Origin of the sequence: Mesorhizobium sp. M1027 (assembly GCF_040318745.1) — a bacterium.
In the GTDB taxonomy this organism is placed as follows: domain Bacteria; phylum Pseudomonadota; class Alphaproteobacteria; order Rhizobiales; family Rhizobiaceae; genus Mesorhizobium.
In genome coordinates, this window is the sequence record NZ_JAMYMW010000007.1 from 280,355 (window position 1) to 337,202 (window position 56,848).

Sequence of the window (56,848 nt, forward strand, 5' to 3'; positions counted from 1 at the left end):
GTGGCGGGCGAGACTTATGACGGCTTTCTCAACGACATCAACGGCCATCATCTGAGCTTCGAGCACGTGTTTTCCGCGCTCGATACGGCTGAAAGCGGGCCGATCGAAGAGGGCAGCGTCGGCGGCGGCACAGGCATGATCACCTTCGGCTTCAAGGCAGGGTCCGGCACATCGTCGCGCAGCGTCGACTGGAACGGAGAGCGTTTCACGATCGGCTGCTTCGTCCAGTCGAATTTCGGTGCAAGGCGAAACCTCGTCATCGGTGGCATCAGGGCCGGAGCGGAACTCGCCGAACCGGCGATCCGGGACAACACGCCGCGAGCCGAAAAGAGCTCGATCATCGCGATCGTCGCCACCGATGCGCCATTCATGCCGCACCAGTTGAAACGGCTGGCGAAACGCGTGCCCCTCGGCGTCGCGCTGACCGGCGGCTATGGATACAATTCGTCCGGCGATATTTTTCTGGCGTTCAGCACGGCCAATGCCGACGCGGCGCGCGGCGCGGCCGGCAAATTGGCCAGCGCCGGTTACATACCGGATGCCGACATCAACCCGTTCTTCGACGCCGTCATCCAGAGCGTGGAGGAAGCAATCCTCAATGCTTTGGTCGCCAGGGCGCGACGGCAATTTCGTGCCGGCATTGCCGAAAGGGTGGCTCGAAGGTAGATTCGGGGCGCATCACACTGCAGATCTTGGTTAAGCTTTCGCGGTCTTCGCCGTCTTCGGCACGGAATGGCCCTGGAAGCCGCGAAGAATTAACCCAAAGCAGCTCAACGACGAATAAACGACCCCAAAAAATATCAATTGGAAGACTCATCGCCCAATCGGAGCCATAGTATGAGCAACCCAGATGGTCCCGCACCCGTGCACAAGGCGGTGATGAGACATAGCTCGGCTGAAGTCATCCAGGCCATCTCAGAGGGGAAAGATGTCGATGCGTTAGATCGCGAAGGCCGGACGCCGTTGTTTTATGCGTCAAAAGATGGCGAGACCGCAATCGTCGCTGCACTGATCGAGCGTGGAGCGAAGGTGAATGTGCAGGACAAGAATCTGGAAACACCGCTGCACTTTGCTGCTCGCGAATATCGGCTCGAGGTGGCGGAACTTCTAGTCAAGGGCGGCGCAGATGTTTCTTCCCAAGACATTCATGGAAACACGCCCCTGTGGCGTGCCGTGTTTGAATCACGGGGCCGTGGCGAGTTGATCAAGCTCCTTCTCTCAGCTGGCTCAGATAAGACACTGAAAAACAAGCTTGGCTGTTCGCCGCAAGACCTCGCAAAGACCATTGGAAATTACGACATTAACGCGTTCCTGGGCTGAAAACCCGCTAGCTTCACCCAGCAAGCAATTAATGGTGTATGCTGTGCTTCAAATAGCTGGCGCCAGGAACTTCGATCTCGACAAGCCACTGTCGCATCCTGTTCCTAAGCATATTACTCGGCGGGCTTGTTCGAATTCTTTTCGTCCTGCTCGGCCTCGGCCGCCTCTTCGAGCCTCGAAGCAATGAGCTCCTGAATGTCGCCGACCTCTTCCTGAATATCCTCCAGGGGTATGCCGGCTTCGGCAGCCTTGGCCGCGCATTCCCTGGCGAGGGTCTCGGCCTGCTTCTCGATTCTGGCTGGCGAGGGCTGGCAGTGGACTTTTTCGCCAATCCACCCGCGCAAGAACTCGATCGCGTGTTCACTCATACTGCTGTTTCCCTAGCGGCTATGCCGATTGGTAATCATAAACGTCGGCATCTTCGAAAAGATGCGTGCTGCCATTCGAGCCGAGTCTGCTTCGCCCGGCAAGCCGAACTTGTCCGAGGTCCACAGAGCCGAAGGGAATGGAGGGTTCAAGGAGCACGTTCTGGTTTTTGAGGACTGATTCTCTCGAGGAAACTCGTTCGACCCGCGCTATTGATTCTATTTGCTTTTTTTCGGTTTTCAAGCCGTTTTAGATCACAATAGATGTCACAATAGCTAGCACATTTACCGCGCTCTCGCTGGCACGACGTAAAAGGCGAGCCGTCAAAGCCGCCGCTATATAGTGACAACCATTTGCAATGTCGACTCCGCTCGCGGTCCTGCTTCTTTCCGCCGCGCTTGCTGGGAGAGATGTGGTGTGACCGGCCTTGCAGTGCAAGCTGCCGAGCGCCTCATGCAAGGCATGCAATAGCGTCTTGTGGAACCCTGAAGTGCTTGTCTCAGGGTGGCTCTCTATCGCTGGCGGTAAAGGATCATGCCGGCATGATTGAGGACGCCTTCGACGAACTCACCATCCGCGGTGAAGCCCGTATCGTCCCAGTATTCTATGTGGTTGCCCTGCACTTCGTAGCGTCCCTGATAGGCGCTCTCGCGGTCACCGCGCGCTTCGTCATAACGGCCGTTCGGCAGGAGTTCGTGCCTGATATGGCGATCCTCGGTGACCCAAAGTCCGACGTAAGGATGATTGTGGTGCGTCATTGGTTCCTCTGCAATTGGAGTTGAAGGAAGGGTCAGGCCGGTTGGAGCTACAGCAAGGGCAATACCCGTAAGCACCGCGGTCAAAGTGGATGGCATCAATGCGCCGCCTTCGCCGGACGAACGACGATCTCGTTGACGTCGACATCGTCGGGCTGTTCGATTGCGTAGCGCACTGCCCTGGCGATGGCATCGGGTTGCAGGGCAATAGCACGCCAGGTTTTCATGGCGGCGGCAGCGGCTTCGTCGGAGATCGTGTTCGCCAGCTCGCTTTCCACCACGCCGGGATGAATGCAGGTTACCCGGATATCGTCACTCTCCTGGCGGAGCCCATCGGAAATCGCGCGGACAGCGTATTTCGTTGCGCAATAGACGGCAGCCATCGGCGAGACGGCCAGTGCGCCAATGGAACCGATATTGATGATATGCCCGGAGCCACGTGCCGTCATCTCAGGGAGCACCGCCGCGATGCCGTACAGAACACCCTTGACGTTGACGTCCACCATCAGCTCCCACTCGTCGACCTTCATGGCTGCCATGGCCGACAGCGGCATGACGCCGGCATTGTTGACGATGACATCGACCTGGCCCCATTCGGCCCGCGCGGCATCGGCGAATGCCGCGACGTCCGCCCTCTTGGTGACGTCGAGCGCTCGCACGCGAACCGTCCCACCAGCCGCCTCGATTTCTGCCGCAAGCGCTTCAAGGCGGTCGGTGCGCCGCGCGCCGAGCATCAGCTTTGCACCTGCCGCGCCAAGTTCGCGGGCGATGCCAGCACCGATGCCGCTGGAGGCACCGGTGATCAGAACAACTTTGTTCATGGTCATCGTAGACGATCCTTTTGGTTTTGTGATTATTTCACGATGTGAAGGGATGGCGTGCGGATGAGCTCCCGCGGCGCGCCGGCTTTATAGGGGATCACTGGGCGGTGTAGCCGCCATCGACCAGAAGCAACGCCCCGGTGATGAAGCTGGATGCCGGCGAGGCAAGAAAGGCGATGGCCTCGGCAACTTCTTGCGGCTGGCCGATCCGGCCGATTGGATGCGCGTTGCCGAAGCTGCGCAGCATCTCCCGGCCATTGTCCACCACACCTTCCATGATGTCGGTTTCGATCACGCCAGGGGCAACGGCGTTGCAGCGAATGCCCATTCGCCCATATTCGATCGCGATTACCTTGGTCAGCTGTGCGACAGCCGCCTTGGAGGAGGCATAGGCCGCCTGCGTCTCGAAGGCCGCGACGGCCGAGATCGATGAGACATTGACGATCGCGCCGCCACCACCGGCGGCCATCAGTTCCACAGCGGCACGGGCGGTGACGAAGCTGCCGCGCGCGTTGATCTGCAGAATGCGGTCGTAGTCGTCGACCGAGGTCTCCGTCAGACGTTTGTTGAGCGTGCGACCGGCATTGTTCACGACGATGTCAAGGCGTCCGAAGCGCTTCGCCGCGAGCTCGACCGAGCGTCGGGCCAGATCCTCGTCGGCGACGTCGCCGACCAGGGTTGCCACGTCCTCGGCTTCCAATTCGCGTACGGTGTCGCTGAGATCGCTTGCCACGATCCGGGCACCGCGCGCACGCAGCAGCTCCGCCGTGCAGCGACCGATGCCGCGTGCCGCGCCGGTCACGAGGGCGACTTTTCCATCCAGGTCCCAGGAGGAAGGGAGTGATGTCATCGGATATCTCCTTATCGGTCGGCTTCGGCTTGGATCGGGAGGATCAAGCCTTCTTGCCGTTGCGACAGAGATAGAGCCAGGGCATTGTCGCGATAAGCCGCCCATTGTTAACCTCTAAGATAAGTCTTGCTAACCAATGGACATCGATCTCAATGCAATTGCCGTCTTCGTCACGGTGGCCGAGGAACGCAATTTTCGCGCTGCGGCGGACCGGTTGGGCGTGACGCGCTCAGCGGTCAGCCAGAGCATCCTCAGGCTTGAACAGCGTCTGGGCATCGCATTGCTGCAGCGCACGACACGCAGCGTCAACCTGACCGAAGCGGGCGAGCGCCTGTTGGCGAGCGTCGCACCGGCGATCGCCGACGTGAACGCGGCAGTCGAAGCCACCACGGAGTTTCTGGACCGCCCGCGCGGCCGCCTGCGGATCGCGGTTTCGTCTATCGCAGAGACCTTTCTGTCAGGACCGTTGCTGGCGTCCTTTGCAGAAACGTTTCCCGAGGTGCATCTGGACATCGTGGTGACAGACGAGGAATTCGACATCGTTGCCGAAGGCTATGATGCCGGAGTCAGGCTCGGCGAAGTGATTGAGCAGGACATGATCGCCGTGCCGGTATCGGGCGATCAGCGGCAGATGGCCGTCTGCGCCCCGCGCTATCTCGAAAAGTTCGGAGCACCCGCCCATCCGCGCGAGCTTGTGGCTCATCGCTGTATCGGCTGGCGGCCGGCGCCGGGAGTTTCGCCCTATCGGTGGGAGTTTGGCGAGGACGGGCGCGAATTCGACGTGGCGGTTGCGCCCGAGATCACGACCAACGACATGTGGCTGATGATCCGGCTGGCCGTTGCAGGCGCCGGGATCACGTTCGGCATGGCGGATACATTCCGCCCCTGGATCGACCGCGGCGAGCTTGTACCAATCCTCGACGGCTATTTCCCGCCGTTTGCTGGTTTCTATCTCTATTTCCCCAGCCGACGGAATGTCGCGCCGAAGCTGAGAGCCCTCGTGGACCACCTGCGCGGCGCGCGTCAGGCGCGGGCCCGTCGGTGAGGCGACCGGTCATAAGACCGCTTTGGCAGTATTTTGCCGGTCAGAAGTGTAGCTGAAAGGTGATGGTACCGTTGGCTGGGATCGAACCAGCGACCTCCGGATCCACAATCCGGCGCTCTAACCATCTGAGCTACAACGGCACGTTTGCCAGAGCGGGATCGAGATGAAACGTTCGGGACCCGCTCTGTCGTTCGGCGATGCGTCCATACGGGCTATCGGAGTTTAATTCAAGGCTTTTGGCAAGGCAAAAGCTCGCTCCGGCATCGCGTCATTTTCCGCCGGACAAAGAAAAGGCCGGCGGGAGGAGGTGCCGGCCTTTTCCTGTTACGAGCCAGCGGGAGGAGGTGCTGGCTGGTTACCCCGGTGAGCAGAGGGAGGAGGTTCCACTCGCCGGGTATTCACTTAAACCACTATATCGCACATCTATTTGTCTGACGAAATGCGACCTTTTGATGCATCGTTAGACTATGTGCAAATATTAGGCGATCTTGATTTCTTTCACGGCCTTCTCGAAGGCGGTCTTGATCGGCTTGGATACGTCCTCGGCCGCCTTGGCAGCAACCGCCTGGAAGTCCTTGGCCTGCTCGACGGTCATTTCGACGCGCTTGCGCAGGAAAGCGGTCTGCAACTCGACGACTTCCGACAGCGACTTGGCGCCGATCAGCGCTTCGAAATGCGAGAAGCCGGCTTCGGCATTGGCGCGCAGGGCGGCGATGGTCTTGAGCGACAGGTCGCTGGAAACGGACTTGGCGGTCTCGTAGGTCGACTCCAGAGCCTTCTGGGTCTCCTCGGCCCCGGTCTTCAGCTTGGCATAGGCCTCTTTCGACTGCTCGACGCCCTTTTCGGCGAAAGCGCGGATCTGGTCAGTGGCCTTGGAAGCGTCGAAGCTCGGGAATTCAACGTTTTCGATCGTTTCAGCGGTCTTGGTCCTGGACATTTTCCATCCTTTTCAGCGGCAGCGGCTTTGACGAAAAGCCGTCTCGTTCATGTATCATGGCAATATAAAGGCAATTTTTGTGCATTGCAACATGTTTGTTGCATCGCACCATATATTATTTGTTCGTGGCGTTAACCACGCGCCTAGAGATTCCATTGGTTGCACGCTATGACTTGTGGACCTTCGCGCCGTCGGCTTTTATTAACAAAGCGTTAACCGCAAATTGCCCGCTCTGTGAGGGTCGCCAAACGCATGCCGGCTGAAAACTACTCCTTCCTCGATGTCGCCGTGCTCGACGCGGTCCGCCTGCGCTTCGCCGCAGGCGACGCGATCGCTATTCTGTCGGCAGATCTCGAGCAGGTGATCTGGGCCAACGGCCCCGGCGCAGCGGTATTCGGCTATCCCGACATCGGCGCGATCATCGGCGCCTCGGCAGGTTTGCCGCTGATCGCCAGGCGCCAGATCATGGCAACCAGCGGTTTTCCGCAGATCGGCCGCGACCGTGCCATCACGGTTCGGCTGGCGACCGGCCTGACCAGCCGCGCGGTCGGCTTCCTGGCCAGCGCAGTGACCATGCCCGATGGAGAGGAAGCAATCATGCTGGCGCTGCCGGCGGCGCAGACCGGCTCGCGCAGTGCGGCCGAGATCGCCGATCGCGCCATCGGTGGTTTTACGGAAGACGGCCACTACATCGCCTTTGTCGACGCCAAGGGCAATATCGACGCCGCATCGGACGGCTTTTCGGCACTCGGCATCCGGCCTGAGACGCTGGCCGCGCTTGTCGCCGACGTGGCGAACGAGAGCGACCGCATCGTCAAGCGCCTGGTCCCGGGTGGATCCAGCTCCTATCCGGCGGGCCTTGCCCGGCTGACGGACGAGCGGCATCTGCTGGTGGTGATCGACGAGGACCGGCTCGACGGCGGGGCCCCTGATGGCGAGCGCGCCGGGGGGGAAACCGGCAGCGAAGCAGCAGCGGCACCGAGCGGTGGCGATCTTCCCCAGCCGACGGGCCAAGACAACGAGCCGCCAATCGCCAGGATGGGCGCGGCGGAGATCAACCTTGCAGCGATGGAAGGCACCTCAGCATCGGCGGAGCACGAAGCTGTCGACGCGGCTGACAATCAACACACGGTTGGCGAAACGCCGACGCAGCATGATCATTGGTACTTCAATGCCGGCGACGACGCGCAGGTCCCGCCCGGGGCAGCTGCGTCCGGCAAAGCCGAGAACAGCCCGGACGCTTCGCAGGCCGGCGCGGATACTTCGCCGGAAAGCGCCGCAAAAGCCACCAAAGCCGCCTCCCCGGCCGAACGCCGCGCTTCGGCGATCGATCGCACCGCCGCGCCCATGCGTTTCGTCTGGCGTACCGACGCGGAGGGCCGGTTCAGCGCCCTGTCGCCGGAATTTGCCGAGCTTGTCGGCAGGCCTGCCGCCGACGTGATCGGCCGCCGCTTCGAGGATGTTTCGGCCGCCTATGGCCTTGATGCTTCTGGCGAGATTGCCGGCCTGCTCGAACGGCGCGACACCTGGTCCGGGCGCTCCGTGCTGTGGCCGGTCGCCGGCACCGATCTGAAGATACCCGTCGATCTGGCGGCGCTCCCGGTTTACAGCCGCAGCCGGGTTTTCGAAGGTTTTCGCGGTTTCGGTGTCGCCAGGAGCGGCGATGCGGTGGTCGATCCGGATGCCGTCGGCATGGCCCTTGTCGCCGAGGAAAAGCCCGCCGCGAGCGTCGGGCCGGAAGCCGTCGAACCTGCCCCGGCGACACCGAAACCCGCCGATCCGTTCAGGGGCGAAGTGCCGGCGTTGACCATCGTGCCAAAGCCCGAGCGGCGCTTTGCCGACAAGGTGATCCGGCTGGCCGAGCACCGGCAGCCGGCCAACGACAAGGGCCTGTCGACGCTGGAACGCAGCGCGTTTCGCGAGATTGGCGAGCGTCTCAAGAAGGACAGCACCCCGGCCGAAGAACAGCCCAGCGCCGGAAAGCAGAAGCCGGCTGAGAAAGTCGAGGCTGCCGGCAATGCCGACGAGCCAAAGCTGAAAGAAGCCGGCCCGACGGACAAGGGTGAGATGCCGGAACCAGGTCCGGAAAGCGGGGCGGCTGCCGCCGAACCGCCCGAGGCCGATGCCGAGGACCAGAAGGACCTCGCCCGGCTCGACGGCGAGCAGCCATATGAGGCTGTAGCAGAGGCGCAAGCCGGCGAACCCGTCACTCGCCCTGTTTCCGGATCGCTGCTCGACTATGCCAACCGCGAACCCAGCGATGAAGCGCAGGAAGGCGACGAGCCCAGCACGGACGGTCGAACGATCGTCGCCGAAGCGCCGCGGGATGGCGACGACGATAGCATGACGGCCGAAGATTTCCGTGACGCCGAGGACAGCGAGGATTGGTCCGAGGACAGCGCAGCCGACGCTGCCGGCCAGGTGCCGCCCGTCGAGCGGCCGCAGGCACCACCGCTCAAACTCGGCGGCTTCGTGCCGTCGGCGTTTGCCGGAGCGGACAACAAGGGGCCGGATACCTCGATCCTCGGCAAGCTGCCGGTGCCGGTGCTTATCCATTCCGGCGATCAACTGCACTACGCGAACGACGAATTCCTCGGCTTGACAGGCTATGCGACGCTCAACGCCCTGGACGAGGCCGGCGGGCTCGGCGCGCTGTTTGCCGACCCTTATGCCGACGACGGCAGTTCGGAGGGCGGCGACCGCGCATTGCGGCTGAAGACGCGCGACGGTCAGGAGTTTCCGATCGACGCAATTTTGCGTTCCGTCCCGTGGGGGAACGGCAAGGCGCTGATGCTGGTCGTACGCCGTTCCGGCGACGACGAAGCAGCAGCCATTCCGCATGGCGCTGCCGACGACCAAACGCAGCCGGATGTTTCCGAGCTCAAGGCGCGCATTGCCGAAATGCGCACCATCATCGACACCGCCACCGACGGCGTCGTGCTGATCGGCCGTAACGGAACGATCCGTTCAATTAGCCGTCCGGCGGAAGCGCTATTCGGCTTCGACAGCGACGAGGTGACCGGCAAGCCGTTCGTCTCGCTGTTTGCGATCGAAAGCCAGCGCGCGGCGCGTGACTATCTCGAGGGGTTGTCGGAGCCCGGCGTTGCAAGCGTGATGAACGATGGCCGCGAGGTGATCGGGCGCGAGGCGCAGGGGCGTTTCATTCCGCTGTTCATGACCATCGGCAGGCTGCCCAACGACAGCGGCTTCTGCGCGGTGGTGCGCGATATCACCCAGTGGAAGCGGGCCGAAGAGGACTTGACCCAGGCGCGCGCGGTCGCCGAGCGCGCCTCGTCGCAGAAGACCGATTTTCTGGCCCGCATCAGCCACGAGATCCGCACGCCGCTCAACGCTATCATCGGCTTTTCCGAGCTGATGGTGGACGAGAAATTCGGGCCGGTGGCCAATGACCGCTATCGCGACTATCTGCGCGACATCAACCGTTCGGGCAACCACGTGCTCGATCTGGTCAACGACCTGCTCGACATTTCGAAAATCGAGGCAGGCCAGCAGGAGATGGCCTACGAGGCGGTGTCGCTTAACGACACGCTGGCCGAAACCGTGGCGATGATGCAGCCGCAAGCCAACCGGGAACGCGTCATCATCCGCTCCAGCTTCGCCTCCCGGCTGCCGGAAGTGGTGGCCGATCTGCGCAGCGTTCGGCAGATCGCGCTCAACATCCTGTCGAACGCCGTCCGCTACACGCAGGCCGGCGGCCAGGTGATCGTGTCGACGGCCTACGAGCTCTCCGGCGATGTCGTCATGCGCGTGCGCGATACCGGCATCGGCATGAGCCCGTCCGAGATCGAGCAGGCGCTGAAGCCGTTCAAGCAGATCAATGCGCTGAAGCGCGGCCGCGGCGACGGCACCGGTCTTGGGTTGCCGCTGACCAAGGCGATGGTCGAAGCGAACCGGGCCCGGTTCACCATCAACTCGACGCCCGGCGAGGGAACCCTGGTCGAAGTCGCCTTTCCCTCGACCCGTGTGCTCGCCGGTTAGCTATGGTTGCGCAAAGAAAAAGGCGTCCAACAGGACGCCTTGAGAAATTGGAATTGCTGTCACAACGGGGCTTGAGCGAATCAGATCCTCTGGGGCTAAGAGGAACGGGATTTCTCCCTCAAGTTACGCACGACTATCGATGCCGGGCCTTAACAAATCCTTACCGCCACGCCGGAAAATTTACCAATGTGTACCACTCATGAAATCTAGGTAAATTCCGAAGAGATAATTTGTTAACGATACCGGAGACCTCAAAACGGCTCCCGCCTTGCATCCCGGTCAGTCGGCAAGCTGCGGCAGGTCGCGGAACAGCTCGAGCGCTTCGGGATTGGCGAGCGCTTCCTTGTTCTTGATGGCGCGGCCATGCACCATGTCGCGTACCGCGAGCTCGGTGATCTTGCCCGATTTGGTGTGCGGAATATCGCTGACGGCGACGATCTTGGCCGGCACGTGGCGCGGGCTCGCCCCGATGCGGATTTTCGCGCGGATGCGTTTTTCCAGCTCGGCATCGAGCTCGACGCCTGCCGTCAGCCGCACGAACAGTACGACGCGAACGTCATTGTCGAAATCCTGGCCGATGCATAGTGCTTCGAGGATTTCCGGCATCTGCTCGACCTGATTGTAGATCTCCGCCGTGCCGATCCTGACACCGCCCGGATTGAGCGTGGCGTCGGAACGGCCATGAATGATCAGGCCGCCATGGGCGGTCCATTCGGCGAAATCGCCGTGGCACCAGACATTGTCGAAACGTTCGAAATAGGCGGCTCGGTATTTCCTTCCGTCAGGGTCGTTCCAGAAGCCGAGCGGCATCGCGGGAAACGCCTTGGTGCAGACGAGCTCGCCCTTCTCCTGGCGGAGCGGCCGGCCGTCATCGTCCCAGACATCGACGGCAAGACCGAGCCCGGGCCCCTGGATCTCGCCGGTCCATACCGGTTCGATCGGCACGCCGAGCACGAAGCAGGAGACGATATCGGTGCCGCCGGAAATCGAAGCCAGATGCACGTCCTTCTTGATGCCTTCGTAGACGAAGCGGAAATCTTCCGGCGATAGCGGCGAGCCGGTCGAGGAAATGGTGCGCACGCTGGAAAGATCATGCGTGCGGATCGGCTTGAGGCCGGCCTTGCGCACGGAATCTATGAATTTGGCCGAGGTGCCGAAATACGTCATCTTCTCGGCATCGGCGAAATCGAACAGCGTATTGCCGTCCCGGTAGAAGGGCGAGCCGTCGTAGAGCAGCAAGGTGGCACCCGACGCCAAGCCCGACACCAGCCAGTTCCACATCATCCAGCCGCAGGTGGTGAAGTAGAAGAAGCGGTCGCCGTCGAGCAGGCCGGCATGCAGCCGTTCTTCCTTGACGTGCTGGATCAGCGTTCCGCCGGCCGAATGGACAATGCATTTGGGGATGCCAGTCGTGCCGGACGAAAACAGGATGTACAGTGGATGCGAAAAGGGCAGCCTTTCGTAGGCGACAGACCTGGCGGCAAAGCGTGACAGCGCCTCTTCCAGCGCGGCCGCCTTGCCGATGGTCGCGGCGACGTCGAGCGAGGTGCCGAGATAGTCGACAATGAGGATCTTGCGGACGGTGGCGAGCTTGCCCGCCACGGCCGCGACCTTGTCGGCGACTTCGATCGCCTTGCCATTGTACCAGTAGCCGTCCGGCGCGATGAATATGACCGGCTCGATCTGGCCGAACCGGTCGAGAACGCCCTGCTCACCAAAATCTGGGGAGCAGGACGACCAGACGGCGCCGATCGAGGCGGCCGCCAGCATCGCAGCAACGGTCTCCGGCATGTTCGGCATCATCGCGGCGATGCGGTCGCCCTTCTTCACCTTGAGCGACAGGAAAAGCTGCTGCAGGCGCGAGGTCAGCGCATGCAGCTCGTTCCAGGACAGCCGCCGCTCGGCCTTGTCCTCGCCGCGAAAAACGATTGCGTCGCCAAGCCCGGTTTTCTTGAGGAGATTCTCGGCGAAGTTCAGCTTCGCATCAGGGAAGAAGGTCGCGCCGGGCATCTTGTCGCCATCGATGAGCACGCGTTCGCCCTTGTCGCCGACGATGCCACAAAAGTCCCAGACCAGGCTCCAGAAGGTCTCGCGGTCATCGATCGACCAGCGATGCAGGTCGGCATAGGAGGAGAAAGACTCGCCGGCCATGCTGGCCGCGGCGTTCATGAAGGCGGTCATCGGCGCCGCGTCGATCTGCTCTTGCGTCGGGATCCAGAGCGGTGCGTCGTCAGCCATCATTGTTCCTCCGCAGGCTGCATCGCTTATGCAATATCGCGATGCAGCAGAGCAAGATTTTGTTGGACCGCGCCGGTCAGGGTGTGCGCAAATGCCATCGCCGGGCCATAAAGACTTGAAATGCGTCAGCCGTCGGTTACACCCGTCGGGCGATTTTGTCGGAATGGAAGCATACAGGGCGATATGCCATCACCTTTGATCCGACGCGGAATATGGGCGATCGGCGCAGCCGTCATCGTCATCGCGCTGGTCGTCGCAGCCTTGCCGCTGATCGCCTCGACCCGTATCGTGCGCGACCGCATCGCATGGGAAATGAGCGCCTGGAGCGGTTTCCGGGTCACCATCGACGGTGCGCCGCGCATCGAGGTCTGGCCGAATTTCCGGGCGATCCTGAGCGACGTGACGCTGTCGCAATGGACAGAGACGGATGCGCCGCCCGTGGTCGAAGCCGAACGGGTCGAGGTCGACCTCTCGGCGATGGCGGCGCTGCGTGGCGACGTGGTGTTTTCGACGGCGCGGATGGTACGACCGACGATCCGGGTTCAGCGTACCGCGAGCGGGTTTTTCCTGCCTGCGATTCCCAGCGGCGGGCGCATTACGCGTTCGATCGATGCTGCCCGCGCGGTGATCAACACAAATCCCGCCAAGCCGGATCTCGGCAAGCTGCCGACAGATCCGTTCGGCACAGTCGAGTTCAGGGACGGCCGCGTGGTGGCTGCCATTGGCGGCAAGGACCAGGAGATATTGAGCAGCCTGAGCGGCCAGGCGAACTGGGCCGCGATGAACAGCAATGCGACGCTGTCGGCGACCGGGATATGGCGCGGCGAAAGTGTTGCCATCGACGCCGCATCGCCGAACCCGCTTGTGTTGTTTGGTGGCGGCACAGCACCGGCCACGTTTTCCTTCAAGGCGGCGCCGGCCAGTTTTTCGTTCGACGGCCGCGCCAGCATGTCGGAAAACGGCTATTTCGACGGCCAGGCAAAATTCGCCGCACCTTCGCTCCGACGCGTGCTCGAATGGTCGCAGGCCGGCATCGCGCCCGGTGCGGCAATCGGCTCGATCTCGGTTTCAAGCAAGATCACGGCGACGGCCGGGCGCGTCAAATTCGAAAACACCGCCCTGACCCTCGACAACAACCCCGGAATGGGCGCGCTGGACTTCACCTACGGCGAGGCATTGCCGGTGATCTCCGGCACACTTGCCTTCGATACGCTCGACCTCAGATCATTTCTCTCCGCCTTTGCCCCGGTGCCATCCGCCGGCGGCACCGATCCGGGCGAAATCGATACGAGCTTCGCCGACCGGATCAATCTCGATCTCAGGCTGTCGGCGGCGCATGCCACGGCCGGCGCCATCCAGCTTGCCGACGTCGCCGCCACCGCCCAGGTCAAGAACGGCCTTGCCGTCTTCGACATATCGGATGCATCCGCCTTCGGCGGCAACGTCCAGAGCAGCGTCCGTTTCGACCGCAAGCCCGCAGGCACGGAAGTCGAGATCCGGCTGCTTGCTTCCGATATCGACGGCGGCGCTTTCGGCACCGCGGCCGGGATGAAGCGGCTGGTGCCGATCGGCACTGGAACCGTTTCGGTCATCCTCAAGGGGCCTGGCAGAACCTGGGACTCGATTTTCGAAAACGCCAATGGCTCGCTGTCCGCGACGTTCGGCGCGGGTGCGCTGAGCCGGCTTAACCTGCCGGCGTTCCTCAAGCACACCGAACAGGGCGGATTCTTCGCGCTGGACGACGTCTCGGACGGAACGCTGCCGATTGACGGGGCCGAGCTCAAGGCGAGCATTTCGAACGGCGTCGCGCGCATCGACAAGGCCGAGGTGAATTCCGCGCAATACAAGATCTGGCTTTCCGGCATTGCATCCTATGCCGGACGCGGGCTGGCACTGTCCGGCGGCATCGTCCGGCCGAGCCAGGCTGCCACGCAGACGAACGGCCAGGGACCCAATCAGTCGTCGTTCTTCGTCGGCGGCACGTGGAGCACGCCGTTCATCTCGCCGATAAGCCGCGGCGTTTCGGGAGAGTAAGCAGCAGCAGCTTCAACCGCGCTGCGCGGCCTGCTCGTCGCGCTGGCGCTGCACTTCGCGGCTCTTGTTGACAAGCGAAGCGATGATCACACCGACGGCGACAACGGCGATCAGGATGGTGCAGGCGGCGTTGATTTCCGGCGTCACGCCGAGGCGAACTTGGCTGTAGATCTTCATCGGCAGTGTCGTGGCGCCGGGACCCGAGGTGAAGCTGGCAATAACCAGGTCGTCGAGCGAGAGCGTGAAGGCCAGCATCCAGCCGGAGACGATCGCCGGCATGATGACCGGCAGCGTGATCTGGAAGAAGGTCCTTACCGGCGGTGCACCGAGGTCCATCGCGGCTTCTTCCAGTGAACGATCGAAGGTGATCAGGCGCGACTGCACCACCACCGCGACGAAGCACATGGTCAGCGTGGTGTGGGCAAGCGTCACCGTCAGAAAGCCGCGGTCGAGGCCGACGGCGACGAAGAGCAGCAGCAGCGACAGGCCGGTGATGACTTCGGGCATGACCAGCGGCGCAAACACCATGCCCGAAAACAGAAGCCGGCCGCGAAAGCGCGTGTAGCGTGTCAAGGTGAGCGCCGCCAGCGTGCCGAGCACGGTCGCCACGGTTGCCGAGATGACGCCGACCCGGGCCGTCACCCAGGTGGCGTCCATCAGGCCCCGGTTGTGGAACAGCGAGACGTACCATTTCGTCGAGAAGCCGCCCCAGACGGTGACCAGCTTCGACTCGTTGAAAGAGAACACGACGAGCAAGACGATCGGCAGGTAAAGAAAGGCAAAGCCGAGCACGATCGAAATGACGTTGAAGCGGCTCCAGGTGGCGTTCATTGGTCCTGCTCCTGAGCACGCGCCTGGGCCCGCTGGAAAATCATGATCGGCACGATCAGCAGCAGCAGCAGGATGACGGCAACGGCGGACGACACGGGCCAGTCACGGTTGGCGAAGAACTCGTTCCACAGCGTCCTGCCGATCATCAGCGTCTGCGAGCCGCCGAGCAGGTCGGGAATGACGAACTCACCGACGGCGGGAATGAACACCAGGAGGCAGCCGGCGATGACGCCGGGCAGCGACAGCGGAAAGGTGATCTTCCAGAAGGCGCTGGTCGGCGGGCACCCGAGATCCTTCGCCGCCTCGATCAGCGTATGGTCCATCTTCTCCAACGACGAATAGAGCGGCAGCACCATGAACGGCAGATAGGAGTAGACGATACCGATGAAGATAGCCGTATAGGTGTTGAGGATGATCAGCGGCTGGCTGATGATGCCGCTGGCGAGCAGCAGCTGGTTGAGCAGGCCCTCGGGCTTGAGGATGCCGATCCAGGCATAGACACGGATCAGGAACGAGGTCCAGAACGGCAGGATCACCAGCATCAGCAAGGTCGGGCGGATCGTCGCCGGAGCGCGCGCCATGCCATAGGCAATGGGATAGCCGACAAGCAATGTCAGAACCGTCGAGATGGCGGCGACGACGACGCTCGTCACATAGGCGTTGAAGTAGAGCGCATCCTTCGTCAGCCACGTGTAGTTGTCGAAATTGAGCGCGCCAACCCCCGAGATGAACCCGGAAATGCCGCCGCGGAAATCGAGCACCGGAGTATAGGGCGGCATGGCGATCGCCGTCTGCGACAGCGAAATCTTGAAGACGATGATGAAGGGGACAAGAAAGAAGAACAGCAGCCAGAGATAGGGGACGATAATGACGAGACGGTTGACGAAAGCCGCGCTCAGCCTGGCCGGGGCGGATTTGCCGGCAGCATTTGCCGGAGAGCTTGTTGCGGCAGTGACAGCGGACATGATCAATCCCTACCGTGTCAGCACGACGCCGGCGTCAGGGCGGAAGGAAATCCAGGCGCGGTCGTTCCAGCTCAGCGGATCCTCGGTGAGGCGTGCCGCGTTCATGGTGCTTGCCCGCACCACCTGACCATCGTCCAGCCTGACGTGATAGACGGTCATGTCACCGAGATAGGCGATATCGTAGACCTCGCCCTCGATGACATTGACGGCACCGGCGGGTTTCGTGGAGGACACCTTGATCTTCTCCGGTCTGATGGCGAAGGTAACGGATGTCCCGGCGGCGGCACTGCCGGCGTTTTCGGTTCGGATGGTGATGCCGTTGCCGGCATCGATGCTTGCGCTGCCGGCCTCGCCAGCCGCGATCCTCCCGCCGAACATATTCACGTTGCCGACGAAGCCGGCGACGAAGCGCGAGCCCGGCGCTTCGTAGACCTCGGCCGGTGTCGCCACCTGCATCACCTCGCCCTTGTCGATGATGGCGATGCGGTCGGCCATCGTCATCGCCTCTTCCTGGTCATGGGTGACGACGACGAAGGTGAGGCCGAGATTCTGCTGCAGGTCCATCAGCTCAAACTGGGTTTCCTCGCGCAGCTTCTTGTCCAGCGCGCCAAGCGGCTCGTCGAGCAGCAAGACTTTCGGGCGCTTTGCCACCGAGCGCGCGAGCGCGACGCGCTGGCGCTGGCCGCCCGACAATTGGTGCGGCTTGCGCTTCGCGAACTGCTCGAGCTTGACCAGCTTCAGCATCTCGGCGACGCGCTTTTCGATATCGGCCTTGACCATGCCTTCCTGCTTGAGGCCGAACGCGATGTTGTTCTCGACCGTCATATGCGGAAACAAGGCGTAGGACTGGAACATCATGTTGACCGGCCGCCGATAGGGCGGAATGCCGCGCAGATCCTGGCCATCGAGCAGGATGCGGCCGGCGGTCGGCTCCTCGAAGCCGGCAAGCATCCTGAGCAGCGTCGATTTCCCGCAGCCTGAGGCTCCAAGCAAGGCAAAGAATTCGCGTTCGAAGATGGTCAGCGACAGGTTGTTGACCGCCGTGAACTCACCGAATTTCTTGGTGACGTTGTCGAACTGGATGTATGGCTTGGCGTTCGGATCGTTCCATGGCGCGAAATCCCTGCGGATGCTGCCAAGCGATTTCATGTCCCACTCCGTCCTGCTGCTTGCCCCATGAGAAAGCGGGCCCGGCAGCCGGCGGCCGGGGCCTGGTCAGATTGTTATTGGCCAGTGACGATCTTGGTCCAGGTGCGGGTGATGATGCGCTGGGTCTTGGGATCGTAAGGCGAGACGGTGTAGAGCTTCTGCAAGGTGGCGGCGTCTGGATAGATCGCCGGATCTTCCAGGATCGCCTTGTCGATGAACTGCTGCGAAGCCTTGTTGCCGTTGGCGTAGAGCACATAGTTCGACGATTTGGCGATCACTTCGGGCTTCATCATGTAGTTCAGGAACTCATGCGCTTCGGCGACATGCTGCGCGTCGGCCGGGATCGCCATCTGGTCGAACCACATCTGCGCACCTTCCTTCGGCACGGAGTAGCCGATCTCGACGCCCTGCTTGGCTTCGTCGGCGCGGTTGCGGGCCTGGAAGACGTCACCCGACCAGCCAACCGCCAGGCAGATGTCGCCATTGGCAAGAGCGTTGATGTATTCGGACGAGTGGAACTTGCGGATATAGGGCCGGACCTTCAGCAATATTTCTTCGGCCTTGGCGATCTCATCGGGCGATGTGCTGTTCGGGTCGAGGCCCAGATATTTCAATGCCGCCGGTATGATGTCGGCCGGCGAATCCAGCACATAGACGCCGCAGTCCTTCAATTTGGCCAGGCTTTCGGGATTGAAGAACACGTCCCAGCTGTCGATCTTGTCGGTGCCGAGCGCTGCCTGCACCTTCTTGATATTGTAGCCGATGCCGACAGTACCCCACATGTAGTTGATCGAATATTCGTTGCCGGGATCATATTTGGCGGTCCGTTCCATGACCGTGTCCCACATATTGGAAATGTTCGGCAGTTTCGACTTGTCGAGCTTCTGGAACACACCCGCCTGGATCTGGCGTGCAAGGAAATTGCCGCTCGGCACGACGACATCGTAGCCGCTGCCGCCGGCGAGCAGCTTCGTTTCCAGGATCTCGTTGGAATCGAAAGTGTCGTAGACGACCTTGATGCCGGTTTCCTTGGTGAAGTCGTCGATGATCGAACTGTCGATATAGTCCGACCAGTTGAACACGTTGACGACGCGATCCTCGGCATGCGCGCCTAAGGTGAAAACTGCCAGAAACGCCGAAGTCGCCGAAAGCCAGAGCGCTTTGCGGGTCATGCTATTCTCCTTTGATGAGTGTTCCGTCGCCAGCTCGTCGCGGCGCTCGCGCGGCTGGGCATTTGCTTCAGGGTATTGGGCTTGCAGGCAGGCGACAAGCGGGAATTGCCGGCGCCATTATGGTTCGGCGACGAGGCGACAGCGAAGACTTGGCGTGGCGTTGCTGGTGTTCCGGCGCCGTCGGAAGCTTTCGCTACGGCGCGGGCAGGGAGACGACGATGTTGTCCGGCCTCGATGCGGCCGGCATGGAGACTTGGCAAGATACGCCTGTCTTGTTGTTGCCGTGATCGCAGCCTGCCCGCGCGGCCGCGACATTGTCAATGGTTCATCTCGCTTTGTCGCGTGCGCTGCATCAATTAGGCGACGGCACACCGGTGACGCCCGCTCGCGCGGGCCGCGTCTGACGCTTGAATTCGAGCCCGATATGGACGAGCAGTGCGGTGACGACGACCGCACCGCCGACGATGGTGCGCGCCGACGGCACCTCGGAATGGATGAGCCAGACCCAGATCGGGCCAAGGATCGGTTCGAACGTGCCGAGCAGCGCCGCGACGGCGGCCGGAACAAGCCGGGCGCCGGTGGCGAAGAAGGCGAGGCCGAGTCCCAGATTGATCACGCCAAAGACAAAGAGAAAGCCCATATCGTGGCTCGAGACGTCGAGGGCCGACCCTTGCGATGCCGCAAAGGCGGCCGCCAGCATCGTGCCGAGGCAAGTCGCCGGGGTCATGCGCACATGGGCAAAGCGGCGCGTGATGACGGTGGCGACCGAGAACATGACGGCGATGAGCAGCGCCAGCCCGTCGCCGATCGGCGATACCGCGCCATCGAGCGATTCCGACACCATGATGGCGACGCCGGCAATGACGGCGGCAATCGCCAACCAGGTCGCCACCGCCACGCGTTCGCGAAACAGCGCCCAGGCAAACAGCGCAGCCAGAAGCGGCACGCCGGCCTGCATCAACAGGATGTTGGCGACGGTGGTATAGGCAAGCGCGACGACGAAAGAGGTCGACGCCGTGGCGAAGCAGAACGCCACCGCAAGGCCGGCCAGGCCCATGCCACGAAACAGCTTCAGCGTGCCACGCCAGCCGTCGCGCCAGACCATGAAGCAGAGCAGGAAGGCAGCGGCCCAGACCGAGCGCCAGAACACCACCGTCCAGCTGTCAGTGTTGTCGATGAAGCGCGCAATTGTGCCGCCAAAACTCCACATCAGCGCCGACAGGAATACCAGCAGGAAACCGACGCGTTCCCCTTGCGGCGACACGATCGGCGAAGCGGCAACCGGAGATGATGCGGTATCGGTCATGGGTGCGACTGTCGGCGAATTCGGAGCAGCACGACGTGCAATGGACGACAGAGACGTGCCTCATTCGCGTAACGCAAAGCAGAAGGCCGGGCGTGATCCAGTTCAATGTTCCGTTTGGCGCACTGATGAGGGCGCCTCGCCCTCGCCCGGCGATGATCCGAGGCGACCTGTCGACGATCGCTTTACGACGTGCCCCTGTTGCCGCGGATAAAGCGCCAGAGACCGGCCAGGGGAACCAGCAGGAGCAGGCCAAACTTTTTCAGCGCGATCAGCGCCACGACCAGAAAACCTGCTTTCGCCGCCAGCTTTCCGGCAATCAGGCCACCGACGCCAATCGCCGCAACCGTATCGACGCCCGGCACGAAATCGGCGTATGTCTTGCCGGTATTGAAGTCCGCGAGGCCAAGCACTTCATCCAGGCTTTGCCTTATCTCCGGCAATTGTTCCACCGTCGCGATATAGCTCATCACGAAGACGCCCTCCCTGCCAAGGAAACGGACGTCGTAGTTGAGCGTATGGGCGGCATCGTTCCCAAATTGCAGCTCCTTGGCCCAGTGCAGGCGTTTGTGGGCCGCGTCATAAACCGGCGGCGACGCCCAGCCGATCAGCGTAATGGGCGCGTAGCCGTCCTTTACCCTCTGATCGTTGCCGGACAGAGTGTCTGACTGCATGTTGCGCAGCAGTTCATTGTAATCGATGGACGCGGCGTCACTGTCGTCGACGTAACCAATTTTTTCCCAGCGCAGCTCTATCCCCCAATTGTTATCGGCAATGGGATCATGGGAGACTGGAAAGATCATGCCGAGGGCATCGGAACCAGAGTCGGGCGGATTGCCCCAGGCTTCGGTGAGGACGGAGAGCGTGTCCTTCTTGTCCAGAAAATAGAACTTGTCCTTGAGATCGAGATGGATGCCTTCGGCAAGATTTATCGCGCCGGTCTTCGGATCGATCTTGTCCAGGAACGCCTTGCCGGCATCATTATACTGTTGATAGGACTTGAAGAAATCCGAGGACTTTTCAGCCGATGCGGGATCGGCCACCGAAAACGCGAGCGCCAAGCCAAGCCAAAAAACAGTCCTGCCCATCATTGATCCCCCGACCGTTGCGCAGTTCTTTTTTTTGATACCGTACTGTCAATGCTGAATCAATATTCGGCTGAATCAATATTTTGGCCGAACCAATATTTTGGCCGGCAGCTGCCAACCAGCTTACTGGTTGCCGCCGCAGGAACAGATGAGGTTCTTCGGTCGAAGATTCAGCCGCAATATTGCTGGAGCCGAATCACTGAAAATCGAATGCCGACAGCCCCGTCACCATCTCATCGAGGCCGAGCGGGCGTGTAACGGGTGGCTCGGCGCGGGCGAGGCAGCCGATGCGCTCGCACAGCCGGCAGGCAGGGCCGACCGGCGTCGCCGTCGCCGTGGCGCTCTGTCCGGTCTTGCCGATGGCGGCTGGCCTCGGCAACGCCGCTCCATAGACGACCTCGTCGCTAAAACCAATGTCGCAGCCGAGCAGCAGCGCGGTGCGGCGCGGCCGCTCGGCAAACGAGCCCTGCGGCCCCTCGAGCGTGCGGGCAATGCAGAGAAACGCTGCGCCGTCGGGCATTTCCACCGCCTCGACCAGGATCTGGCCGGGCTGGGCGAAGGCGGCATGGACCGGCAGCCTCGGACAGCCGCCGCCGAAGCGGCTTTGCGGAAAGCCGTGGCTGCCCGCCTTGCGGAAGCGATTGCCGGCACTGTCGACCTCGAGCATGAAGAACGGCACACCTGACGCCCCCGGCCGCTGCAGCGTGGCCAGCCGGTTCGCCGCCTGCTCGAAGGAAACGCCGAAGCGCGACCGCAACATGTCGATGTCGTAGCGGGTGCGGACCGCAGCGGCGTGGAAAGGCTGATAGGGCATCATCAGAGCGTGCGCGGCATAGCGGCCGAGCTCGAAACGCGCCAGCCGGCGGGCCTCGTCCGTGGTCAGCTTCAGCGCCTGGATCTCAGCGGCGACAGCGACGCTCATGCGGATCAGACAGGCCTCCATAGCCACCTCGCGCAGCTGATCGAATGGCGACAGGCGCTCGGACAGGAACAGGCGTTGCGAGTGACGGTCATAGCGACGGCGCCAGTTGGGCATGGTGGCGACCGGCAGTACCTTGACGACGATGCCGAATTCACGCCGCAGCCAAGCCTTCAACGCACTGAACAGATCGTCGCCGGGATCGAGCACCGACGTGAATGCCTCGGCTTCCTCTTCGAGCGCGGCAAAATGATTCGGCCGGCGTTCGAAAATCTCATGCACCTCGTCGATCGGCAGCCGGGCACCGGAGAGTGCGGTGGCCTTGCCCTCACGCGCGAGCAGCTCGTTGAGATCCGATAATCGCTTGGCCTGCTCGCGATAGGCGCGAAACAGCTTTATCACAGCGGCGGAAGCGTTGGGCGCCGCCTCGGCAAGCTCGATGAGTTCCTGGTCGCCCGGCAGTTCGCCGGCCAGCAACGGGTCTGAAAACACTTCCTTCAAATCGGCGACCGATCCCCGCGCCTCGCCTTGCAGTTCGTGCGGGTCGATCTTGTAGACGGATGCCAGCCTCAGGATCAGTTGCACCGTCAGCGGCCGCTGGTTGCGCTCGATGAGATTGAGATAGGACGGCGAGATGCCGAGCCCTTCGGCCATCGCCGTCTGGGTTAGCCCCTTGGCGTTGCGGATGCGACGAATGCGCGGCCCGGCGAAGATTTTATGGTCGGCCAATCGACTGCCCTTGACAGAAATTTACATCCGCCGATGGCATGGCGGCCTTTACAATCATGACAGATTTACAGCTCTCATTAGTCAAACACAACACAGGTTTTCCCTTATTTTCTGGCCGGTCTGGAGGTTTACCTCGCTTGCGTCGTGCCGGCGTGTAAATGATGTCACACATGGCGCACACATTTTTCCCTCTGCGACGCCATCCGAAAACCGGCATCAAACCCGCCTGGAGTGACAAATGACCGACTTTTACAACCTTGTCCCGTCGGCACCGCAAGGCCGCTTTGATGGCATCGAACGGCCCTATTCGCCGGAGGAGGTGAAGCGGCTGCGCGGCTCGGTGCAGATCCGGCAGAGCCTCGCCGAAATGGGGGCAAACCGGCTGTGGCAGCTCATCCATGAAGAGGATTTCGTCAACGCGCTGGGTGCCATGTCGGGCAACCAGGCGATGCAGCAGGTGCGGGCCGGGCTGAAGGCGATCTATCTGTCGGGATGGCAGGTCGCCGCAGATGCCAACACCGCTTCCGCCATGTACCCGGACCAGTCGCTCTATCCCGCCAATGCGGCGCCCGAACTGGTCAAGCGCATCAACCGCACCCTGCAGCGCGCCGACCAGATCGAGACTTGCGAAGACAAGGGGCTATCGGTCGACACCTGGTTCGCGCCGATCGTCGCCGATGCGGAAGCCGGCTTCGGCGGGCCGCTCAATGCCTTCGAGATCATGAAGGCATTCATCGAGGCGGGTGCGGCCGGCGTCCATTACGAGGACCAGCTGGCTTCGGAGAAGAAATGCGGCCATCTCGGCGGCAAGGTGCTGATCCCAACCGCCGCACACATCCGCAATCTCAACGCGGCGCGCCTTGCCGCCGACGTCATGGGCACGCCGACACTGGTCGTGGCGCGCACCGACGCGGAAGCGGCAAAGCTCCTGACCTCCGACATCGACGAACGCGACCGGCCCTTCGTCGATTATGGCGCCGGCCGTACGGCGGAGGGCTTCTACCATGTCAGCAACGGCATCGAGCCCTGCATCGCCCGTGCCGTCGCCTATGCGCCCTATGCGGACCTGATCTGGTGCGAGACCTCCAGGCCCGATCTGGGGCAGGCCAGGACGTTTGCCGAGGGCGTGCGCAAGCATCATCCAGGCAAGCTGCTTGCCTATAATTGCTCGCCGTCTTTCAACTGGAAGAAGAATCTCGATGACGCGACGATTGCGAAGTTCCAGAAGGAACTCGGCGCCATGGGTTACAAGTTCCAGTTCATTACGCTGGCCGGTTTCCACCAGCTCAATTTCGGCATGTTCGAGCTCGCCCGCGGCTACAAGGAGCGGCAGATGGCAGCCTATTCGGAACTGCAGGAGGCGGAATTCGCCGCGGAAGCCTATGGCTACACCGCCACCAAGCACCAGCGCGAGGTCGGCACCGGCTATTTCGACGCCGTCTCGATGGCGATCACCGGTGGCCAGTCTTCGACCACGGCCATGCATGGATCGACCGAGCACGCCCAATTCAGGCCGGCGGCGGAATAGCAGACAAACAGAGGAACGCCCAAACGGCATGGCAACACAACAGGCATGGCAACACAGGGAGAAGACCAATGGCATCGATAAGCCGCGTCAAGGAACGGGCCGAAGAGCAGGCCACCAGCATGAATGTCGACCAGCAGGCGACCATCCGAATGCTGGCGAACGATCTGCACAGGCTCAATCAGTCGGTAATGAAGGCGGTCGAGGCCGGCGTCTCGGTCGAACTGGTGCGCTCGGCACGGCACCATGGCGGCGACGGCAACTGGGGCGACCTGCTGATCCCGGTCATCGTCACGCAACGGAGCCACGACTGATGAATTCTACCGCACCGCGCCTTTTGTGAGCGCATGTTATCGCACCCCGCACGCCGCGGCTCTGCCTAGTCCGGCAGAGCCCCTAGTGCAACGATTTCAATGACAAGATCAGGCTGCGCAAGTGCTGCAACGCCGATACCTTCCGAGGGCGGCGGGTTGTTGTAGCTGCAGTGCTTCGGGCAGTGCTCGGCAAAGAATTCGTCCAGGACGTCCAGGCGAAAATTGGGAGAGCTCAGAACGCCGCCATCGGGAAATGGCCCCTTAACAAAGAAGGTCAGTCTGATGAGATGGTCGAGCGCAGTACCAAGCTCTTCCAGGTCTGATTTGATGTTGGTGAGAATTTCGCGCCACTGCGCGGCCGCACCGCCGACGGCGCCGCCGCCGCTTTTGCCGATCGGATCGTAGTCCTCGACGGTCGCGGTGTTTCCGGAAAGGTAGACAAACCCCTTTGCGCCGGTAACGACCGTACCCTTTCCCCACGGCATCAACCGGCCATTTTTGAATTTCTTGTGAGTCACGAGTTCCATTGTCATCTCCCGTCGATCAAAGAGACGTGCTTAGCCAACGAGGAAGGGTAGTCCGCCGAGACGATACGACAAGCTCGCGACAGACCTGCCTCGCCTTCATCCCAACCTTTCGTCAACCCGGCTACGGCTGCGAGTTGGTGCGTTCGCGCTGCAAAGCTAAAGTTCACTGGAGTCTGCCCCGTTGTGGTGGCAACTTCTCCTCCGGGCGGCGGCAAAGAAAGCACTTAATTTTAATTTTAATGTTTCTTGCGATATTCTCCTGATATGCCATTTGAGCTTGACATGAGCAGTGATCTCACGCCAATTAACTCTCGAGTTTCAACCCTGCATTGAAATGTTGAACAACGGCCTGCCCCGCCATGTGCCCAGCGAATCGCGATATCGAGCCTGCAAAACAGCCGCCTTTCGCTAGCCGAGACTTGGAGACAGGGATGCTCCCGGATTTCTCGCGGGTGCTGGTGGTCGGAAAATCACCGATCAACCGCGTCGTGGTTTCAAAAATCGTGGAGCGGTCCGGCCTCAAACCGATCTCGGAAACTCCCGAAACCGCGGCAAAGGCCTTGCACGCGCTGATACCCGGGACTGTCGTTCTCGACGGCGGCGCGGAGAACGGGGACTGCGACGCCTTGCTGTCGGGTATCGATGCACTGCGAAGGGCGTCAGGCAGATCGCTTCCGTCGGTGATCCTGCTTTCAGTCAAGACCGGCACTCCGGAGAGCCTGGGCCTGTCGAGCGTCGTCGATGCGGTGGTCGTCAAGCCGATCACCACCGAACGGCTGCAGCCGGTGATTGACCGGCTGGTCGGGGTCGGCCGCAACTGACCTCTACGGCGACGCGCCGACCGCAGACCTGGATCAATCAATCTCGCCGATACGCTCGATCAGGCCTGGCAGTTCACCGAGATTGGCTATCTGGCGAAAGCGCGGTGCTGAGACCGGCGGCTCGACATGCTCCAGCACCCAGGTCAGTTCATGCGGCACGTGGATGCCCCAACTGCCGGCTTCGATGGCCGGCACGACGTCCGATTTGAGCGAGTTGCCGACCATCATGCCCTTTTCCGGGCCATCGCCGTGGCGGCTGAAGATGCGGCTATAGGTGGCAGCGCTTTTGTCGCTGACGATTTCGACCGCATGGAACAGCTCTCCCAGTCCGGATTGCGCCAGCTTGCGTTCCTGGTCGAACAGGTCGCCCTTGGTGATCAGCACCAGGCGGTAGGCGCCGGCCAGCTTTTCCACGGTCTCGCGCGCATGCGGAAGCGGCTCGATCGGATGGCTGAGCATCTCGCGGCCCGCGTCGAGAATTTCGGCTATGGTTGAGGCCGGCACCTGGCCCTCGGTGACCTCGATAGCCGTCTCGATCATCGACAGCGTAAATCCCTTGATGCCGAAGCCGTAGACCGCGAGGTTGCGCTTCTCGGCCTCTAACAACCTTGCTGAAATCCGGTCCTCCTCGGCGTGATCGGCGAGCAGTGCGGCAAAGCGCTTCTCGGTCATGCGGAAGAACTGTTCATTCTGCCACAGCGTGTCATCGGCGTCGAAGCCGATCGTCGTCAGTTTGCGGCTGTGTTGCATGTGGCCCATTAATTGCAGCGTTGCGGGAGGCCGACCCTAGACCAGGAAGCTTTCATCCGGAAGTCGTTGTGTTTCCCCGATTATCGAGGCGCACGCCCGCCGGCTCCCCTTCCCTTCCGTCGTCGGCAACGGCTATACTCCACAATCTGCAACAAATCTGGTGATTGATGCCGCCTGCAAAAAAGGAAGTCCGTCCGTCGAGCCGCGGAGGACGTGCCCGCACGCCTGCCTTCGTGAAAAACCAACGTGGCGTCAAGAACTGGAAGGAAGTCAGCGCCTGGCTGGAATGGCGCGGCATCGAAGACATCGAATGCATCACGCCCGACCAGGCCGGGGTTGCGCGCGGCAAGATGATGCCATCGAAGAAATTCACCTCCAATACCTCGCTGGCACTGCCTTCGGCGGTGTTCATGACGACGATTTCCGGCGGCTATCCGGAGGACGGCAATGGCTTCCACTATCCGGAAGACGATGGCGACCTCAAGCTGATGCCTGACCTCTCGACGCTGACCGTGGTGCCGTGGGAGGAGGACCCGACGGCGGCGGTTATCTGCGACCTCGTCCACCAGGACGGCCGCTCGGTCGAGTTCACGCCGCGCAACGTGCTGAAGCGCGTGCTCGCCGCTTATGACAGACGCGGGCTGAGACCGGTCGTGGCGCCCGAGATCGAGTTCTACCTGGTGCGCAAGAACCCCGATCCGGACTACCCGCTCACCCCGCCTGTCGGGCGCTCCGGGCGGCCGATCGGCGGCGGCGCTGGCTATTCGATCGCCGGGGTCAACGAATTCGACGAACTGATCGACGACATCTATCATTTCTCCGAAAGCCAAGGGCTGGAGATCGACACGCTGATCCACGAGGAGGGCGCCGGCCAGCTCGAAATCAATCTGCGTCACGGCGATCCGATCGAGCTCGCCGACCAGGTGTTCATGTTCAAGCGCACAATCCGCGAGGCGGCGCTGAAGCACGAAATCTACGCCACCTTCATGGCCAAGCCGATCCAGGGCCAGCCCGGTTCCGCCATGCATATCCATCAGTCGATCATCGACAAGAAGACCGGCAAGAACGTCTTTTCGGCGGAGGACGGCTCGGAGACCGACGCCTTCTTCCACTTCATCGGCGGCATGCAGAAACATGTGCCGAACGCGCTGGTGATGTTTGCGCCCTACGTCAATTCCTACCGGCGGCTGACGCAGTCGGCCTCGGCGCCGGTCAACAACAAATGGGGCTACGATAACCGGACCACGGCCTTCCGCGTGCCCCGCTCCGACCCGGCGGCGCGGCGCGTCGAAAACCGCATTCCCTCCTCTGACGCCAACCCCTATCTGGCGCTGGCGGCATCGCTCGCCTGCGGGCTGATCGGCATGACCAACAAGATCCAGGCCGAGCCGCCGGTTCTGACGACCGCCAACGAGGACCAGATCGACCTGCCTCGCAGCCTGCTCGAAGCCGTCGACCTGTTCGAGGCCGACGAGGAACTCTGCGCCCTGCTCGGCAAATCCTTCGCAGCGACCTATGCGGCGATCAAGCGAGCGGAATTCGAGACCTTCATGGAAGTGATCAGCCCGTGGGAGAGGGAGTATTTACTGCTGAATGTGTGAGTAGTGAGTAGTCATTAGTGAGTAGTGAACGGGGCTGGATCGCACCAAGACCGTTACTGTCCGTTCCTATTCACCAACTACTACTCATTACTCACTATTTCTCTCCGCCTCTGCAAAAATCTCCGAGTCTTGGCTGCATCATGCCCTACCAATCCCCAATCTCCCCCGGCCGCTCCTGGTACGAAGACACCGCCGGGCCAAGGCCCGAATATCCGACGCTCGACGGCGACCGGACATGCGATGTGGTGATCGTCGGCGGCGGCTTTACCGGCCTGTCGGCCGCGGCTCACCTCGCCAAGACAGGCGCGGATGTCGTGCTTATCGAAACGCATCGTTTCGGTGATGGCGCATCGGGCCGCAATGGTGGCCAGCTCGGCACCGGACAGCGGGCCTGGGCAGAGGAGCTGGAAGCGGAATACGGCTTTTCCCGCGCCAAGGCGCTGTTCGACCTGGCCGAAGAGGCCAAGGCGCATCTGCTCGACTTCGCCGCGGTGAACCAGATCGAGATCGACTATATGCCCGGCCAAATGTCGGTGGCGCACAAGAAGCGCTATGTCGACGACTACAAGGCTCATGCCGAGATCATGGCAAACCGGTTCGGTTATCCGCACATCTCATTCATGGATGCCGCGGAGACTGCCGAGCGGCTCGGCTCGACGCATTATTTCGGCGGCACCCGCGATACCGGCACCGGCCACATCCATCCGCTGAAGCTGGTGATCGGCACCGCGAAAGTCGCGACACAGGCCGGCGCAAAGCTTTTCGAGCAGACGCCGTCGACCGGCATCACCTCCGGCGGCGGCAAGGTCAATGTTGTGACGCCGAAGGGCACGATCACCGCCGCTAAATGCCTGATCGGAGTCAACGCCTATGGCGGCACGCTCGAACCCGTGAGTGCCGCGCATATCATGCCGATCGGCTCCTTCATCGGTGCAACGGTGCCGCTGGGAGCCGATTCCAAAGTGTTGCCGGGTGGCGAGGCGGTCGACGATTCGCGCTTCGTCGTGCGCTATTTCCGCAAATCGAAGGATGGGCGGCTGCTGTTTGGCGGGCGCGAGATCTACGCGGTCAACGATCCCAAGGACATCCACATCCACATCCGCCGGCAGATCGCCGAGATCTATCCCTCATTGAAGGACGTCGAGATCACCCATGGCTGGGGCGGCTATGTCGGCATCACCGTGCCGAGAAAGCCGTTCGTGCGCGAAGTGATGCCCAATGTGATCTCGATCGGCGGTTATTCCGGCCATGGCGTCATGCTGTCGAACTTTTTCGGCAAGCTTTATGCGGAGACGGTCGCCGGCAACCGCGACCGGCTGAAGCTGATCGAGGACCTGAAAATTCCTCCCTTCCCCGGCGGCCGGCGTTTGCGCGCGCCACTGCTCTTTCTTGCGCTCAACTGGTACGCGTTGCGGGACAGGATTTAACCAGACGTTGCAGAATCCTTAACCTGGGCGCAGAATTCCCGCCAAGGGCGCAGTGATGCCACAATCGCGGGCGAAAGATGATGCTCGTGGGCAGCTGAACGGGGAATTTTGCGGGCTTGCCCGCTTTTGGTTTGGGACCGATGCCGATCGAAATGCCGGCTCTCCGGCAAGGGGTCGTAAGAACATCGGCCCGCAAATGGAGGTGGCAAGAGTGAAAGAGCCCTTCAGTTTCGGCGCGCCGGAACGACGGCGCCTTGCGATGCAATTCGGTTACGATATGCGGCCGACGTTCTGGCATGGGGTCCGGTCGAACGCGCATCTGGTAATCGCCGCGCTTGGCACGGCCGCACTGCTCGGCGTTGCCGCGGTGGCACTGTGGCTGGCATTGCCGGCAAATGAGCGACAAGCGGCCGCAAGCCCTGAGCAGATCGTTCCGACCATCCCGGTCAAGACGACGAAGATCATGCCTGCCAAGGTCGCTGCGGCGCCGCGGACGACGGGCAAGGCAGATGCGGTTTCACCGGCGGTTGCCGCTGCGGAAGCCGAGATACCAGCGCTGGCTCCCAACGATCCGCGCTGGACGGGGCCAAAGACGGCATCGGCCGCCGCCACGGCAGCATCCGACCAACTGGCAAGCCAGACCGAGCAGGCGGCCGATAAATCGTCCGCCGCGGTGGCGTTTGCTGACCCGGCAGCAAAACCCGACGCTGCGGCACTGTTTGCCAAAGTGGCGGCTCCCGGCAGCTCGACGAAAAACGCCGGGCCCGACGGCGCACAGACCGCCGCCATCCCCACGCCCAAGCCGCAACTGCCGGCGGCGCAGTCCGCGAGTGAGGACGGCGACGGCACCAAGGCAAAATCCGGAAAAGCCAATACTGCGGGTACCGGACGCATTCTGAGATCCGTCACCATGCGGATCGGCCCGAAGAAGAATGCTGCCGCCATTCTCACCGTGCCTGCCAAGACCTCGGTGCAGGTGATGAGCTGCAAGCAATGGTGCCAGATCGTCTACAACGGCAAGCGCGGCTGGGTGTACAAGAGCTACGTCAAAACCGGGGCGTAAGGTCGGCACAGCGATCGCGGGTGGCTCGCCATCAGCCAGTCCTGCGCCTGAGGACCCGGCCGTTCAAATACAACGTCCGCCGTCGACTTCCAGCGCCACGCCAGTGATGAAAGCCGCTTCGTCCGAAGCAAGCCAAAGCGCGGCATTGGCAATATCGAGCGGCGTCGAAAGCCGGCCGAGCGGGATCGATGCGCGGAACTTCTCGCGGATCTCGGGTGTGTCGGCGCCCATGAATTTCGCGAGCATGCCGGTCTCGCCGGCAACTGGGCAGAGGCAGTTGACGCGGATGTTCTTCGGCGCGAGTTCCACCGCCATCGATTTGGTCGCGGTGATCGCCCAGCCCTTCGATGCGTTGTACCAGGTGAGCCCAGGCCGCGGCCTGATACCGGCCGTGGAGGCCGTCGTCAGGATGACGCCACCGCCTTGCCGTTCCATGACCGGCACCACGGCAAGCGCTGCGTGGTAGATCGCCTTCATGTTGACAGCTGTGATCAGGTCGAAGGTCGCTTCGTCGACTTCCAGCATGTCACCGTTGCGATGAGTGTAACCGGCATTGTTGACCATGATGTCGATGTGGCCGAAGGCGCTCATTGCGGCATGGACCAACTCGTCGAATTCGGACCGCAGCGAGACGTCGGTCTGGGTCCAGATCGCCTTTTCGCCGATCTCGCCGGCAACGCGCTCCGCGCCCTTGGCGTTCAGATCGGCGACGACTACCCGCGCACCCTCCTCGGCAAAGCGCCTGGCTATGCCCTCGCCAAAGCCCGAGGCAGCGCCGGTGATGATGGCGACTTTGTTTTGCAGGCGCATGCTTTTCTCACTCATCGTTGAAGGCGATCGACGACGCCTTTGGCCAGGCCATCGAAAGATGTGCGTCCATCGACGATTTCTCCTTTGGCTTTCGCTGCCATCCGGCACTATGCTGCACCTGCGAAGGCTCCGGAAGCATCGCTTGCCGACAAGCCTCCGGCTAGCGCCCGTGTCAAGAGCACACGCGGATGTGACGCAATGGCACTGGCAAGTTTAAATCGATTAGATTATATCAGCCGCGTTATCGCGACCGGCGTCACAGCGGATAGACCATGACCAGCCAGATCATCCCCGTCGACCCCTTCGACTTCATCATTTTCGGCGGCACCGGCGACCTGTCGGAACGTAAGCTTCTGCCGTCGCTGTACCACCGGCAGCGCGACCACCAGTTTTCCGAGCCGACGCGCATCATCGGCACATCACGTTCGAAGATGACCGACGAGGAATTCCAGTCGTTCGCCAGGCAGGCGATTGCCGATCATGTGAAACCGGAGGATATCGACGCCAGGGAACTGAAGACGTTCCTCGCGCGGCTCTCCTATGTCCCGGCAGATGCAACCACAGGTGCCGGCTTCGACAGGCTGAAGAAGGCGATCGGCGATAGCGAACACATCCGCGCTTTCTATCTGGCGGTGGCGCCGGCGCTGTTCGGCGACATCTCGCACAAGCTGAAGGAGCACGGGCTGATCACGCCGAATTCGCGCATCGTGCTGGAAAAGCCGATCGGCCGCGATCTCGCTTCGGCGCGCGCGCTCAACGACCTGGTCGGCGACGATTTCCATGAAAGCCAGATTTTCCGCATCGATCACTATCTCGGCAAGGAGACGGTTCAGAATTTGATGGCGCTGCGCTTTGCCAACGCGCTCTACGAGCCGCTTTGGAATTCCGCCAATGTCGATCATGTGCAGATCACCGTGGCCGAGACGGTCGGCCTGGAAGACCGCGTCACCTATTACGACAAGGCCGGCGCATTGCGCGACATGGTGCAGAACCACATGCTGCAGCTGCTCTGCCTGGTCGCCATGGAGGCGCCGTCGTCGATGGACGCCGATGCTGTCCGTGACGAAAAGCTGAAGGTGCTGCGGGCGCTGAAGCGCATCAACGGCAACGAAGCGCCGAAGCACACGGTGCGCGGGCAATATCGTGCCGGCGCCTCGGCCGGCGGGCCGGTGAAAGGCTATGTCGAGGAACTCGGCAAGAACAGCAACACCGAGACTTTCGTTGCGCTCAAGGCCGAGATCGGCAACTGGCGCTGGGCGGGCGTGCCGTTCTACCTCCGAACCGGCAAGCGGCTGGCGACCCGCGTTTCGGAGATCGTCATCGAATTCAAGCCGATCCCGCACTCGATCTTCGGCGAGAGCGCCGGGCCGATCTCCGCCAACCAGCTGGTCATCAGGCTGCAGCCCGACGAAGGCGTCAAGCAGTTCATCATGATCAAGGATCCGGGGCCGGGCGGCATGCGGCTGCGCCAGATCCCGCTCGACATGAGTTTTGCGCAATCCTTCGACGGCCGCGCCCCCGATGCCTATGAGCGGCTGATCATGGACGTCATCCGTGGCAACCAGACGCTGTTCATGCGCCGCGACGAGGTCGAGGCGGCGTGGAAATGGATCGACCCGATCCAGGACGCCTGGGAAAGCGGCAGGCAAGAGGCGCAAGGCTACACCGCCGGCACATGGGGCCCCTCGGCCTCGATTGCGCTGATCGAACGCGACGGGCGGACATGGCACGAGAGCAATTAGGCGGCGCCTACAACTGGCACGAATTTGCCGGACGCCAGGAGCTGGCGACCGCGCTTGCCGGCCACGTCGCCGGCCGTCTGTCAAAGGCGATCGCCGAGCGCGGCACGGGACTGCTCGCGGTCTCGGGCGGCACGACGCCGGCGAAATTCTTCGCGGCGCTTTCGACCGTTCCGATCGCCTGGGAAAAGGTGACGATAACATTGGTCGACGAGCGCTTCGTGCCGCCCTCATCGCCGCGCTCCAATGCCGGCCTGGTTGCCGCCAACCTGCTGCAGAACGCGGCCGCGGCCGCGAATTTCGTGCCGCTCTACCGCGCCGCGGCAAGTATCGAGGGTGCAGCGGTCTCCGACGGTGAGGCGCTGCAAGTGCTGCCCTGGCCACTCGACGTCGTTGTGCTCGGCATGGGAACTGATGGCCACACCGCCTCGTTCTTTCCGGATGCCGACAACCTGGCAAGATTGCTCGATCCGTCGTCGCAAAGGATCGTGCTTCCGGTTCACGCGGCAAGCGCCGGCGAGCCACGGCTGACGCTGTCATTGGCGCGGATCATCAATGCCGCCTTCATCGCGCTGCATATCGAGGGCGCGGAAAAACGCACCGCATTCGAGGCCGCGCTTGGAACTGGAACACGAAAGCCCATTCGCGCCGTGCTCGATGCCACTCAAAAGCCCGTAGAGGTTTTCTGGGCACCCTGATCTCAACTTGGCTGCAGGTCCCGGCAACAGCCGGAAGGTATTTGCGGGACCTCGCCTGAAAGGACCGACCGCCATGACCGCAAGACGCGACATCGAAGCCATCACCCAGCGCATCCGTGAGCGCTCCAAGCCCGGTCGCGAGGCCTATCTCGGCCGCATCGCCGAAGCCTCGAACCGCACCGCCAACCGGGCCGTGCTGTCCTGCGGCAACCTGGCCCACGGCTTTGCCGTCTGCAGCCCTTCCGAAAAGGTGGCGCTTGGCGGCGACCGGGTGCCGAACCTCGGCATCATCACCTCCTATAACGACATGCTGTCGGCGCATCAGCCTTTCGAGACATTCCCGGCGCTGATCAAGGACGCGGCGCGCGAGGCCGGCGGCATCGCCCAGGTGGCCGGCGGCGTGCCGGCGATGTGTGACGGCGTCACCCAGGGCCAACCCGGAATGGAGCTGTCGCTGTTCTCGCGCGACGTGATCGCCATGGCCGCGGCAATCGGCCTGTCGCACAACATGTTCGATGCCGCCGTCTATCTCGGCGTCTGCGACAAAATCGTGCCGGGGCTGGTGATCGCGGCGCTGACCTTCGGCCATCTGCCGGCGGTCTTCATCCCGGCCGGGCCGATGACGACCGGCATTCCGAACGACGAAAAAGCCAAGATCCGCCAGCTCTATGCCGAGGGCAAGGCGGGGCGGGCCGAACTGCTCGAAGCGGAATCAAAATCCTATCACGGGCCGGGAACCTGCACTTTCTACGGTACCGCCAATTCCAACCAGATGCTGATGGAGATCATGGGCCTGCACACGCCTGGCGCTTCCTTCGTCAATCCCGGCACGCCGTTGCGCGACGCGCTGACCAGGGAAGCGACCAAGCGGGCGCTGGCGATCACCGCGCTCGGCAACGCCTACACGCCAGTCGGGCGGATGATCGACGAGCGCTCGATCGTCAATGGCATCGTCGGCCTGCACGCCACCGGCGGTTCGACCAACCACACCATCCACCTGATCGCCATGGCAGCGGCGGCCGGCATCGCCATTACCTGGCAGGATATTTCCGACATCTCGGAAGCCGTGCCGCTGCTGACGCGGGTCTATCCGAACGGCCTTGCCGATGTGAACCACTTCCACGCCGCCGGCGGGCTCGGCTTCCTGATCCGCGAACTGCTCGACGCAGGCATCCTGCACGAGAATGTCCAGACGGTGTGGGGCGAAGGGCTGCGCCCCTACGCGGTCGAGGCCAAGCTCGGTGCGGACGGCGGCGTCGTGCGCGAGGCTTCGCCGCGCGAGAGCGGGGACGAGAAGGTGCTGGCGCCGTTCAAGAAGGCGTTCCAGCCGAGCGGCGGTCTGAAAGTGCTTTCGGGCAATCTCGGCCACGCCGTCATCAAGACATCGGCGGTCAAGCCGGAGCGGCGCGTCATCGAGGCGCCGGCCAAGGTGTTCGACAGCCAGCAAGGCCTGAACGAGGCGTTCAAGGCGGGGTCGCTGACCGGCGACTTCATCGCCGTCATTCGGTTCCAGGGACCGAAGGCCAACGGCATGCCGGAATTGCACAGGCTGACCACCGTGCTCGGCATCCTGCAGGACCGCGGCCAGCATGTGGCGTTGGTCACCGACGGCCGCATGTCGGGCGCTTCAGGCAAGGTGCCAGCGGCGATCCACGTGACGCCGGAAGCGGCGGAGGACGGGCCTATCGCCAGGATCCATGACGGCGATATCATCAGGCTCGACGCCGAGGCCGGGACGCTGGAGGTACTGGTGCCAGCCGGCGATTTCGCACTGCGCCGCCCCGCGGACAGCGACCTCATAGGCAATGAATTCGGCTTCGGCCGCGAGCTTTTCGCCGGGTTCCGGCAGTTGGTGGGACGCGCCGACCATGGCGCCAGCGCCTTCGGTACGGCGTGACTTTTCGACCATGGAAGAGCGGCTGGTGGCCGCTCTCCCTTATATCTACTGAACGGTCAGCTCGGCTCGCGCGCCGGCCCTGACCGTTACCGTGCCTTCCCTCGAGCTGTTGTCCGATTTCTCCGAAACCACCGCGTAGTCGCCGGCCGACAGGGTGGCTTCATACTTTTGGTCGTAGGCGTAGCCGACCGACTTGCGGGTTCCGTCGATGGCCTTCCTGGCCTCGAATATCTCGATCTTCGAGGCCCCTGGCGCGGTTATCGTCAGCATGCCGGCGTTCATCGCGATCTTCAGATCCTGATGGTCGCCAACCTTGACGCTGAACGGCTGCTCGGCCACCGCAAGGTCGACCGTCGCGACCATTACATAATCGTCGGGCGGCAGATCGAACTTGCTGTCCGGACCGTAGGCATAGGTCACCTCCTGCCTGGTTCCGTCGATGTTCTTTTTCGCCTGGAGCACCTTGAAGCCGACGCCAGAACCCTCGGCCTTGTCGCCGCCGGCAGCATAATAGGCGTTGGCGACGATACGCCCGACGCCGACGATGATGTCCTTGTCGATGACCCTGCCGGCGGCAAGCGGGATCGTCTCGATAACCATGCCCTGGCCGATCGTGACCGTCACCTTCTGGTCACCGGCCGGCAGCACGACTTTCGTGTCACCGTAGTAGGTCGGCGGGGTGTCGACGCCGGGATAGCCGATTACGACAGCCGCGCCGTCATCAACGTCCGCTCCTTCGCTTGGCCGCGGGTGGATGACCAGCGTGCCGGCATTCAGGTTGAAGCGCGGTTTGGCGACCTGGCCAGGCTCTATCTTGATCTTCTGTTCGGCCCTGGCCTCGCCGGCACGCGCGACGACGATATAGTCGCCCGGCTCCAGATTGCCCTTGTAGGTGCCATATTCGGTGGTGACGGGATCGCCGCGCGTGCCGTCGGAATTCGCCTTGTAGATCTCCCAGGCATTGCCGTCGGTGACGGGATCGCCACCCTCGGCAAGCACGACGGTGGGCACGAAATTGGACTCCGCCGGCTGGGCGGGCGCCGGCTGGGGAGCAGGCTGCGGGGCGGGAGTCGGTTCAGGGGCGGGTGGCGGAGGCGCAACGGTCTCGACGAGGGCGTCCTGCAATGCCTTTTCATCCGACGCTTCGATATATTTGCCGCCGGTATTGTCGGCGAGGCAACCGACCTGCTTGCCCTCGGCCGCCGTCAGGCCGAAGCCGACGACATTGACGGTGAAGTCGACGCCAGCAGCCTCCAGTTCCTTGCCGAGCGCACAGGGATCGCCGCTACATGTCTCGATGCCATCGGTGATGAGAACGACCGTCGCCTTGTCCTCGGTGTATTTCAATGCTTCCGCCGCTTGCTTGACCGCAGCGGTCAGCGGCGTCTTGCCCTGAAATTTCAAGCTGTCGGCCGCGGCTGAGATCGCACTTGCCGAGCCTGCCTGCGGTGGCACGATGAGTTCGATGTCGTCGCAACTGGCCTTCTCGCGATGGCCATAGGCCATGAAGCCTATTTCCTCCTCGGCCGGGACCGATTGCAGCACGTTCCGCAGCGATTGACGGGCGATTTCGAGCTTGGGCTTGCCGTCGATCTGCGCCCACATCGAGCCGGAGGCATCGAGAACGACGATGACGCGATCGGCGGCGAAGCCGAACCCCGTCGTCCACAGCAACAAGGCCGCCGCAGCGACGCTCTGCACAAATCCCGCCATCAAAAATCTCCCCCGTCAGTCGCCGCCGCTCGGCGCCGGAAAGCTATTTGACGCCGGGTCGCGACACAAGCCCGGACGGAGTACGAAGCTGCGTCGCCTCTCTGCCAAACCCTCAATAGGCCGTGCGGCGTTCATCGGAAGGCGGCCGGCCGAATTGCAGCCGGTAGCTCTGGGCAAAATAGGAATGCGAGGTGAAGCCGGTGGCGATTGCCACGTCGAGGATCGGCATGTTGGTCTGGCGCAGCAATTCGCGCGCCCGCTCGAGCCTGAGCCGCATATAATAGCGCCCGGGCGTCACACTGAGATGGCGCAGGAACAGGCGCTCGACCTGGCGCACCGACAGGCCCGCCGACTTGGCGAGCTGCACCGCCGACAGCGGCTCGTCGAGATGGTCGGCCATCAGCTCGACGATGCGGCGCAGCTTCTCCGACTTGCCGGTGAGGTCGCGTTCCGGGCCGACGCGCTGGCGGTCCCCGGCCGAGCGGATGCGCTCATGCTGGAACTGGTTGGCGACGCCATTGGCGAGGCTCGAGCCGAAATCACCGCGCACGATCTCCAGCATCAGGTCGATCGATGTGGTGCCGCCGGCGCAGGTGTAGCGCTTGCGGTCGATCTCGAAGACGTTGCCGGTGCAGTTGATGTCCGGAAAGCGTTCGAGGAAGCCGGCGCGGTTTTCCCAATGGATGGTGCAGCGATAGCCATCGAGCTGGCCTGCCTCGGCAAGCAAATAGGAGCCGACCGAAAGCGCGCCGAGCGCATTGCCGCGCCGGCCCCAACTGCGCAGCGCTGCCAGCACCTTGCTCTTGCCCGGAAATTCCGTCGTCAGCCCGACCGAGACGAACAGGATATCGACCGGCGGCAGATCGGCGACGGCGTAGTCGATCTTGAGCGGCAGGCCGTTGGACGCCATGACGGCATCGCCGTCGGCCGACACCGTCGTCCAGCCATAGAAATCGCGGCCGAGCAGCCGGTTCGCCGACCGGAACGTGTCGATTGCCGCGGCCAGCGAGAACATAGAGAACTTGTCGACCAGCAGAAACCCGAACTGCCGGCCGCCCTGAACGGGATCATTGGTGACCGGCCGTTCTAAGGGAACAGTGAGGTTCGGCAAGGACGCTGCTTTCTGGTCAGAAGGAAGGCCGTTTCAACCCGGCCGCGAGATAGGCGGAAGCTAGCGTGTTGGCCATCAGCATGGCAATGGTCATCGGTCCGACGCCGCCAGGCACCGGCGTGATGGCGCCGGCCGCCGTCGCTGCTTCGGCAAAGGCGACATCGCCGACGAGGCGGGTCTTGCCTTCACCCTTCTCAGGTGCGGCGATGCGGTTGATGCCGACGTCGATGACGGTTGCGCCAGGCTTGACCCAGTCGCCGCGGACCATTTCGGGCCGGCCGACGGCTGCAACTAGAATATCGGCGGTGCGGGCAAGCGCCGGCAGGTCCCTGGTGCGGCTGTGTGCGATAGTGACGGTGCAGTTGGCGGCAAGCAGAAGATTGGCCATCGGTTTGCCGACGATGTTCGAACGCCCGACGACGACCGCATTGAGGCCGGACAGGTCCTTGCCACGCACCCGTTCGATCAGCAGCATCGAGCCGGCCGGCGTGCAAGGCACGAAGGCGGTCTCAAGCTCGCCGGTGCCGAGCTTGCCGACATTGATGAAGTGGAAGCCGTCGACATCCTTCTCCGGCGCGATGGTCTGGATGATCTTGCCGGCGTCGATATGGCCGGGAAGCGGAAGCTGCACCAGGATGCCGTTGATGGCCGGATCGGCATTGAGCTGGCCGATGATCTTCAAAAGGTCCGGCTCGGAGGTTTCGGCCGGCAGTGTGTGCTGAACCGAATGGAAGCCGCATTCCTTGGCGGTACGGGATTTGGATGCGACATAGACCTGGCTCGCCGGATCCTCGCCGACGATGACCACCGCGAGACCGGGCTGCTGCCCACCTTTTTCCGCTAGTTCGGCGGTCAGTGTCTTGACCCGCCGCACCACGTCTTCGGCGACGCTTTTTCCGTCAATCAACTCGGCCATGAACCACCCTCGACGCCTATTGCTAAGCCTGCCGCATCCATGCGGCGTGCTCCAGATATGTTTTTATGCAGGTCGTTGCCCAGAACCATGCGCGGGCGGGCGGACATGCAGCGCGGCATTTTCACGAAAATCGAGCCGGGCAATCCCGTCAATGCGCCGTCCCATGCCGTTAACTCGAAACCGGCATGTTTTATTCGACGCTCAGAAATAGCGGCGATGCGTGCGGTTTTCGGTGAGCTCGCGAACCGCCTCGCGGAATTCGCGCAGGCTGGCGCGGATTTCCTCGATCTGGCTTTGCTGATCGGCGGCTTCCGAGGCCTGAATTGCGTCCCTCGACCAGGCCTGAGTATGTGCCGAATGCGGCGGCGTGGGTTGCTGCGGATACGGTGCCCGACCGGCATAGAGCGGCTGCGGGTAGAAGGCAGGCGACATGGCTGCGCTTGAGTTTGTCGCGGTGGAAGTTTCACCCGACGTCATCTCCTCCTGCGCTCTGCCGGGCATGAGCCGGCCCAGCGCCGACAACACGGCACCGATTGGACCCGGCCGTTTGGTGCGCGCGACCTCGAGCAGAGCGAGAGGCGGCGCTGCCGGGTATGCGGCGCGATCGGCGGAACCGGAATCGGGGCCGTCAAGGGAGCCTACGGGGTCGAAAAATGCATCGGCAGCTGTAGCCTCTTCCATCAGTATGGGGCCGGCCTTTGACGCATCAGGATGGGGCTGGCCTATGCCTGCGGCTGCCAACAGGATCGGGCTGGCACGCGCTTCGCGGCGCGAGCGGGCCAGACGATGGCGTGTGGCGGCATCCTCGCGCCATGACCGGGCTGTACGGTCCTCCAGGGAAACCAGCGCTGCTTCGTCTTCGTCGCGCGCTGCCTCGACGAACGACAGCAGGGACTGCTCGTTCCTCCAGTGTTCACGATTATTCCTATAAGCCATGGTTTCTGGAGCTTCCCCCTCGGGCTGGGACGTAGCGACCGCCACTGGTTAAGCGATGCTAAACAGGCATAGGAAATAAAAGGTTAATGTGGTCGCCGCGCCCCTGCGCGACTACATGCGCATCCCAACCGCAAGGTCCGGGTTTCCGCCTGATCACGGTCCCAAAAGGGCTTCCCCGCCCTGCCGCGAACGTCTATGGGGAAGCCATCTCTATGGAGGCTTTCGATGACGATCAGGCTTGTTCTCGCCGGTTGCGGCAATATGGGCTCCGCCATGCTCTCGGGCTGGCTGAAAGCCGGCAAGCTCGCTCCGGCTGCGGTGTTCGTGGTCGAGCCCAATGCCGAGTTGCGCAAGCGTGCCGAAGCACTGGGCTGCTCTGCTGCCGCGGACGTCGGCGCCATCCCGGCGGACGCCGTGCCGGCCCTCGTCGTCATTGCGGTCAAGCCGCAGGTGATCCGTAACGTGACGGCTGGCTACATCCGCTTCAACGATGGCCGAACCACTTTCCTTAGCATCGCCGCCGGGACGCCGGTCGCTACGTTCGAAGGCATTCTCGGCGATCGCGCGCCGATCCTGCGCTGCATGCCCAATACGCCGGCGGCGATCGGCAAGGGCATGATGGTGGTGTTTTCCAACAGGCTGGTTTCCGAAGACACCAAACGCCTTGTCGCCGACCTGCTTTCGGCAAACGGGCAAGTGGCCGATATCGCCGACGAGGGCCTGATGGACGCGGTGACGGCGGTCTCCGGGTCGGGGCCGGCGTATATCTTCCACTTCATCGAAGCGCTGGCCGTGGCCGCCGAGAAGGCCGGCCTGCCTGGCAAGGTCGCAAAGCTCCTGGCCATGCAAACGGTCTACGGCGCCGCCTCGCTTGCCGCCGAAAGCGGCGCGGAGCCCGGCGTGCTTAGACAGCAGGTGACCAGCCCAAACGGCACCACGGCTGCCGCCCTTGCCGTGCTGATGGGCGAGGACCGTCTGACGCGCCTGCTCACTGAGGCGGTGGAAGCGGCGCGGCTGCGGTCGATAGAGCTGGGGAAGTAGGGCTTCTGGGGGAGCCGGTCGGCGGTGATGGTCGACCGTTCCTGTCGGCAATAGCTACCGGTAGAAAAGCCGTTACGCGGCGTTCCTTCGCCCCCTCCACTGTCCTGCCGACATCAAAATCGCGATAGCCTAGAATGTCGACAGATATCAGCGATGTCCCCACAAGTCGTCGACCTCGTCCTTGTTCACGGGCGGCCCGTCTTTGCCGGCTTTGGCTTTGAGAATCATCGGCAATGGCCGCGAGCCGCTCTGCCAGAGAAAGGCGTCCCTTTTTCCCGCTTCAACTCGGATTCACGAATCTCAGCCATCACCAAGATTCCCATACAGCATCTCGTCCTGCAGCCGGCGCAAGGCGAATAGCCTGGTCGTCGGGTCGGGCGCGGCACTGTCGGCGGTGAGCAATTCGCCTTTCCTCACCGGTTTCAGCACCTTGCCGCCTTCGAGCAGACCGACCGGCACGGCGCGATGGGCGCGGGCTTCTTCGACGGTCATGGTCCAGGAGCGGTAGCAGGTCTCGCCGATCGCGTCGAAAACCTCGCCTGCCGCCAGATCCTGCTTGGCCACCGCGCAGACCTCGGCCACCGGCCGCGGCAGCGGCACCATGTCGGGCTTGCCGTAAAGCGCGATGCGAGCGGCCGTCAGCGGCACTTCCAGCGAGGTCAGATGGTAGGGCCTGAAGAAGCTGTAATAGGGACCGTGGCCGATATGCAGATCGTCCATGCGCTCGATGATGCGCGGATGCGTCGCCTCGACGATGACGAAGACGCCGGGCGCCACGCCCTTGCCGACGGTGTAGTCGACGACGCCCTTCTTCGACAGGATGCCGCCCTGCTCGCGCGGGATCAGCACCTTGACCAGCTCGTCGCGATCGGCCTTGGGGCCGTGCATGCCGGGAACGTCGGGCACCAGCCCGGTGGCGTTGGCAATGGCGCACATCTCGACCATGGTTTTCGAGCCGTCGACGAACTCGACCAGCATGCGCGGATTCATGTTGCGGCGCAGCGCCTCCTCGCGGTAGTCGTCGGGAACGGCGTCGTGGTTGAGAGGGTTGTTTTTGCCCTTGCCGGCGGAGACGATGGTGTAGCCGAGCGCCGAGGCGAACTCGATCAGCTCCATGCAGCTCGACGGCTCGTCGCCGGCGCCGACCGAATAGACGACGCCGAGCCGGTCGGCCTGCTGCTTTAGATAGCAGCCGATGGTAACGTCGGCCTCGACATTCATCATCACCAGGTGCTTGCCGTGCTGCATCGCCATCAGGTCAAAATCGGCGGCGACGCCGGGCTTGCCGGTGGCATCGATGACGACATCGATAAGCGGATTGGTGACCAGCATTTCGTTCGAGGTGACGGCGATCTTGCCGCTTTCGATCGCCTGGCTGACCTTCGAAGCGCTGTCCGCTTCGGCTGCCATCGCCTGATCGCCATAAGCAATGCGGATGGCGTCACGCGCCGTATGCGGGCGGCGCGTCGAGATCGCGCAAACCGAAATGCCCGGCATCAGCATGCCTTGCGTCACCAGGTCGGTGCCCATCTCGCCCGAACCGATAACGCCGATGCGCACCGGGCGGCCTTCCGCGGCGCGCTTGGCAAGATCGCGGGCAAGCCCGGTCAAGGCGACATTGGTCATACTGGAACGTCCACTGCTTTAAAGTCTTTGTTTTTATGCATGTCGTTGTCCCAAAACCGCGGCACACTTTTGGGCGACATGCATCAGGATGCGGGAATAGCAGGGAACGGTAACGGTTTGCCAACGAAACCGGCCGCCGGCGGTGTTTTCTTGCGCTTGGCCCCAAAATTCGGATTGCTTTCTGTGAAGACAATGCACCCGGCCAAAGTGTTACCGACGGTCCTGTGGGCCCAACGTCCGCGTTCTCAGATATTAGAAAATGCCTCTCAGGGCACAACCGGCGAACGGGTGCAGCAGAACCGCTAAGCGCCGTTTGAATGGATCACAGCCAAGAAATGGACGGAAATTCTTAGTTATTCCTTTATGCATCCCGGCTTAAATGAGGAATGGACTGGCGTGCCCGTATCTTCAGGCGTTTTTTCTGCATGCGACGAACCGGCAAGAGTGGCAACGTTGCCACTATTTTTGCCCTGTCGTTGCCGATCGTCGTCGGCGGCGCGGGTCTCGGCGTTGAGACTTCGTACTGGTATTACAGCGGCCTGAAGCTACAAGCGGTGGCGGATGCGGCAGCCTATGCTGGCGCTTTGGAAAAGGTTTCAGGATCCGACAAACCAACGATAGTCTCCGCCGCGACATTGTCTGCGACAACGAATGGCTGGGACCCGTCGACAGGCACAATCGAAATCTTCACGCCCCCGTCCTCCGGCCCGAATGTGGCCCAAAAGGCTGTCGAGGTCATCGTTCATCAGACCCTCGATCGGTTTTTTACATCGATATTCACGCAAAATGCGGTCGGCGCACAGGCAAGGGCGGTGGCTCTTATCACCGACGCCTCAAAGGCCTGCGCCCTAGCTCTCAATCATTCCGCTCCGAAAGCGGCGCTCTTTTCCGGCAGTTCGAATCTCAAACTGAACGGCTGCGTCGTGATGTCGAATTCGATAGCCGCGGACGCCATCAAGCTTCAGGGATCGGCAAGCCTTCAGGTCGATTGCCTGGTATCGGCAGGCGGTGTTTCGTTGAGCAACCCCGTGACGACCGTGTGCGCCAGGCCGATAACCCAGGCGTTGCCCGCTGCCGATCCTTTTGTCGACTTGCCGGCGCCACCGGCCACGAACCCCTGTCGAAACAGCAATCAGTCGGTGTTGCAACCAGGAACATACTGCAGGGGGCTCAGCTTGAGCGGCAATGTAGCGCTTTCGCCCGGGATATACGTCATTCAAGGCGGTGATTTCAAAGCGAACTCGAACGCGAATATTTCCGGCGACGGAGTCATCATTTATCTGGCCGGCAGCTCCGGCGTCAGCATGAACGGCACGGCCACCATCAAGCTCAGCGCACCAACGTCGGGCACCTATTCGGGGGTGCTGTTTTACGGCGACAAAGCCAACCTGACTGGATCGAACACGGTTAATGGCACGGCAGATTCGCTTTTGACCGGCGCTTTGTATTTTCCAACGCAAGACGTTAATTATCTCGGCAATTTCTCGGGCAAAGGCGGTTGCACTCAGGTCGTCGCCAGTACCGTGCAGTGGTCCGGCAACGCGAACGTCAATCAGGACTGCACGAGCCTTGGAATGCGAGACATTCCGGCGACGCAATCCATTAAGCTTGTCGAGTAATCTTCGTGACAGGGTCAGCAGTCCGGATGTTCCGCAGCGATTCGGGTGCTGCCGCGGTAGAGTTTGCGCTGATTGTGCCGATCCTTTGCCTGGTACTCCTTGGCATCATTGACGGCTGGTCTTTTGTGTCGAACGCGTTGTCGATGCGTGCAGGCGTCAAAACGGCGGCGAATCTCGTGATGCAGGGAGCAGCCGAGGATGCGACTATCCAAGCTGTCGCTCTTTCAGGCTGGGAAAACCATCCCGGCGACGCGCAGGTGACGCTGAGCCGGAAATATATGTGCGGGACCACCGTGGTCGATCCATCTGTCCTGTGCGACAGTTTGAAAGCTCCCGCGGTTTTCGTCGAAATCCAAGCGACAGCCACCTGGTCACCGCCCTTCAGTTTCGGCGCGTTTTCGCTCTCGCGCGAGCTCACTCACCAACAGGTGATCCGTGTTCGCTAAAGCGAGGGCCTTCATACGGGGAGCATCAGGCGGAGCTGCGTTGGAGTTCGCGCTGATCGCCCCTGTTCTGATAATGGTCTTGATCGGCGTCTTCGCATTCGGCTGGGCCTTGAATGCCATGTCCAGCGTTCGGTATACGCTGGAAACGTCCGCGCGTGCGCTGCAGATGAAGAACTCGCTGACGCAGGCCGAGATAGAAGCCATAGCCACGGCAAAATTGCTGACTTTGGGATTGAAAGACGTAGACGTAACAATAGCAATCGACGCCCCCAGCGGCGGCTTTCGAATGGCACATCTCACGGCCAGGTATGCTTTCGTTATCGAGTTCCCGTACTTCGATCGGTATCCGATAAATTATGGGACGACTGTCGCAGTTCCATTGGTTGGATCATGAGCGCGTCCAATTTCCTTACGCAATAAGGGGTGAGCGGCTCAACGAAAGTGGCTGCGTCGGTTTCTCGCGGGCTACCGCAATTCGGCCAGCAACACCTGCGCCTCGGCGAGGTTTTTTTCAGAGCCGGGGGCCAGGTCGTCCACTACCCCTCGCCCACTTCTATCTCGCCGCTACTTGTTTAATGACAAGTATGCGAGGCCCACATGTGGAACTTGGCGACGGAGGGCTGGGTACTCCTCAGGCAGAGCATCCTCGGCTTCGTCAACGACAATGCGCTGAGCCATGGGGCGGCGATAGCGTTTTATGCTACGACTTCGCTTGCGCCGATCCTGCTCATCGTTGTCGCTATCGCCGGCATGGCCTTCGGGCACGAGGCGGCGCAACTCGCCCTTTCGGCACAGATCGCCGGCCTGATGGGGCCGCAAAGTGCCGAGCTGCTGCAGGCGACGATCGAGAACGCCTCGCAGAAGGAAGCGGGAACCCTTGCCAGCATTCTGGGGCTGGTCACGCTGTTCGTCGCCGCATCCGGCGTGTTCGGCGAAATGCAGCTGGCGCTGAACGAAATCTGGAAAGTCAAACCGAGCGGGGCAACGATCTCGCGGCTGGTTCGGGCACGCATTGCAAGCCTGGGCCTGGTCGCCGCGCTTGGTTTCCTGCTCCTGGTGTCGCTGGTCGTAAGCGCCGTGATTTCCGCGCTCGGAGAGGTCATCAACGCCTATCTGCCGTTCGGCACCATCATCCTGAGCGCCATCAACGGGATCGTCTCGTTTGCCCTGATCACGCTGCTGTTTGCCGCGATTTACAAGGTGCTGCCCGACCGCAGCCTGCAATGGCGCGATGTCGGCCTCGGCGCCGTGGTCACCGGGTTTCTGTTCACCATCGGCAAGTCGCTGATTGGCTGGTATATCGGAACCAGCGCCATCTTATCGTCATACGGCGCGGCCGGCGCGCTGCTCGTCGTGCTGTTATGGGTCTATTATTCGGCGGAGATATTTCTGCTGGGCGCCGAATTCACGCGAGCCTATTCGGTCCGACACGGCAGCCGGACCGATTTGAAGAACAAGGTGGAATCGCATGACAAATGAATTCACGCCGAAATTCGACCTGGCCGGCAAGGTGGTGCTGGTTACCGGCGCCTCGCGCGGCATCGGCCGCGCCTGCGCACTCGCCTGCATGTGCTCGGCCACATCCCGCTCGGCCGCATAGGCGACCCGATCGACGTCGCCGGCACCGTGGTGTTCTTCGCCTTGCCGGCGGCGTCACTGATCACTGGCGCGAATATATTGGTGGATGGCGGTTGGTCGCTAGCGTGATAGGGCTCTTTGGCTGGTAGTGCGACACCGCCTCGCGAGTGCCGCCTCCCCACACCGGAAGAAGCGCGCGGACTTCGCAGGTCGTTGAGCGGTTCAAGGTTAGTCCAAGAGGTCTTTTATGGGCGAAAAATCTCAATCGAACAGTGAATTCGACGAACCGCGGAATGAGCCACTCTTCACGACTATCTCGCAGACAGACCCCGCCTTCCTTGCAGCTTACGATCGCGCACTTGCGAGTGTGCCGACATTTGTCGAACACATCGAGAGAAATGCAGATGCCTTCTGTTCCGCGAAGCTTCGGTTTCGCGATCCCGACGAGTCCGAACGTCTTGGGGAGGACAACTTTGTTTTCCTTTGGCTTGCCGCAGTGCATTATCATGCTGAGGAGCGGCTATTTTCGGGTACGTTTTTCGGGGTGCCACCCGAGCTTCAGAAATGGCATCAAGTCGGACAGCGACTTGCATTTGAAGGCGACGATATTTTCGATTGGATGGTTCTCGACGCGGGGCACTTGCATGGGGGATTCACATTGCGCGTAACCCGAGACAAGCTTCCTGAGAAAGATCGCGGCTCATACGATCGATACATCGGGGTTTCGGTTTATGAGCCACTGCCGTCCTGATTCAACGCATGCTTAATGGCCTGGTCTTTCGTTGGAGGATTGGGCACCGCACTGGTCAAACCAGCTTTCTCATTCATTGCCGGCGAGCCAACGGACCATGTTCGCCATCAGTTTTCCGTAGAACGGCCATGCGAGGAAATCCTGCGAGAGCCAATGCGGGCCGATGTCGGTTGCCCAGGCAATCGCGCGGCCGCGGCCATGGCTGCCGACGGCAAGGAGCGGCCAGTCGGTGCCGCGATGGTGGCAGGTCGCCAGAAGCCGGGACGAACTGTCGCGCCTGAATTCCAGCTTGTTCATGCCGAGAATCGGCGGCAAAGGCCCCTCCACCCCGGAAAAAATCGGATGTGACGACTGCAGGATGGAGGCCTGCAGACCTTGCGGCACCTCCATGCCGTCGCAGTAGGGTAGGCAGCGGACGGGCAGAACGTCCTCGACCGGGGTGTCGTGGAAACGCGCTGTCCCGAACATGCCCTGAAAGCCCATGTAACCGCCGGCCAGCATCAGCCCGCCGCCAGCTTCGACATAGGCCTTGAGCACATCGAGGCGGTTGACGCCGACACGCCCGGCGCGGGCATCCGGCGTGACCAGCAATGTCAGGGCGCCGACATCGGAGATCACCACCGCCTGATATTGGGCGAGCCCATCGAGGTCATAAGGGAACTCCGCGCTGCAACGCTCGCCGCCGATCTGCGTGACGGCGATGCCTTCAGTGGCCAGCACGGCATTGAAGGCCATAGCGCCATTGGTCGAGGCCGCACTTGTAAGCACGTCGCTGCCGATGGCAACCGACGTCGTCGCTGCAAAGGTTTCGCCTGCAAGCAAGATCTTCATTGCCGCCCCGCACTGTTTTCATTCGAGATGTTTTAGGAAGGGCGCCGGATCGACCGGCGCCCCTCTGGAGCTTGAGCTCCATAGAATCAGAACTTGAACTCGGCCTGATTTTCGGGGGTCACGATCTTGGCCGGACCAAGGATCAGTTCGCCGCCGGCGCCAATCGTGTATTCGCCGAGCCTGCCTGCCGTGAACTTCTCACCCTCCTTGCCGGTGATCTTGCACTGCGCAAGCGCCTGGGCTGTCTGATAGGTAAGATAGCCAAGATCGGTGACGTTCCACCAGATATCCTGAGCCGCCCCGTCCTTGATGTATTTCGAGATCAGAGTGGCCGGCGCGAGGCCGGTCAGCTTGACCCTGCCGATCATGCCCGCTTCCTCGAGTGCACGCGCGGCCGCCGGAAGGCCAATGCCTGCCGGGACGATGATCACCTTGAGATCGGGAAACGCCTGGACCAGCGCCAATGCCTGCTGCTGGTTGATCTGTTCGCTTTCTTCACCATAGGCCACCTGCACCAGCTTCATCTTGGAGAATTTCGGCTCGGCCGCCATCTTCGCCTTCATGAAGTCGATCCAGGCATTCTGGTTGGTCGCCGTCGGCGTCGACGACAGGATCGCGAATTCGCCTTCACCGCCGCTGAGGGCGAATGCACTTTCCAGCATCATTTCTGCCAGACTGTCGCCCTTGACCTGATTGACAAACACCGCGCGGGCATCGGCAGCCACATCGGAGTCGTACGAAATCACCCTGACGCCCTGCTGAACGGCGCGCTTCAGCGCAGGCGCGACCGCATTGGCGTCGTTACCTGCAATTGCGATGACCCCGACCTTCTGCGAGACGAGGCTGTTGATGAATTCGATCTGCGCCTCGGCAGTCGCCTGCGACGGAGCCACCTGGGTGGCGGTGCCGCCAATTTCCTTGGCCGCCTCTTGTGCGCCTCCGAAGGCCACTTTGAAATAGGGATCTGTGTCGAGCTTGGGCAGGAAACCGACCGTTACGGGTTCCTTGGCGCATTCCTGGCTGAAAGCCAGCGACGTTGGCGCAAGCAGAACCGCGGATGCGAGCAGGGCTAATCTAAACGCTTTCATTGTGACTCCTCCGTCAAAATTCGGGCTTGAAGGAAGGGGCCCGAGATCACCCCTTTGTCTCGCGCATCGCGCGGGATCTGCTGAGCATCTCCTGTGTGGAGCGCCAGTAATTGCCGACCAGCAGCGAACCGATCAGAAGCAGGCCGATGATCATGCCCTGCGCGTCGCCACCGATCTGGTTCAGCGCCAGTACGTTGCGGATGATGGCGATGAGGACCAATGCCAGCATGACGCCGGTCAGGCGGCCCTTGCCGCCAAAGACGCTGACGCCGCCGAGCAGCACGATGGTGATGACGTCGAGTTCCATGCCGAGCGCATTGTTGGCGCGGGCGTTGGAGAGGCGCGCGGTATAGACGATGCCGGCTATGGCGGCGACGACGCCCGAGACGACGAACAGGTTCAGCACCATCCGCCGCGTGTTTATGCCCGAATAGCGCGCCACTTCGGGGCTGCCGCCGAGCGCGTAGATGCGCTTGCCGGTCGGCGTCTTCTGCAGCACGACCGCAAACACCGGCGCCAGCACCAGGAAGGGCACGATGGTCCACGGTATCTCGGTGCCAGGCAGGTTGTTGATGCCGAAATCGACGACCGCGGGCGGCAGGATGTTGACCGAGCCGGTGCCGAGCAGGATGTAGCCAATGCCTCGATAGAGCGCCATGGTGCCGAGCGTCACAACCAACGACTGCAGTCCAAGGCCCGAGACCAGATAGCCGTTGAAGGCGCCGAGCAGGCCGCCGGCGACGAGTGTCAGCGGGATTGCGGCAAGCGTCGGCACACCGGCCTGGACCAGCAAGCCAAAGACGACGGATGTCAGCGCCAGCACCGAGGCGATCGACAGGTCGATCTCGCGGGTGATGATGAGCAGCGTCATCGGCAGGATCAGCAATGCCTTTTCCGAGGCGCTGGCGGCCAGTTGCGAGAGATTGAAGCCGGAAACGAAATTAGGCACGAAGATCGCGGCATAGAGGAAGATGGCTACACAGGAGGTCGCCAGCAGCAGATCCCAGAAATCGATCGAACGGAGGAACTTCTTCATCTCGCCCTCGCCTGTCTTGCCTGCTCGGCGCGCCGTACGATGAAGGTGTCGATGCCGATGGCGACCAGGATCACCAGGCCGTAGACGCCCTGCAGCCACAGCGGATCGACGCGCACCAGCGTCAGCCCGTTCTTGATGACCAGCAGCGTGAAGGCTCCGAGGATGATACCGAGCAGCGTGCCCGAGCCACCGCGGATGGCGACGCCGCCGACCACTGCCGACGCGATCACCGTGAGTTCGAAGCCGAGCGCAACGCGGGCGTCGATGGTCGCATAGCGCGATGCCCACAGCGCGCCGCATAGGCCGCCGAGCAGGCCGGCCATGCCAAAGGCCAGCAGAATGCGCCGGTCGACAGGGATGCCGATAAGACGCGCGCCGTCGGGATTGGAGCCGGCGGCGAACAGTTCGCGCCCGAAAGCGGTGCGATAGAGCAGCACGTAGCCCAGGCACAGGATGACGATTGCGATGACGACGATCAGCGGCACGCCGGCGATCTTCAGGCCTGTCATGTCGAGCCAGGCTTGCGTGACTTCGTCGGCGCTGATCTGGTCGCCGGCTGCCCAGATCGAGTTGAAGCCGCGGAAGATAGACATCGAGGCCAGCGTGACGACGATCGCCGGGATCTTTCCCCTGGTGACGACGAGGCCGTTGATCAGGCCGGCGACGCCACCGACGGCGCATGCGGTCATCAGCCCGATGCCGATGTCGAGCCCTGGATAGGCCTGGACCATGCTGGCCGCCATGTAGGCCGACAGGCCAATCACCGCGGCGATCGAAAGGTCGATGTTGCGGGTGATCAGCACCAGCATCTGCGCGAGTGCTGCAACCACGAGCAGCGCGGCATCCATCGACACGGCGGTCAGGTTTGCAGCGCTCACCATGCGCGGGTTGATGATGGTGACCGGGATCGCGACCGCCAGCATCGCGGCGAGCAGGCCGAACTCCCGCCGCTTCAGTATGTCGAGCGGCCCTTTTCTCTTCTCCTCGCCGGCGGCCTGTGCTACCGGGCCGGCGCTTTCGCCGGCTTTCGTCGCTGCTTCCAGCACCTTTTCCTGGGTGGCTTCGCCCCTGGCAAATTCGGCCGTCCGATGGCCTTCGCGCAGGACGATAATGCGGTCGCACATGCCGATGAGTTCGGGCATTTCGGAGGAGATCAGGATGATGGCCATGCCCTGCGCGGCAAGATTGGCGATCATCGCATGCACTTCCGCCTTGGTGCCAACATCGATGCCTTGCGTCGGCTCGTCGAGGATGAGGACGCGCGGTTCGGTGCGCAGCCATTTGGCCAACACCACCTTCTGCTGGTTGCCGCCGGACAGTTCCTTCACCGGCTGCGCGTAGCCGGAAAAGCGAAGCTTCATGCGCTTCAGCCAGTCCGAAACCAGGTTGATCGCGCGGTTCGTGCCGTAGAAGCCGGAGCGGGCTGCCTTGTCGAGGACGGGCAGCACCGCATTGTCGAGGATGGAAAAATCCATCACCAGGCTCTGGCCCATGCGGTCTTCCGAGACATAGGCGATGCGCGCATCCATGGCGTCGCGTGCCGAGGCGAAGCGCACAGCTTCGCCGTCGATCAGGATTTCGCCGGCATCGGGCTGGTCGATGCCGAACAGCACGCGCGCGATCTCGGTCCGACCGCTGCCGACCAGGCCGCCGAGCCCGAGCACCTCGCCGGCATGGAGCTGGAAGTCGATATTGGAAAAGCCACCGGCGTGCGAAAGCCCCCTCGCCTCCAACACCAGTGCGCCGGTGGCGTGGCTTCGTTGCGGATAGAGGTCGGTCACCTCGCGGCCGACCATCATGCCGATGGCGGCCGCGCGGCCAAGCTCGGCCTTCGGCTTGACGCCAATGAGACGTCCGTCGCGCAGCACCGCGATACGGTCGGCGATGCGGAAGATCTCGTCCATGCGGTGGCCGACGAACATCATCGCCACGCCGTGCAGCCGCAGGTCGGCGACGACGGTGAACAGCCGCTCGACCTCGCGCTGCGACAGGGCGGCGGTCGGCTCGTCCATGATCAGCACCCGCGCGTCGAGCGACAGGGCGCGGGCGATCTCGACCAGTTGCTGTTCGGAGGTGCGCAACGTTCCGAGCCGGGTTTCGGCCGGCACGTCGAGGCCGACTGTCGCCAGCACCCTGCGCGCGCCGGTAAGCATGGCGGCGTTGTCGATGCCGCCGAAGCGGTCGCGCGGCATATGGCCGAGATAGATGTTCTCCGCCACCGAAAGATCAGGGAAAAGACCGGGGTGCTGGTGCATGACCGAGATGCCGGCAGCCTGGGCGTCGTGCGGTGAATGGAAGACCACAGGCTTGCCATCGACTTCGACATGGCCGCCGGTCGGGAGATACACGCCGGCCAGCAGCTTTACGCAGGTGCTCTTGCCGGCGCCGTTTTCGCCAAGCAGAGCCAGCACCTCGCCTGAGCGCAATTCGAAGGACGCGTCCTTGAGGGCAATCGTGCCGCCGAAGGCTTTTGTGGCATGAACCAGGGCAACGGGGACAGCCGTGTCGCTCTTCACCATGGCGTCGGCTTCGCCTAATGCGCCCAAGTGCAGCACCTTTCCTCCCTGGTCCTGTTTTTTCAATTTGCTATATTAAATGACTGAATGTCGCAACTGGAAAATTGACTTCCATGGCCTCGAAAGGCACTGTCGCGTCGCGCACGGGTCCGATTGGAGTGCTCTCTCCCGCGGCAGCCCCAAAGCTGCCGACGACTGGAGTGACTCTGCGGGAATGAATGGGGAGGCGCCGGTTTTGTCCGGAAAAGGCAGCAATTCGGTCAAGGTACGGCATTATAACGAGCGCTTCGTGCTTGATGCCATCCGCCGCCTGAAGGAGGCATCCAAGTCAGATCTGGCGCGCGCCGCAAATCTGACGCCGGCCGCGGTCGCCACTATTGTCGACGGGCTGGAATCGTCAGGATTTGTAAAGCAAGTGGGAAAAAGGTTCGGACAACGCGGATCGCCGTCCACTCTCTACCGACTTGCACCGGAGCGCATCTACAGCGTCGGGATCAAGATCGGCCGGCGCGCGCTGGAAGCCGTGCTCGTCGACTTCGCCGGCGAGGTCCGCTCGCGCGAGTCGCACGAATATCGCTTTCCGGATCCCGACATGGTGCTTAAGGCCGGCAACATGTCGCTGGCCAATTTCGACAAGTTGATCGAGGGGCTTGGCGATGCCAGCATCGTCGGCGTCGGCATCGCCTCGCCCTATTTCCTCGGCGGCTGGAGCGAGGAGCTCGGCTTTCCCGACGACCTTGGCAGCCGCTGGGAAGCAATCGATCTGACGACTTTCTTCGCCACAAAGCCGAAGACCCCGGTCTTCGTGGAAAACGACGCGTCATCGGCTGCACTCGCAGAGCTCATCCAGGGGACCGGCGCGCGGTTCCGCGACTTCATGCATATCTCGATCGACACCTTTGTCGGCGGCGGACTGGTGCAAGGCGGCAAGGTCCACACCGGGCCGCATGGCAACAGCGCCGCGCTCGGTCCTTTGCCGGTCTCGCCTTCAAGCCTCGATTCGGTGGCGGCCAAGCCGGCGCGCTACCAGAGCCTGCTGCATCGCGCTTCGATCTATGTGCTGGTCAATCATCTCAAATCGCGCGGCATCGAAATCAATCGCGTGCGCGAACTCGACCCCTTGCCGCCGGGGGCGCGCGAACCGCTGTCCGAATGGATCGACGATTGTGCCAATGCGCTGGTCGAGGCGATCATCGCCATCACCTCCGTCATCGACATCGAGGCGATCGTTCTCGACAGCATCCTGCCGCGGCCGATCCATCTCGAGCTGCTGGCAAAGGTGCAGACCCAGTTCAACAGGATCAGCGCCATCGGCATCGTGGCGCCGGAAATCGTCTCGGGACAATTCGGCCCCGAGGCCTCGCCGATCGGCGCGGCGATGCTGCCGTTCTCGGCACTGTTGGCGCCCGACAGCGGCGTGCTGATGATCGGCAAGGACAGAACGATGCTGCTGGGCAGCCTGTCGAGACTTGCCAGCCAAAGCCAACCAGGAAGAAGCTCAGCGACTTCAACGGGATAGGGTGGCGCTGCAAGGAGCATCAAGCTCCAGGCATCATCAACATCAGCTCGCAGTCCGGCACGGGCACGGCAGGCTTTTTGCGCCGGCACCGGAACTTTTAGCGGCCGCTAATCTTCATTCGTCACCGACATTGAAATGCCGATCGGTCCGCGCTCCGCTTCAGTGCGGGCCCAGGAAGCAAGGAGGAACATATGAACTGGGATCAAATCAAGGGAAAATGGACGCAGTTCAAAGGCAAGGCGAAAGAGCAGTGGGGTGACTTAACCGACGATGATCTTGATCGGATCGAGGGCAACCGGGACCAGCTCTTGGGGCGTATCCAGGAGCGATATGGCATCGCCAAGGAAGAGGCGGAGCGCCAGGTTGATGACTGGTCCAGAAGCATCAGCTGAGCCTTGGACGCAACCCCGTCTTCTCCCACCGGGGTGAACTCGCGTCGCCCGCCGTGCCGACTGGTGCGGTGGGCTCTTTCGACAGCGAGGCCCCGCGAGGAACCTTTAGCCGTATCTAATGTTCTACTTGCGTGGCGGGCTTCGCCCCGGCGTGCGCCCCGCCCGGAGGCGAAGGAGTGCAATCATGAACAACATTATCTGGCTGGTCGGCGCGATAGTGATCGTAATAGCCATTTTGAGTTTTTTGGGTCTGCGATAGCATCTGAACCTTCTCTTCGAGCTGGCGACCGTCCCCGCGCGGCATGGCCGCAGCACGCCCAAGCTGGTCAGACTTAGGTCCCAAGCAAGACACTCTGGGGTTGGACCGAAGCCTCGGCTGAGGAACGTAGCCGGCTGGCTCACGTTGTGGTGAGCTTTGGCGCGACGAAGATGCGTCCGGGCGGAAGAGTTCAAAGCCAGGGAGGAGAGGCCCGACGCCGCTAACGAGCGTCGGGCCTGGGCGTAAATGCAAACAATCAGCAGACTGTTCAATTCCCATGCCCAGGCAGCACGTGCCGTTGCCGCGCTTCAGGCTGCCGGGATTCGCCGCCGCCAGATCAGCGTGGTCGGATCTTACAACGACAACGATGAACCGATCAGTGTTGCCGGATATTACGACGATGAGATGAGCGCTGTCTGGCGGAGCGCCGTCGCCGGTGCCGCACTTGGCGCCACGGCTGGTCTGTTAGCCGGTTTCAGCGCTTTTGGAGCTCAGGACGTTGATCCTGCGGGGATGACCGGCATGGCCCTGGTCGGCGCGGCGTGGGGCGGCTTTGCCGGCGTGCTTCTCGGAACTTTCGCCAATTTCGCCCAGAAGCCGCGCAAGCCGAAGATCGCAGAAGGTGTCATACTGGTGATGGCCCGCGTCGATGAAAGGCAGGCCGGCGCCGCGCATACGGTGCTCCGGAGTTTCGCGGAGATGCCTTCCGGGCCGGTGAAGAGGAGCGCTTTGCCAAATTCAAGCCGGCTCCGCGTCCGATCTGGTGCCCGATGAAGTTTGGTTCGCGAAACAGGAATTCAAACCGGAGGCGCCCGACGAAAGCTTGGCAAACCAACACTTTGGAAGCATGCGGGCTACTTACCGTGGTGTTGTCCTTTATTCTTACCGTTCTGTTGGCTGGTCTCATCCTTGGCTGAACCCATGCCCTGGCACCGGCGACACTATGCCCGGCAATTGGCGAAGGTTGTGGCCAGTTCGAAGGATTAAACCATTCGTGCTAAGCGTTAATAGCTTGTAGCCATAGGAGAGGACGCCGACGTGGACAAACGGGCTGAAGGAGACAGGGAGAAATTGGCCCGAGGCGAGTTCGAGCTCAAAGCCGAACGATATGGTGTGAACGCCTTTCTTCTCGTTGTCGAGCTTGTAAATCTGCTGGAAAAGCGCGGATTGATCAGCAGCGACGACGTCGCGAAAATAGCCGAGGCCGCCGCACTTGCCGTCGCCGCATCCAGTCAACCCGACGTGAACAGCATCAATCTGTTGCAGACCATCGCTGCCGCACGCCGGCCCGAATAGGCTTATATCAAATCCGCCGGCAATCAGCGCCAACCAAACGCTATGGATTGAACTGATCTCGGTCAAGCGTACGGAGCCTTTCCATGTGCAATGACTACGAGCAGCACGTCGCCTGGGCCGAATACTGCCGGATGATGGAATCGCTGGCGCTCAAAATCGCCAGCCATCAAACCGAACTGGATCTGCCGCAGGCGGATGACATCCACATCAACGATCCCGCGCCTGTAATGCGCGCCGCCGGCGACGCAATCGAACTGGCGTCGATGACGTTCGGCTTTCCCCCGGCCGGGCCAAAAGGCGGACCTGTATTCAACTTTCGCTCGGAGGGCCGGCAGTTCGGCAACAGCAAGCGCTGTCTCGTTCCGGCGTCGGCATTCTTCGAATTCACGGGAACGAAATATCCAAAAACCAAGCACAGGTTCACGCTGAATGGCCATTCGTTCATGGCGATTGCCGGGTTGTGGCGCGAGGGTATCGGCAA

The 56,848-nt window shown here is 62.2% G+C and carries 51 protein-coding genes, 1 tRNA gene and 2 pseudogenes (2 of these 54 cut by a window edge); 26 read left to right on the plus strand and 28 right to left on the minus strand.

The genetic code is table 11. The annotated features are described in order from the left end of the window. Together NKH50_RS16005 and NKH50_RS16010 are read left to right on the plus strand one after the other, a co-directional pair. Positions 1-700, plus strand: a pseudogene (locus NKH50_RS16005) (DmpA family aminopeptidase) (it extends 423 nt beyond the left edge of the window). 137 nt (positions 701-837) lie between these two features. Next, the gene (locus NKH50_RS16010; RefSeq protein ID WP_352475838.1) at positions 838-1,320 is read left to right on the plus strand and encodes an ankyrin repeat domain-containing protein; all 483 of its coding nucleotides are present in this window, start codon (positions 838-840) and stop codon (positions 1,318-1,320) included. A 113-nt stretch (positions 1,321-1,433) separates the two neighbouring features. On the opposite strand, the gene NKH50_RS16015 is transcribed toward NKH50_RS16010, so the two are convergent. The 4 genes from NKH50_RS16015 to NKH50_RS16030 form a co-directional block, all read right to left on the minus strand. After that, the gene (locus tag NKH50_RS16015; protein ID WP_352475839.1) at positions 1,434-1,688 is read right to left on the minus strand and encodes a hypothetical protein; all 255 of its coding nucleotides are present in this window, start codon (positions 1,686-1,688) and stop codon (positions 1,434-1,436) included. Between the two features lie 510 nt (positions 1,689-2,198). Then, positions 2,199-2,540, minus strand: coding sequence for an Atu4866 domain-containing protein (locus tag NKH50_RS16020; protein WP_352702124.1), 342 nt, complete (start codon positions 2,538-2,540; stop codon positions 2,199-2,201). Continuing rightward, positions 2,540-3,268: an SDR family oxidoreductase gene (locus NKH50_RS16025; RefSeq protein WP_352702126.1), complete on the minus strand. Its 729-nt coding sequence runs from the start codon at positions 3,266-3,268 to the stop codon at positions 2,540-2,542. The genes NKH50_RS16020 and NKH50_RS16025 overlap by 1 nt, the downstream gene beginning before the upstream one ends. A gap of 91 nt (positions 3,269-3,359) precedes the next feature. Beyond that, on the minus strand, positions 3,360-4,112 hold the full coding sequence (locus tag NKH50_RS16030) for an SDR family NAD(P)-dependent oxidoreductase (RefSeq protein WP_352778337.1): 753 nt from the start codon (positions 4,110-4,112) through the stop codon (positions 3,360-3,362). Between the two features lie 136 nt (positions 4,113-4,248). Between NKH50_RS16030 and NKH50_RS16035 the strand changes: the two genes are divergently transcribed. Next, a complete protein-coding gene (locus NKH50_RS16035) occupies positions 4,249-5,157 on the plus strand; it encodes a LysR family transcriptional regulator (protein ID WP_352644190.1) in 909 nt (302 codons plus the stop codon). 63 nt (positions 5,158-5,220) lie between these two features. Here the strand turns inward: NKH50_RS16035 and NKH50_RS16040 are convergent. Beyond that, positions 5,221-5,297, minus strand: a tRNA-His gene (locus NKH50_RS16040). Between the two features lie 338 nt (positions 5,298-5,635). Further along, positions 5,636-6,094, minus strand: coding sequence for a phasin (locus NKH50_RS16045; RefSeq protein WP_254819298.1), 459 nt, complete (start codon positions 6,092-6,094; stop codon positions 5,636-5,638). A 252-nt stretch (positions 6,095-6,346) separates the two neighbouring features. Between NKH50_RS16045 and NKH50_RS16050 the strand changes: the two genes are divergently transcribed. Next, a complete protein-coding gene (locus NKH50_RS16050) occupies positions 6,347-10,093 on the plus strand; it encodes a PAS domain S-box protein (protein WP_352739974.1) in 3,747 nt (1,248 codons plus the stop codon). Between the two features lie 279 nt (positions 10,094-10,372). On the opposite strand, the gene NKH50_RS16055 is transcribed toward NKH50_RS16050, so the two are convergent. After that, positions 10,373-12,331: an acetoacetate--CoA ligase gene (locus NKH50_RS16055; RefSeq protein ID WP_352879759.1), complete on the minus strand. Its 1,959-nt coding sequence runs from the start codon at positions 12,329-12,331 to the stop codon at positions 10,373-10,375. 183 nt (positions 12,332-12,514) lie between these two features. On the opposite strand from NKH50_RS16055, the gene NKH50_RS16060 reads away from it, so the two are divergent. Next, positions 12,515-14,365, plus strand: a complete 1,851-nt coding sequence (locus NKH50_RS16060) for an AsmA family protein (protein WP_352702134.1) — start codon at positions 12,515-12,517, stop codon at positions 14,363-14,365. Positions 14,366-14,377: 12 nt separating this feature from the next. Here the strand turns inward: NKH50_RS16060 and NKH50_RS16065 are convergent, their stop codons facing one another. From NKH50_RS16065 to NKH50_RS16100, 8 genes are all read right to left on the minus strand, one after another. Further along, positions 14,378-15,196, minus strand: a complete 819-nt coding sequence (locus NKH50_RS16065; RefSeq protein WP_254819294.1) for an ABC transporter permease — start codon at positions 15,194-15,196, stop codon at positions 14,378-14,380. Continuing rightward, positions 15,193-16,161: an ABC transporter permease subunit gene (locus tag NKH50_RS16070; RefSeq protein ID WP_352879762.1), complete on the minus strand. Its 969-nt coding sequence runs from the start codon at positions 16,159-16,161 to the stop codon at positions 15,193-15,195. Before NKH50_RS16070 ends, NKH50_RS16065 begins: the two co-directional genes overlap by 4 nt. 9 nt (positions 16,162-16,170) lie before the next feature. After that, positions 16,171-17,310, minus strand: coding sequence for an ABC transporter ATP-binding protein (locus NKH50_RS16075; RefSeq protein ID WP_352879763.1), 1,140 nt, complete (start codon positions 17,308-17,310; stop codon positions 16,171-16,173). Positions 17,311-17,384: 74 nt separating this feature from the next. Beyond that, entirely contained in the window at positions 17,385-18,482 is a 1,098-nt protein-coding gene (locus NKH50_RS16080) for a polyamine ABC transporter substrate-binding protein (protein WP_352879765.1), read from the minus strand. 352 nt (positions 18,483-18,834) lie between these two features. Further along, positions 18,835-19,788, minus strand: coding sequence for a DMT family transporter (locus NKH50_RS16085; protein ID WP_352879767.1), 954 nt, complete (start codon positions 19,786-19,788; stop codon positions 18,835-18,837). Positions 19,789-19,970: 182 nt separating this feature from the next. Then, positions 19,971-20,846 carry a DUF2167 domain-containing protein gene (locus NKH50_RS16090; protein WP_352879769.1) on the minus strand — a complete coding sequence of 292 codons (876 nt, stop codon included), beginning with the start codon at positions 20,844-20,846 and terminating at the stop codon, positions 19,971-19,973. After that, the gene (locus tag NKH50_RS16095; protein WP_352879771.1) at positions 20,806-20,991 is read right to left on the minus strand and encodes a hypothetical protein; all 186 of its coding nucleotides are present in this window, start codon (positions 20,989-20,991) and stop codon (positions 20,806-20,808) included. Before NKH50_RS16095 ends, NKH50_RS16090 begins: the two co-directional genes overlap by 41 nt. A gap of 78 nt (positions 20,992-21,069) precedes the next feature. Continuing rightward, complete coding sequence (locus NKH50_RS16100; RefSeq protein WP_352879773.1) at positions 21,070-22,521, minus strand: helix-turn-helix domain-containing protein; 1,452 nt, start codon at positions 22,519-22,521, stop codon at positions 21,070-21,072. 238 nt (positions 22,522-22,759) lie between these two features. Between NKH50_RS16100 and aceA the strand changes: the two genes are divergently transcribed. Together aceA and NKH50_RS16110 are read left to right on the plus strand one after the other, a co-directional pair. Beyond that, positions 22,760-24,049 (plus strand): isocitrate lyase, encoded by a 1,290-nt coding sequence (gene aceA / locus NKH50_RS16105; protein WP_352879775.1) that lies wholly within the window; start codon positions 22,760-22,762, stop codon positions 24,047-24,049. 68 nt (positions 24,050-24,117) lie between these two features. Continuing rightward, positions 24,118-24,360 carry an SMc00767 family acetate metabolism repressor gene (locus NKH50_RS16110; RefSeq protein WP_023719402.1) on the plus strand — a complete coding sequence of 81 codons (243 nt, stop codon included), beginning with the start codon at positions 24,118-24,120 and terminating at the stop codon, positions 24,358-24,360. A 65-nt stretch (positions 24,361-24,425) separates the two neighbouring features. On the opposite strand, the gene NKH50_RS16115 is transcribed toward NKH50_RS16110, so the two are convergent. After that, the gene (locus tag NKH50_RS16115; protein ID WP_352879777.1) at positions 24,426-24,893 is read right to left on the minus strand and encodes a RidA family protein; all 468 of its coding nucleotides are present in this window, start codon (positions 24,891-24,893) and stop codon (positions 24,426-24,428) included. A gap of 425 nt (positions 24,894-25,318) precedes the next feature. Between NKH50_RS16115 and NKH50_RS16120 the strand changes: the two genes are divergently transcribed. Next, complete coding sequence (locus tag NKH50_RS16120) at positions 25,319-25,708, plus strand: ANTAR domain-containing protein (RefSeq protein ID WP_352822408.1); 390 nt, start codon at positions 25,319-25,321, stop codon at positions 25,706-25,708. Positions 25,709-25,741: 33 nt separating this feature from the next. On the opposite strand, the gene NKH50_RS16125 is transcribed toward NKH50_RS16120, so the two are convergent. Further along, a complete protein-coding gene (locus NKH50_RS16125) occupies positions 25,742-26,458 on the minus strand; it encodes an HAD family hydrolase (RefSeq protein ID WP_352879779.1) in 717 nt (238 codons plus the stop codon). 167 nt (positions 26,459-26,625) lie between these two features. Between NKH50_RS16125 and NKH50_RS16130 the strand changes: the two genes are divergently transcribed. From NKH50_RS16130 to NKH50_RS16140, 3 genes are all read left to right on the plus strand, one after another. Next, positions 26,626-28,059 carry a glutamine synthetase family protein gene (locus tag NKH50_RS16130; RefSeq protein ID WP_352475854.1) on the plus strand — a complete coding sequence of 478 codons (1,434 nt, stop codon included), beginning with the start codon at positions 26,626-26,628 and terminating at the stop codon, positions 28,057-28,059. Between the two features lie 140 nt (positions 28,060-28,199). Next, positions 28,200-29,486 carry an NAD(P)/FAD-dependent oxidoreductase gene (locus tag NKH50_RS16135; protein WP_352879781.1) on the plus strand — a complete coding sequence of 429 codons (1,287 nt, stop codon included), beginning with the start codon at positions 28,200-28,202 and terminating at the stop codon, positions 29,484-29,486. Between the two features lie 211 nt (positions 29,487-29,697). After that, positions 29,698-30,549, plus strand: a complete 852-nt coding sequence (locus NKH50_RS16140; protein WP_352879783.1) for an SH3 domain-containing protein — start codon at positions 29,698-29,700, stop codon at positions 30,547-30,549. Between the two features lie 63 nt (positions 30,550-30,612). On the opposite strand, the gene NKH50_RS16145 is transcribed toward NKH50_RS16140, so the two are convergent. Beyond that, positions 30,613-31,359 (minus strand): SDR family oxidoreductase, encoded by a 747-nt coding sequence (locus NKH50_RS16145; RefSeq protein ID WP_352879785.1) that lies wholly within the window; start codon positions 31,357-31,359, stop codon positions 30,613-30,615. A gap of 272 nt (positions 31,360-31,631) precedes the next feature. Between NKH50_RS16145 and zwf the strand changes: the two genes are divergently transcribed. The 3 genes from zwf (at position 31,632) to edd (ending at position 35,693) form a co-directional block, all read left to right on the plus strand. Then, positions 31,632-33,101 (plus strand): glucose-6-phosphate dehydrogenase, encoded by a 1,470-nt coding sequence (gene zwf / locus NKH50_RS16150; protein WP_352879787.1) that lies wholly within the window; start codon positions 31,632-31,634, stop codon positions 33,099-33,101. Next, entirely contained in the window at positions 33,083-33,796 is a 714-nt protein-coding gene (pgl, locus tag NKH50_RS16155; RefSeq protein WP_352879789.1) for a 6-phosphogluconolactonase, read from the plus strand. Before zwf ends, pgl begins: the two co-directional genes overlap by 19 nt. Before the next feature lie 73 nt (positions 33,797-33,869). After that, a complete protein-coding gene (edd, locus tag NKH50_RS16160; protein ID WP_352879791.1) occupies positions 33,870-35,693 on the plus strand; it encodes a phosphogluconate dehydratase in 1,824 nt (607 codons plus the stop codon). Between the two features lie 45 nt (positions 35,694-35,738). Here the strand turns inward: edd and NKH50_RS16165 are convergent, their stop codons facing one another. The 4 genes from NKH50_RS16165 to NKH50_RS16180 form a co-directional block, all read right to left on the minus strand. Further along, positions 35,739-37,406: a vWA domain-containing protein gene (locus NKH50_RS16165; RefSeq protein WP_352879793.1), complete on the minus strand. Its 1,668-nt coding sequence runs from the start codon at positions 37,404-37,406 to the stop codon at positions 35,739-35,741. Positions 37,407-37,518: 112 nt separating this feature from the next. Next, entirely contained in the window at positions 37,519-38,517 is a 999-nt protein-coding gene (locus tag NKH50_RS16170) for a GlxA family transcriptional regulator (RefSeq protein ID WP_352508652.1), read from the minus strand. 16 nt (positions 38,518-38,533) lie between these two features. After that, the gene (gene folD / locus NKH50_RS16175; RefSeq protein WP_352475861.1) at positions 38,534-39,433 is read right to left on the minus strand and encodes a bifunctional methylenetetrahydrofolate dehydrogenase/methenyltetrahydrofolate cyclohydrolase FolD; all 900 of its coding nucleotides are present in this window, start codon (positions 39,431-39,433) and stop codon (positions 38,534-38,536) included. A gap of 201 nt (positions 39,434-39,634) precedes the next feature. Beyond that, positions 39,635-40,369, minus strand: a complete 735-nt coding sequence (locus NKH50_RS16180; RefSeq protein ID WP_352688444.1) for a hypothetical protein — start codon at positions 40,367-40,369, stop codon at positions 39,635-39,637. A gap of 225 nt (positions 40,370-40,594) precedes the next feature. Between NKH50_RS16180 and proC the strand changes: the two genes are divergently transcribed. After that, entirely contained in the window at positions 40,595-41,410 is an 816-nt protein-coding gene (gene proC, locus NKH50_RS16185; RefSeq protein WP_352879795.1) for a pyrroline-5-carboxylate reductase, read from the plus strand. 300 nt (positions 41,411-41,710) lie between these two features. Here proC and NKH50_RS16190 read toward each other — a convergent pair whose 3' ends face one another. Next, positions 41,711-43,036, minus strand: a complete 1,326-nt coding sequence (locus NKH50_RS16190; RefSeq protein WP_352879797.1) for an NAD(P)H-dependent oxidoreductase — start codon at positions 43,034-43,036, stop codon at positions 41,711-41,713. A 386-nt stretch (positions 43,037-43,422) separates the two neighbouring features. Between NKH50_RS16190 and NKH50_RS16195 the strand changes: the two genes are divergently transcribed. The 7 genes and pseudogenes from NKH50_RS16195 (at position 43,423) to NKH50_RS16225 (ending at position 47,430) form a co-directional block, all read left to right on the plus strand. Then, positions 43,423-44,655: a pilus assembly protein TadG-related protein gene (locus NKH50_RS16195; RefSeq protein ID WP_352879799.1), complete on the plus strand. Its 1,233-nt coding sequence runs from the start codon at positions 43,423-43,425 to the stop codon at positions 44,653-44,655. A 26-nt stretch (positions 44,656-44,681) separates the two neighbouring features. Further along, positions 44,682-45,101 (plus strand): TadE/TadG family type IV pilus assembly protein, encoded by a 420-nt coding sequence (locus NKH50_RS16200; RefSeq protein WP_352702162.1) that lies wholly within the window; start codon positions 44,682-44,684, stop codon positions 45,099-45,101. Positions 45,102-45,141: 40 nt separating this feature from the next. Further along, entirely contained in the window at positions 45,142-45,495 is a 354-nt protein-coding gene (locus NKH50_RS16205; RefSeq protein WP_352475868.1) for a TadE/TadG family type IV pilus assembly protein, read from the plus strand. 203 nt (positions 45,496-45,698) lie between these two features. After that, entirely contained in the window at positions 45,699-46,580 is an 882-nt protein-coding gene (locus tag NKH50_RS16210; RefSeq protein WP_352739995.1) for a YihY/virulence factor BrkB family protein, read from the plus strand. Further along, a complete protein-coding gene (locus NKH50_RS16215) occupies positions 46,570-46,701 on the plus strand; it encodes a hypothetical protein (RefSeq protein WP_352508643.1) in 132 nt (43 codons plus the stop codon). Before NKH50_RS16210 ends, NKH50_RS16215 begins: the two co-directional genes overlap by 11 nt. Further along, positions 46,668-46,808: pseudogene (locus NKH50_RS16220) on the plus strand (SDR family oxidoreductase); the annotation flags it as partial. The gene NKH50_RS16215 and the pseudogene NKH50_RS16220, both read left to right, overlap by 34 nt. A gap of 118 nt (positions 46,809-46,926) precedes the next feature. Further along, positions 46,927-47,430: a DUF2314 domain-containing protein gene (locus tag NKH50_RS16225; RefSeq protein ID WP_352644236.1), complete on the plus strand. Its 504-nt coding sequence runs from the start codon at positions 46,927-46,929 to the stop codon at positions 47,428-47,430. Between the two features lie 69 nt (positions 47,431-47,499). Here the strand turns inward: NKH50_RS16225 and NKH50_RS16230 are convergent, their stop codons facing one another. From NKH50_RS16230 to NKH50_RS16245, 4 genes are all read right to left on the minus strand, one after another. After that, positions 47,500-48,261 (minus strand): glutamine amidotransferase, encoded by a 762-nt coding sequence (locus NKH50_RS16230; RefSeq protein ID WP_352879803.1) that lies wholly within the window; start codon positions 48,259-48,261, stop codon positions 47,500-47,502. Positions 48,262-48,347: 86 nt separating this feature from the next. Beyond that, positions 48,348-49,349 carry a rhamnose ABC transporter substrate-binding protein gene (locus tag NKH50_RS16235; RefSeq protein ID WP_352879805.1) on the minus strand — a complete coding sequence of 334 codons (1,002 nt, stop codon included), beginning with the start codon at positions 49,347-49,349 and terminating at the stop codon, positions 48,348-48,350. 46 nt (positions 49,350-49,395) lie between these two features. After that, positions 49,396-50,385: an ABC transporter permease gene (locus NKH50_RS16240; protein ID WP_254820554.1), complete on the minus strand. Its 990-nt coding sequence runs from the start codon at positions 50,383-50,385 to the stop codon at positions 49,396-49,398. After that, positions 50,382-52,940 (minus strand): ATP-binding cassette domain-containing protein, encoded by a 2,559-nt coding sequence (locus tag NKH50_RS16245; protein ID WP_352879807.1) that lies wholly within the window; start codon positions 52,938-52,940, stop codon positions 50,382-50,384. Before NKH50_RS16245 ends, NKH50_RS16240 begins: the two co-directional genes overlap by 4 nt. A gap of 196 nt (positions 52,941-53,136) precedes the next feature. Here NKH50_RS16245 and NKH50_RS16250 point away from each other — a divergent pair, with 196 nt between their 5' ends. The 3 genes from NKH50_RS16250 to NKH50_RS16260 all read left to right on the plus strand — a co-directional run bounded on the left by NKH50_RS16250 (position 53,137) and on the right by NKH50_RS16260 (position 55,845). After that, complete coding sequence (locus tag NKH50_RS16250; protein ID WP_352879809.1) at positions 53,137-54,420, plus strand: ROK family transcriptional regulator; 1,284 nt, start codon at positions 53,137-53,139, stop codon at positions 54,418-54,420. A 191-nt stretch (positions 54,421-54,611) separates the two neighbouring features. Then, positions 54,612-54,812 carry a CsbD family protein gene (locus NKH50_RS16255; protein ID WP_023677416.1) on the plus strand — a complete coding sequence of 67 codons (201 nt, stop codon included), beginning with the start codon at positions 54,612-54,614 and terminating at the stop codon, positions 54,810-54,812. A gap of 505 nt (positions 54,813-55,317) precedes the next feature. Beyond that, a complete protein-coding gene (locus tag NKH50_RS16260; protein WP_352879811.1) occupies positions 55,318-55,845 on the plus strand; it encodes a hypothetical protein in 528 nt (175 codons plus the stop codon). Positions 55,846-55,974: 129 nt separating this feature from the next. Here NKH50_RS16260 and NKH50_RS16265 read toward each other — a convergent pair whose 3' ends face one another. Next, positions 55,975-56,433, minus strand: coding sequence for a hypothetical protein (locus tag NKH50_RS16265; protein ID WP_352879813.1), 459 nt, complete (start codon positions 56,431-56,433; stop codon positions 55,975-55,977). Between the two features lie 17 nt (positions 56,434-56,450). Here NKH50_RS16265 and NKH50_RS16270 point away from each other — a divergent pair, with 17 nt between their 5' ends. After that, positions 56,451-56,848, plus strand: the 5' portion of a protein-coding gene (locus NKH50_RS16270; protein WP_352879815.1) for an SOS response-associated peptidase. The gene runs 196 nt beyond the window's last position; only the first 398 of its 594 coding nucleotides appear in the window; it begins with the start codon at positions 56,451-56,453; its stop codon lies beyond the right edge, outside the window.

Coding starts and splice junctions, on each gene's coding strand:
- NKH50_RS16010 (WP_352475838.1), top strand. CDS start 838: ATGAGCAACCCAGATGGTCCCGCACCCGTGCACAAGGCGGTGATGAGA.
- NKH50_RS16015 (WP_352475839.1), bottom strand. CDS start 1,688: ATGAGTGAACACGCGATCGAGTTCTTGCGCGGGTGGATTGGCGAAAAA.
- NKH50_RS16020 (WP_352702124.1), bottom strand. CDS start 2,540: ATGCCATCCACTTTGACCGCGGTGCTTACGGGTATTGCCCTTGCTGTA.
- NKH50_RS16025 (WP_352702126.1), bottom strand. CDS start 3,268: ATGACCATGAACAAAGTTGTTCTGATCACCGGTGCCTCCAGCGGCATC.
- NKH50_RS16030 (WP_352778337.1), bottom strand. CDS start 4,112: ATGACATCACTCCCTTCCTCCTGGGACCTGGATGGAAAAGTCGCCCTC.
- NKH50_RS16035 (WP_352644190.1), top strand. CDS start 4,249: ATGGACATCGATCTCAATGCAATTGCCGTCTTCGTCACGGTGGCCGAG.
- NKH50_RS16045 (WP_254819298.1), bottom strand. CDS start 6,094: ATGTCCAGGACCAAGACCGCTGAAACGATCGAAAACGTTGAATTCCCG.
- NKH50_RS16050 (WP_352739974.1), top strand. CDS start 6,347: ATGCCGGCTGAAAACTACTCCTTCCTCGATGTCGCCGTGCTCGACGCG.
- NKH50_RS16055 (WP_352879759.1), bottom strand. CDS start 12,331: ATGGCTGACGACGCACCGCTCTGGATCCCGACGCAAGAGCAGATCGAC.
- NKH50_RS16060 (WP_352702134.1), top strand. CDS start 12,515: ATGCCATCACCTTTGATCCGACGCGGAATATGGGCGATCGGCGCAGCC.
- NKH50_RS16065 (WP_254819294.1), bottom strand. CDS start 15,196: ATGAACGCCACCTGGAGCCGCTTCAACGTCATTTCGATCGTGCTCGGC.
- NKH50_RS16070 (WP_352879762.1), bottom strand. CDS start 16,161: ATGTCCGCTGTCACTGCCGCAACAAGCTCTCCGGCAAATGCTGCCGGC.
- NKH50_RS16075 (WP_352879763.1), bottom strand. CDS start 17,310: ATGAAATCGCTTGGCAGCATCCGCAGGGATTTCGCGCCATGGAACGAT.
- NKH50_RS16080 (WP_352879765.1), bottom strand. CDS start 18,482: ATGACCCGCAAAGCGCTCTGGCTTTCGGCGACTTCGGCGTTTCTGGCA.
- NKH50_RS16085 (WP_352879767.1), bottom strand. CDS start 19,788: ATGACCGATACCGCATCATCTCCGGTTGCCGCTTCGCCGATCGTGTCG.
- aceA (WP_352879775.1), top strand. CDS start 22,760: ATGACCGACTTTTACAACCTTGTCCCGTCGGCACCGCAAGGCCGCTTT.
- NKH50_RS16110 (WP_023719402.1), top strand. CDS start 24,118: ATGGCATCGATAAGCCGCGTCAAGGAACGGGCCGAAGAGCAGGCCACC.
- NKH50_RS16115 (WP_352879777.1), bottom strand. CDS start 24,893: ATGACAATGGAACTCGTGACTCACAAGAAATTCAAAAATGGCCGGTTG.
- NKH50_RS16120 (WP_352822408.1), top strand. CDS start 25,319: ATGCTCCCGGATTTCTCGCGGGTGCTGGTGGTCGGAAAATCACCGATC.
- NKH50_RS16125 (WP_352879779.1), bottom strand. CDS start 26,458: ATGCAACACAGCCGCAAACTGACGACGATCGGCTTCGACGCCGATGAC.
- NKH50_RS16130 (WP_352475854.1), top strand. CDS start 26,626: ATGCCGCCTGCAAAAAAGGAAGTCCGTCCGTCGAGCCGCGGAGGACGT.
- NKH50_RS16135 (WP_352879781.1), top strand. CDS start 28,200: ATGCCCTACCAATCCCCAATCTCCCCCGGCCGCTCCTGGTACGAAGAC.
- NKH50_RS16145 (WP_352879785.1), bottom strand. CDS start 31,359: ATGCGCCTGCAAAACAAAGTCGCCATCATCACCGGCGCTGCCTCGGGC.
- zwf (WP_352879787.1), top strand. CDS start 31,632: ATGACCAGCCAGATCATCCCCGTCGACCCCTTCGACTTCATCATTTTC.
- pgl (WP_352879789.1), top strand. CDS start 33,083: ATGGCACGAGAGCAATTAGGCGGCGCCTACAACTGGCACGAATTTGCC.
- edd (WP_352879791.1), top strand. CDS start 33,870: ATGACCGCAAGACGCGACATCGAAGCCATCACCCAGCGCATCCGTGAG.
- NKH50_RS16165 (WP_352879793.1), bottom strand. CDS start 37,406: ATGGCGGGATTTGTGCAGAGCGTCGCTGCGGCGGCCTTGTTGCTGTGG.
- folD (WP_352475861.1), bottom strand. CDS start 39,433: ATGGCCGAGTTGATTGACGGAAAAAGCGTCGCCGAAGACGTGGTGCGG.
- NKH50_RS16180 (WP_352688444.1), bottom strand. CDS start 40,369: ATGGCTTATAGGAATAATCGTGAACACTGGAGGAACGAGCAGTCCCTG.
- proC (WP_352879795.1), top strand. CDS start 40,595: ATGACGATCAGGCTTGTTCTCGCCGGTTGCGGCAATATGGGCTCCGCC.
- NKH50_RS16190 (WP_352879797.1), bottom strand. CDS start 43,036: ATGACCAATGTCGCCTTGACCGGGCTTGCCCGCGATCTTGCCAAGCGC.
- NKH50_RS16195 (WP_352879799.1), top strand. CDS start 43,423: ATGGACTGGCGTGCCCGTATCTTCAGGCGTTTTTTCTGCATGCGACGA.
- NKH50_RS16200 (WP_352702162.1), top strand. CDS start 44,682: ATGTTCCGCAGCGATTCGGGTGCTGCCGCGGTAGAGTTTGCGCTGATT.
- NKH50_RS16210 (WP_352739995.1), top strand. CDS start 45,699: ATGTGGAACTTGGCGACGGAGGGCTGGGTACTCCTCAGGCAGAGCATC.
- NKH50_RS16215 (WP_352508643.1), top strand. CDS start 46,570: ATGACAAATGAATTCACGCCGAAATTCGACCTGGCCGGCAAGGTGGTG.
- NKH50_RS16225 (WP_352644236.1), top strand. CDS start 46,927: ATGGGCGAAAAATCTCAATCGAACAGTGAATTCGACGAACCGCGGAAT.
- NKH50_RS16230 (WP_352879803.1), bottom strand. CDS start 48,261: ATGAAGATCTTGCTTGCAGGCGAAACCTTTGCAGCGACGACGTCGGTT.
- NKH50_RS16235 (WP_352879805.1), bottom strand. CDS start 49,349: ATGAAAGCGTTTAGATTAGCCCTGCTCGCATCCGCGGTTCTGCTTGCG.
- NKH50_RS16240 (WP_254820554.1), bottom strand. CDS start 50,385: ATGAAGAAGTTCCTCCGTTCGATCGATTTCTGGGATCTGCTGCTGGCG.
- NKH50_RS16255 (WP_023677416.1), top strand. CDS start 54,612: ATGAACTGGGATCAAATCAAGGGAAAATGGACGCAGTTCAAAGGCAAG.
- NKH50_RS16260 (WP_352879811.1), top strand. CDS start 55,318: ATGCAAACAATCAGCAGACTGTTCAATTCCCATGCCCAGGCAGCACGT.